We start from the raw sequence: 57,671 nt of genomic DNA, 5'->3' as shown, positions 1-57,671 counted from the left end.
GCATCTGTTTTATATAATTTTTTAAGCGTGGAATGAATCGAATCAAGCTGTGAGTCAATGGCGGCAAAACTTGGCGCATCCAGGCCCATTAATTGATCCAGTACTTCTTTTAAACTTGACCACTGCTGCAAAATGTCCAGAAAGTGCTGGTAATTCTGGTATTGCAGCGACTTCGAGGTATTCAACAGCGCCTGATCAAACTGCTCCAGCTGTGGCGTGGCTGCTTGATCAGATGAATCTTCACTTTGCTTGCGACGCAAATTGTCCTGATACAGAAAATTGTCATAATCACGCAGGCTCAAGTGAGGTGCAGTCACAATCGGCACGGTTTTAATCAGCACCGGAATCTGGTTAATCAAACCTTGCAATAAACCAATACGCTGATCCAGATCATCATCTTCAATTTCCGGATGCAGCTGCAACCAGTATTCATTCAAGCTTCGATGGCTGAGTTGAATAGCCTGAGCAATGCCCTCAAAGCCATACAAATTGCTCCATGCTTCCAGCAGCCAGCCATATAAACGGATATCCTTGGTTTTACTTTCCAGTAATTCAGTCGATTTGCTATGTACAAAACCCCAGTCGGCCTGTTTGGGTTCGGAGACCCAATCGCCCTGATCGAGAAGCGGATCATCCTGAGTTTTGGCCTTTTTAATGGCATGAAACTCATTGGAAAAAGAATAATCTTCTCCGCAAGGCTGTTCAGCCGAAATGGGGTGTAACAATACATCGAGGTTGAGGTTCATTGCTGTTCTGAATCCTTGATCACGCTTCAGTCATCTTTGCTTTTTTACTGCTTCGTTTTTTGGCCGTTTTTTGTTCCGGATCGAGCTGATAGATGATTTCATCGTCTTTGACATCAATATGAATCAGTTGCGGAATTTTTTGCTCGGCCAGTGCCATCAGGATTTCTGTCGCCAAGGCCGGAAGCACCGAAGAATTCAGAATATTGTCGACATTACGTGCACCACTATCGACTTCGGTACAGCGACTCAGCAGTAATTCAATTAAATCGTCGGAATAGCTGACTTTGGTCTGGTACTGCTGTTCCAGACGCGCGGTAATTTTACCGAGTTTGTGCTGGATAATTTGCACCAGCAAATCATCATGCAATGGGTAATACGGCACAATCCGCATACGTCCTAAAAAGGCCGGTTTGAACTGCTTGTACAAACTTGGTTTCAGCTTTTCAATCAGCTGTTCTGCGCTTGGCCATTCATCTACCGGCAGCGGCAGGCAACTTTGCATGATGGCGCCGGAACCGGCGTTAGAGGTCAGCAGGATGGTGGTATTTTTAAAGTCAATCAGGCGACCTTCACCATCTTCGAGCATGCCTTTATCAAACACCTGATAGAACAGTTCCTGCACATCACTATGCGCTTTTTCAATTTCATCGAGCAGGACCACGCTATACGGATTACGACGTACGGCTTCCGTCAGCACACCGCCTTGACCATAACCCACATAACCCGGCGGCGCACCTTTTAAAGATGAAACCGTATGCGCTTCCTGATATTCCGACATGTTGATGGTAATCAGATGCGATTCACCACCGTATAACTCATTGGCCAAGGCCAGGGCAGTTTCAGTTTTACCAACCCCACTTGGGCCGACCAGCAGGAACACGCCTTGCGGTTTGTTTGGATCTTCCAACTTGGCTTTTGAGGTTTTAATACCTTGCACCAGTTGATGCAGGGCATAGTCTTGCCCCATAACACGCTCAGAAAGTTTATCTTCTAAGGTCAGAACCTGCTTGATTTCATCATTAATCATTTTTCCGACAGGAATACCGGTCCAGTCCGAGATAATTTCATTAATAATCTGGGCATTGACGCGTTCAAATACCAGCGGATGTTGACCTTGCAGTTGCTGCAACTGGCTGCGTAACTGCTGCATCTGGGTCTGGCTGTTTTCATCGGCTTCGGTCTGCTGTTCTAGCGTCTGAATCTGCTGAACCAGTTCCAGTTCTTGTTGCCATTGCTGTTGTGTATCGGCAATTTCCTGCTCAAGAGCAGTAATTTTCTGATTTAAACCGTCTAAACGTTCATGATGAATCGGGAAGTGTGCATGTTCTTTTTCAACAATTTCGCGTTCAAGTGTTAAATTGTGCAGCTGCGCCTGTAACTGATCGAGTTTCACCGGCTGGGCATTTTGAGTCAGCGCCACACGTGCAGCGGCGGTATCTAATACACTAATCGCTTTATCCGGGAGCTGGCGACCACTGATATAACGATGTGAGGCATGCACAGCCGTGACAATTGCTTCATCATCAATATTCAGCTTAAAGTGATTGGCCATCACCGGAATCATGGCGCGCAGCATATCAATTGCGACTTCTTCAGTTGGCTCTTCAACTTTGACCACCTGGAAACGGCGGCTGAGCGCGGCATCTTTTTCAAAATACTGTTTATATTCGGCCCAAGTGGTGGCCGCGATAGTACGTAACTCACCACGAGCCAGTGCTGGTTTCAGCAGGTTGGCGGCATCATTTTGACCGGCCTGACCACCAGCACCAATTAAGGTATGCGCTTCATCAATAAACAGGATAATCGGATGAGTCGAAGCCTGAACTTCCTGAATCACCTGTTTTAAGCGGTTTTCAAATTCACCTTTAACACTGGCACCAGCCTGTAACAGGCCCATATCCAGCACATGCAGATGCACGTTCTTCAGCGCATCGGGTACCTGGTTATTGGCAATTTTAAGTGCCAAACCTTCTACCACCGCAGTTTTTCCGACACCCGGTTCACCCGTTAAAATCGGATTGTTCTGACGGCGACGCATTAAAATGTCCAGCATCAGACGGATTTCAAATTCACGGCCAATCACCGGATCAATTGCGCCCGTTCTGGCTTTTTCAGTCAGGTTAATGGTGTATTGATCCAGCGCAGGTGTTTTTTTGCTATTTGGTGCAGGCTCGATAGCTGTGACGCTTTCAGTTTCAGCCGTTTCCGGGACAGTAGCGTTTTCATTTTCGACACTTTTGACACATACATCTAAGAATTTGTGCTTCATGGTGTCAATTGGGAACAGGTCAAACAGGCTCGAAGCACGCACTGCAATCTGATAAAGATCAGGTGCGGTTAGCAAAGCAACCAGTAAGTGACCGCTACGAATTTGCGGATTTTGCTCGGCCGAGGCTAATAACCAGGCTTGCTCTAACAGACGAATGATAGATTTTGCAAAGATAGGTGTACGAGAATTACCCTTTGGCAGGTGACTGACACTTTCTTTTAAATCATGAATGAGATCATCTTTTAAAATTTTATATTTATCGAGAAGGAGGCTCAGGTCATTTTTATGGTCTTGGGTTAATAATTCTAGGAAAAAGTGTTCTATTTCAATTTCGTAGTTCTGCTGATTAATACAGGCATTGGCAGACTTTTCTAAGGCTGTTCTGGCATGACTTGATAGTTTATTAATCAAAATTTTTAAATTATTCATAACACGCTCTAGTTATAATTCCAGTCCAAATGGGTTAAAGTAGCGACCATGGGCTGAACATCGTTTTCAGTAAATAAAATAAATTTTACTTACATATCAATAACTTGTATTGATATAAATATTAGGGTTGTAGTATTCTACCTAAAATTTTTTCAAAAATGAAAACAAATAAGACAAAAATAATTTTACCTGAAACAAAAATATGACAATTATTGTCGATAGTTGGCAGAATTTGTCTTGACGCCAGAAGTTTATTTTTTGTTAAATTTGCGCGATGTTTTTTTTTGATAAAAATTGTTCGTGTTCAGTTTTCAAATACACCCATTCACTATAAATGAATTTAGAAATTAGAGGCTCGTTTTGAAAAAAAGTATTCTTCTTTTTCCCCTAATGGCGACACTTTGTGCCACCCCAATTGCTTATGCAGATGAGCAGATTGAGCTAAAACGAGGCTGTATCAAGGATTATCCGCTGGTTAAGGGAGAAACTGATCAGGCATTGTTGGGGATTTATCAGCAAGTGTGTGCCAAAGAAAATAAAAAAAATCAAGAGGTGAAACAAGAACTGCAAGTTCAAGCCGCAAAACGTTTTCAGGAACTTGGTAAAAATATGAAGACCCTGCAGCTGGTAGAACAGCTGGAAAACCAGGGCGTACGCCATCCAGACCTGACTGATGCGCACTTTTTAGCAGGCGTTTCGATTGCCAAAAATGCCTTAAACTATATGCGTACCGAGCAAATGCGCTTTTTATCTGACGAAGTGACCTATCCAGCGGCCAAGGAATTATCGGATACTATCCGCGCTTCAGTGCCTGCTCCGGATACCAGTTCTGCCAAGGCCATTACCAATGCATCGCTTGCCAAAAAAGCTGCAGCCCAACGTGCTGCAGCACGTAAAGCAAGCAGTAATGCAAGTCGTGCTAAAACCACACGTACCGCATCGACCAAGGCAGCAACTGCAACAAGAACAACTGCTCCGGCAGCAAAACCAGCGGCTTCAAATAATCCATTTGAATCGCTACGAAAATAATAAAACAGGATCACTGTATTATGGCTAAACGTGAAAGTGTACAAAAGAAACTTCAGCGCATTCGTCCTCCACGTGTTCAACTGACTTATGATGTTGAAGTGGGTGATGGCAAAGAAGTGAAAGAATTGCCTTTTGTGGTGGGGGTATTGGGGGATTTCTCTGCTGCTTCTGAACTGGAAAAGACCAAATTAAAAGATAAAAAATTCATTAATGTTGACCTGGATAACATTGATGAAGTGATGGAATCTTTGGCGCCACGCGCAGCATTTGATGTGGAAAACACCTTAACCGAAGAGGGCGGTCGCATGTCGGTGGATCTGACCTTCACTTCCATGGAAGATTTCCGTCCGGAAAGCGTGGTGCAACAGGTTGATCCGCTGCGTAAACTGGTCGAAGCACGTGAGCGTTTAACCGATTTGCGTAACAAGATTTCCAATAGCGAACGTCTGGAAGATCTGCTGGATGAAGTATTAAAAAATACTGACCAGATTCGTAAATTAAGCGCGGAGGCAGATCATGACTAATGCTCAGGCCGTTCAGGCACAAACCCAGACTGCAGAAGAACTGACTTTGCTGGACTCGATTGTCGAGCAAAGCCGGATTGCCCGCAATGAAGAAGAACATGACCGTGCCAAAAGCCTGATTGGCGAACTGGCCAAAGAAGTCATGGCCGGCACAATCACTGTTTCTGAAAACATGACCTTGTCGATTGACAAGCGTATTGCTGAAATTGATGCGCTGATTTCTGCCCAGCTCAGCAAAATCATGCATCATGAGCAGTTCCAGAAAATTGAATCGACCTGGCGCGGTTTATATTATTTCTGTCAGGAAACACCGTCGAATCCGCTGATTAAAATCCGCATGCTGAATACGACCAAAAAAGAACTGGTCAAAGATTTCCAGGGCGCGACTGATTTTGATCAGAGTACCTTGTTCAAGAAAATCTATGAAGAAGAGTATGGTTCATTTGGTGGTGCACCGTATGCGACTTTAATTGGTGACTTCGAGTTTGACCGTACGCCTTCAGATATGTATCTGCTGGAGCAGATTTCGCACGTGGCTGCGGCATCGCATGCACCATTTATTTCTGCGGCAAGTCCGAGCATTCTGGGGCTGGAATCGTTTACCGATATTGACCGTCCACGTGATGTATCCAAGATTTTCGAAACTGCAGAATATGTACAGTGGCGTTCATTTCGTGACAGCGAAGATTCACGTTATGTCGCATTGACCATGCCGCGTGTATTGGGTCGTCTACCGTTCCATCCGAAAGATGGTGCAGCCACTGAAGGCTTTAACTTTATTGAAGAAGTGTCGGGCCAAAACCATGATGAATATTTATGGATGAATGCGGCGTATGCCTTTGGTACCCGTTTAACCAATGCCTTTGATATGCATGGCTGGTGTGCGGCAATTCGTGGCGTTGAAGGTGGCGGTCTGGTCGAAGGCCTGCCGGTCCATACCTTTAAAACCAGCGATGGCGAAGTGGTCTTCAAGTGTCCAACTGAAATTGCCATTACTGACCGTCGTGAAAAAGAATTAAGCGATTTAGGCTTCATTCCACTGGTACATTGTAAAAATACTGACTACGCGGCGTTCTTTGGTGCGCAATCTGCACAAAAACCGAAGAAATACGACAGCGATAGCGCCAATGCCAACTCGGCCTTATCTAGCCAGATTCAATATATTATGGCGGTTTCGCGTATTGCCCATTATTTAAAAGCCATGATGCGCGACAAGGTCGGCAGCTTTGCCTCTGCTGGCAATGTTGAAGCCTTTTTAAATGACTGGTTATCGCAATACGTCTTGCTTGACGACGGTGCCTCTCAGGAAGCGAAAGCACAATATCCGCTTCGTGAAGCATCGGTAAAGGTTGTAGAAAATCCTGCTCAGCCGGGACACTACAAGTCTGTGGTTTTCTTAAGACCGCATTTCCAGTTGGACGAGTTGTCGGTTTCTTTGCGACTTGTTACTGAGTTACCTCAGTCCTCAAATTGAGGCAACTTATAATAACTTTTAACTAAAACAGGAAAATTTATAAAATGAAAGATATCTACGTACAGTTTCGAGGGAAGTATAAAGTTGATGGCGAATCGCGTGACGCAGAGCACAAAGATTGGCTAGAAGTAAATTCTTGGGCGCACAATATCCGTCAGCCTAAATCAGCAACTTCTTCAAGTGTAGGTGGTCATACTGCTGAGCGTGTGGAACACTCAGACATGGTTTTTGTTAAAGATTTGGATGCAACCAGTCCAAAACTTTGGGAAGCATGTTCTGCGGGTTATACCTTCGATGAAGTACAGATCGATTTCTATCGTGCTAACGGTGACAAGCGTATCAAGTACCTGCAAATCAAACTGAAACATGTACTGGTTTCAAGCGTAACGCCAACTGTGAATGAAGAAGGTGTTCCAACTGAATCATTCGGTTTGAAATATGCCGCAGTCGAGTGGACTTATAACCAGCAAGATATTAACGGTACCCAAAAAGGTGCAGTTACTAAAAAATGGTCACTTTCAAATAACACAGCATCTTACGCTGCTTAATTTGTATGACCACGGGAGGCTGGCGCTATGCCAGCCTCTACCTGATTTTATACTTAATTAGTAATACATGAATTTAGACCAGCTTTATCCGTACGGTTTTAGAACTACATTATTTGACCGGCTTTTAACTACAGAAGATTATCATTTAAAGGGGTTGTCATTACAGGAACTTCGCGAATCTGTTGCTGCAGATCTGGAAGACCTGCTCAATAGCCGCATGGCATCTTTGCATGAACAGATTGATGATTTTCCACTGGTTAAAAAGTCCATTATGCAGTTTGGGATTATTGATTTTGTCGGCTTATCGACCGCTAATCCAAGTGACCGCGATAAAATCTGCCAGTCTATTGCACAATCCATCGCGGCACATGAACCGCGTTTAAGACAGATTAAAGTTGAAATGTTATTAGATGAACAGGATATGGGGGCTTTGTGCTTGAGTATTCAGGCCTATATCAATATTCATCCCTTATATGAACCTGTGATTTTTGATGCTTTATTAAAACCAACAACACAACAATATGTTATTTCGGCACGTGCATAAGTGGGATTCCTGTGATTGAAGACTTGTTACCTTATTACGAAAAACAGCTGCAAGAATTCGGCCAGCAATCTCGTGAATTTTCCCAGAAATATCCTAAAATCGCGCAGCGTCTGTCTTTAAATCAGGAACAGATTGATGACCCGCATATCGAGCGTTTAATTCAGGCATTTTCACTAATAGCCGCGCGTATTGATAAAAAACTGGCAGACAGCTACGACATTTTTACCCGCGCCTTGTTTGAGGTCATGTTTCCACAGTACCTAAAGCCATTTCCGGCCTGTTCTGTGGTCAGCTTTGAAGATCTCAATAAAATTAAACAGCTGACCGAAGCACATATAATTCCCAAAGGCACGGCGTTAAAATCCAGAAGTTTCAAAGGCGTTCAGTGCGAGTTTTCCAGCACACACACTGTGAATTTATTGCCAATTCAGCTCAACAAGCTGGAATTCAAGAGCAATCCGAGTGCGCATATGCACTTGAACCAGAATGCAACCTTAAGTCTGGGTTTTGAAATTTTTAATCAGGCACACACATTGCTGCAACAACAGCAGTTGCCAATTTATCTTGATGCGATTTCCAATTTTCCGCTTCAGGTACTCGATGGTATTTTCAGTCCCAGTACCGGATTTTCATTAAAAATTGGCCAGCGCCAAATTCAGATTGCTAATCCGTTTCAGCTGATGGGCATGCATGAGCAGGAGAGTGTACTGCCGCTAGATGAGCATACCCATCATGCCTACCGGTTATTGCTGGAATATTTCTGCTTTCCGGAAAAGTTTAATTTCCTGAGTCTGAATCTGGATTTTCTGCATTATTTCGAAGATCAGAGCCAGTTTGAATTGCTGATTCATCTGAAACTGAACCTGAATGATCAGATGGTGATTCGCAATTATTCCGAACTGAACGTGGCTAACTTTAAATTATTTGCCACACCGGTGGTGAACCTGTTTGAGAAGCAGGCCGAACCGCAAAAAATTGATCACAAGCAGCTGGAATATCCACTGGTGACCGATGCGCATCATCCTGAGTTTTATCAGATGTATAGCATTCAGGAAATGAACATGATCCGGGAAAAAACCAATCAGGATCAGGTGGTTTTTCCGGTTTATCCATTTTTTGCCATGAGTCATTATCGGCATGAAGATATTCAGTTTTATTACGCCCTAAATGCCAAGCAGCTGCATAACCGTTTTGTGGAAACGGGCTACAGTGTATTGTCAAAGCAATTACAACCGCAGCACACCAAGTCGGATTTTATCAGCGCCAAACTGCTTTGCTCAAACCGTGACTTGCCACATGAGGCTTTAAGCCAAGCCAATAATATTTTAAATCTGAATGACAGCAGTCTGGCACGGCGCGCTCTGGTACTGAAGCGTCCGAATAAGCCGTATTATTTTGAGCAGAATAAAATGGAACAATGGCGGGTGATCTCGCATTTATCCTTAAACACCTTGTCTTTGATGAAAGGTGATGCGATCAGTCATATCAAAGAGCTGCTTGAACTTTATAACCTACCAAAATCTAAAGAAAATCATTTAATTATTGACTCAATTAAAGCGGTCGAGTTTTCGTTAACCCAGAAAATGGTCGAAGCTAAACCCTTTCCTTTATTTGTCCGTGGTCTGAAAGTGCATCTGGATATTGATCCACAGGTATTTCGTGGCCATAGCCTTTATATTTTCAGTACCTTGCTCAGTCATATCTTTAACTTAAAAGTTCAGATGAACAGCTTTGTGGATGTGGTGGTGCGCGATGCCAACAGCTTACAGGAGTTATACCAATGCGTGCAGAACGTTGGTGGCAAGAAACTTCTGTAATTGCAGATCTGGTTGAACAGCCGACGGCGTATGAGTTTATTCAGGCCACGCGGCTGCTGCGTCATGCACCTGAACAGGCCGTACAGACCGACTGGAAAAAGGGCTTTCAGTTTCAGACCTCGCTCAATCTGAATTTTCCGGCGGCAGAAATTGAAACGTTGGCGGTTGAAGATGATCAGATTCAGCTGACCAATTTAATGGTGGGACTCACCGGCATTCAGGGGGCCTTACCGTATACCTATACCCAGCGCATCCGCCAGAGTCCACGTATCCAGCGTGAAGAAACCGTGCAGTTCCTCAGTTTGTTTAATAACAAACTGACCGGCCAACATATTGAAGCCAGCTTGGCTTATAACTTGCCGGTACGTTATGAGGTCGAACACGACAATCATTATCTGGATATTCTGCATGCGCTCAATGGTTACATCCGTTCACAACATGAACAGGATGAGATGGATCATTATTTTGCAGAATTTTCAGGCCTGATGCAGGGCCAGAACAACACCGCACATGCCTTAAAAACCGTGCTGAACTGTATTTTCAAAACCGATTTTACTGTACATGAATTTATTGAAGAAAAATTCAAACTGGATGATGCGCATAAAACCTGTTTAGGCGGCAGCAATCCGGCCTTGCTTGGAGTAAATACCTTTTGTGGGGAAACCATCCGCCAGATTGATGGCAAGATTGAAATTGAAGTCGGACCTTTAAACCGGCAGCAATATCAGGAATTTTTACCGGGACAGCGAGCCAGCACTAAACTGAAAAAACTCTTACAGACCTGGTGCAGTCCGACTCTAATGGTTGACTTGCGTTTGGTGCTGAGCAAAGAAGACATTCAGCCTTTGTGTCTGAACTCCAGTCATCATGCGGGGCTAGGGCAAGGGGCTTTTTTAATGCCACAGGCACGGGCAGATAATCGTGATAGCTGTTATCCGCTGTTGGGGGATCAAAGATGATCAAGTGGATCATTGGCACTTTTGTCGGTATTTTTATTCTGGTCAGCACCGCCATTATCTTTTACTGGCGCGATATTCAGCATGATCCCGATACGGCAGATATGCTGGCATTTTTTGTGTTTTTGCCTTTGGCGATTACGCTGCTGCTGACATCACCTTTCATCATTTATAGCGCAGTCCAGCGTTATAAAAAACGTCAGGAAGAACAAAAACAGCAGCAGGAGCAGGCGGCACTTGCCCAGCAACAGATTCCTGAAGAAAAAGTGGAGCCGGTCAGAACGGTGGCGCTGAACCTGTACAGTGGTTATAGCCAGCATGCCTTTGGTGAAAATGAACAGATTGTTGAAGAATTAAAAAATTTCACCAGTCCGGAGCTGGATCATCAGCTGTTAAATGCCTACGGCTTGCCAATTCTGTCCTATCGGATTAAAGACCTGGATGATGAAATTGAGCTGGACGACGATGCAGATGAATATAGCGTTGACAGCCAGCGCAGTTTACGTATGCGCCGGCTGGTCCAGCAGCAGCTGGTTCAGCACAGCGATGTACTGATGCAAATTGCCGAACATTTAAAACAGTCGGCACTGTTTTATGACAGCGAGTTGGCCTATCAGTACCGTATGCATCCGGGCTGGATTGATCCCAACCATCAGGAAGATGACAGCCTTGAACCTGAGCCGGTGCAACCTGTTATGCGTTTAAACCGGATTAATATTCATGTGGTGCTGGCAGAAGATTTGCTGCATTTGTGGAATGAAATGGACAGCCAGCAGATGATCATGGAGTTTATCCAGGATTTTCAGGTGATTCCGGAGCAGATTCATATCGAGCATCATTACTGGGGCAGTAAAAATGCCTATCAGGACTGGTTTGAATTGCTGGAACAGACCGCAGCACAAACCGAAGACGTATCACTAATTGTGCTGGTCGATTCTGAAATTGATCAGGACGTGATTGATGAAAAAACCTGGCTGACCGACCATTATTTACCGGCTGAATTTGTCTCTAGCTGTATTGTGGCCTCCACCGCGGTGCAGATTAACCAGTTAGAACCATTCAAAATGCTGCAGCTGGTGTTGAATGAAAAAAATATTGCCCATTACCTGCAGCAGCATCAGATGACAGAACTGGCGCAATTCGATCAGGAACAGCCTTTTGTGCTGATGCCGGATGATCCGACCCAGATTAAAGTCGTGAAGCAGATTGAACAGAGTTTTGCAGAGTCTCAAATCGAAACTCATCATTTTTTATATACAAAACAAAGTATTGGTCATACCCAACACTTATCGAAAGTGTTTTCTTTCATGTTGGGCATGCATCTTCCAGAGGGAATTATTTCCATGATTTACAGTACCGAACATCCGGCCACCCACGTACTTTTTATGCCGGTTTCCCATGAAACCCCACAGGGCTGATGTTGCAGTATCGCGCGAATTTTAGAACAACGAGAACAGTATGTTTTATACCATTTTAGGCTATGTCTGGCAGTATGTGACTAATCCGAAAGCGATTATTGCACTGTCTATTTTTGTGGCACTCATAGCATCTTATAACACCATTCCGCGCAATCTATTCTGGGCGCTGATGGCAGTGTATATTCTGGGTGTGGTCGGGTACGGGATTTATGCCTTGATCCAGCGTTATCGTCATGAAAAGCAGGGCGAAGAGCTGGCCGAAGCCATCAGTAAAGACACCGAAGCTGAATACGGCAAGCAGAAAGATAAAGAAGAATTACAGCTGATTCAACAACAAATGAAAGAATCGATTCAGCTGATCCGCAAGTCTAAACTGGGCGATAAAAAGGGCAATGCGGCCTTATATGAATTGCCGTGGTATATGGTGATTGGTAACCCGGCCGCCGGAAAAAGTTCGGCGATTTATAACTCCGGTCTGAAATTTCCCTTTGAAGAAAGTCATCAGAAAATGGTGTCTGCCGGTTTAAGCGGTACCCGTAACTGTGACTGGTTCTTTTCCACTGAAGGGGTATTGCTGGATACAGCCGGGCGTTATTCGGTCTATTCCGAAGATCATTCTGAATGGCTCGGTTTTTTAGGTTTATTAAAGAAAAACCGTTCTCAGGCGCCAATTAATGGCCTGATTGTAATTGTCAGTATTGCCGAGCTGGTCAGCCAGAGTCCGGAAAAATCAATTAAATTGGCCAAGAATTTACGTGCCCGGATTCAGGATTTAACCGAGCGTCTGGAAATTTATCCTCCGGTGTATCTGGTGTTTTCTAAAATGGACCTGATTGCCGGCTTTACCGAATTCTTTGAATGTTATGAAGTGAATGAGTTTGATCAGGTCTGGGGTGCAACCTTGCCCTATGATGCGGAATCTTCTCAAAATGCGGTCGAGCTGTTTGAAAAGCATTACGGCATTTTATATGATGGTTTAAAAGGCGTAAGTACTACCCATTTAAGCCGCCGCCATTCACAGAATATTTCTCCAAGTGTCATGACTTTCCCGCTGGAGTTCAAGAGCTTAAAGCCAGCGCTGAAAACCTTTATTGGTACCTTGTTTGAAGATAATCCGTACCAGTTTAAACCGGTATTCCGTGGCTTCTATTTCACCAGTGCCTTACAGGAAGGCACCATTGAAAGCCCGATGACCGAGCAGATTGCACAGGACTTTTTACTGACCAAGATTCCCAACAGTGAACATGGTGTGCCGACCCGTTCGGTTTCACAAAACCATGGTTACTTCCTGAAAGGGCTGTTTTCCGATGTGATTCTGAAAGACAAGAATCTGGTCAAACAGCATATTAATCCACTGCGTAAACGCCAGCGTTATGTTGGCTTTATTGCCGCATTGTTTGGTGTGTCGATTATTCTGGGACTGTGGGTCTGGTCGTATCGCAATAACCAGCAGTTAATTGCCGAGGTGCAGCAAGACCTGAATAAAGTGGTGCAGATTGAGCAGCGCTCTGGCACCGAACTGGCCGGACAGCTTGAAGCCTTGCTGATTCTGCAAAACCGTATGTCACAGCTGGACAGTTTTGCTGAAGATCGTCCATTAAAATTTGGCTTTGGTTTATACCAGGGCAATGAGCTGCGTGAAAAGCTGAAGACTGAATATTTGCAAGGCGTGCAGCAGATTGTGCTGCAGCCGGCACAGCAAAACATGGCACAGTATCTGCAACGGGTAAAAGCCAATGAAGAAACCCTGAAGGCCAATCATGCCAATGTGGAAATCAAGCAGGTGGCCAATCAGCAGAAATATCTGGAGCCATCGGACAGTAATCCGCAAGATGCGTACAATGCACTGAAAGCCTACTTGATGATGAGCAATCCGGAATATCGTGAAGCTGGTCATTTAAGTGATCAGGTCACGCGTTTCTGGCGTCCGTGGTTAGATGCCAACCGGGGGAATTTGGCGCGCGGCCAAATGCTGAAAGATGCCGAGCAGATTTTATCTTATGCCATGACCCTGGCCAATGATGCCAAATTCCCGAATCTGGAAGCGGATACCTTGGTGGTTGATCAGTCACGTCAGGTGTTATTGTCTGTGGTGCGTGGTATGCCGGCACGTGATCGGGTCTATAACGAAATTAAAATGCGTGCAGCGGTACGTTTCCCGGCCTTAACCGTCAAACAGATGGTCGGTGAGAATAATCAGGCGGTGGTGCTGGGCAGTTATGCCTTACCGGGTGTATTTACCCAGAAAGCCTGGGCAGAATATGTCGAAACCGCCATTGATGAAGTCTCCAACCGGCCAACAGATTCTAAAGACTGGGTGTTAAACAGTACCCAGTCCGATGACCTGACCTTTAGTGGCAGCCCCGATCAGATCCGTAAACAGCTGACCGATCTGTACAAGCAGGAATATATTGCAGAATGGCGTAAATTCCTGGCTGGTGTGCACTATGCCAAAGGCAAGGAATTTAAACAGTCTGCGCAGAATATTGAAAAACTGGGTGAACCGGAAAATTCACCAATCCGTCAGATGATTACCCGGATTGCACAGGAAACCTCGTGGGATAATCCGGTGGTTCAGGCAGAACTAGCCGCACCGCAAAAAGGTTTTATTGCCTGGTTTAAACGTAAAGTGTTGAACCGCGATGAAGCGAAAATGGCGGAACAGGCCGTAGCCAGAGCACAAGGACCAATTTCCAAAGAATTCCAGATGTTCTATCAGCTGGTACGTAAGCGTGATGACCAGCAGAACAAGTCTTTACTGGATGAGTATATGCAAGCGATTGCTCAGGTGCGCAGCAAGTTCAATGACCTGAAAAGTGCGGGCGATATTGGTCCATCGGCCATGACCTTGGTGAAACAGACCATCAATGATCAAAGTTCGGTGTTTAACAGTACCCAGAAACTGGTCGATGAGAAGATGACGGTGGGCTTAAATGAACGTGACCAGCAGCTATTACAAAAACTGTTGATCAGTCCATTAACGCATTCATTTGAAAGCCTGTTAATTCCGGCGCAGGATGAGATCAATAAACTCTGGACCATGCAGGCTTATCAGCCATTTAGCGCCAATTTAAGCAAAAAATATCCATTTAATTCCTCTGCGACCTTACAGGCGACCAGCAATGAAATTAGCCAGATTTTTGGTGAAAATGGCAGTATCGCCCGTTTTGTGAAAGAGCATTTAGATCCGCTGGTGATCCGTCGTGGCTATACCTTAACCTCAAAAACCTGGAAAGATTTAGGTATCAGCCTGAACCCGCAATTTGTGATGAATTTCCAGAGCTATGTCGCGCCTAGCAATGGCATGGCGACAGGTGAATTGTCTCAAACCGCGGCGCAAGCACCGGTGAATCAGTCCAACTTCCAGTTCTATCCATTACAGAATCCGCAATTACTGGCCTATACCATTGATATTGATGGGCAGCGTATGGTTTATGAAAATGGCATTCAGCAATGGGTGAATTTCGTCTGGCCAAATCCGGGTGCGATTCCGGGTGCGCGTATTACAGCGGTGGATTTAGAAGGTAAAACCCATACCGTCTTTGATGAACCGGGTGAGTACGGCATTAACCGTCTGATTGACACGGCTCAGCGTACCCAGCAAGGCGGCAGCTTTGAAATGGTCTGGAAAAGCAAGCAGGACCCGAATATTGCGGTGAAACTGAACTTCCGACTGATTAGCGGCAACTCGGGTAATATTGGCTCAAGCCGTGGCTATGCTGGTTTACAGCTGGTTGATCAGGTGGTTACCAATAAATCGGTACGTGTCGTGGCTGCGCAAACAGCACCGACACCTGCCACTGCACGCACCAATAGCACATCGCCTTTAAAAGGAATTGAAGGAGTACAGCCATGATCAGCCAGAACAGGCGAGTGGGAGAGCAGGGATGAATGAGCTGAAAACCCTGCCATTTTATTATGGTAAATGTCCGGCCCGAGGCGATTTTTTGAAAACCAAAGGCCAATCTTCACTGATTCAGGTGCTGGATCAGTGGATTACTGAGGCGCTGGAAAAAGCGATGCAATCTCCAGAGTTTCAAAGCCGCTATACGCAGTTGCCATCACTGGATTTTTTCATTGCCAATCCGCAGGAATATAAATTTCTGGTGGCCAACTTAATTGCCAGCGAAGACAGTTCGGGACGACAGTTTCCGATGGTACTGAGCCATCTGTTAGATGTAGATGTCCCCCTGGAGCATTTGCTGTACGCACCGTATCGCTATAAACAGACCCTGATTGATCTGTTTCAGAAAAACCGGGTGCTCAAGTCGATTCGTGATCCTGAGATTTTGCTGGACAAGCTGGCCAAACTGAATAACCAGATTCAGGTGTTTGATGTGCATGAAAGTGCAGCATTTTATGAACATCATACGACACATTCTTTTGCCCAGTTGATGAAAATCAGCACCTATGAGCTGGCACAAAGCATGATTGGACTGGGATTATTGCTGCAACCGGTGATCCATCAAGGCACCAGTAAATTAAATAAAGTGCTGATTTTGCCGATTAATAATCATGCCTATTGCTATGAAATTGCAGCATTTTGGGTCAGTCTGATTAGCCGTTTTGTCGCCAATCAGAACACAGAATTGCTGGTCGGTTTACTGCATTATGACAAACCCTTGCTGATTTTTGGCTTTCATGGCGCAGATATTCAGGCTTTAAGCGAAATTTTCACCCAAAACCTGGACAGTTCACATTGGGTCTCATTGGTCAATGCCAGCTGGATTGATCCGTATCTGGAGCAAAATGCAGGTTTGGCGGCGTTGGAACAGGCTTTATGTGAACGCCAGCTTAGCTTAAGCCAGGGAATCAAACTCTTTAGACAGACTTTTATAGATGGATAAAATGATTAAAAATCAATTAAATACATATAAAAAACAATGGCTGTCTGTACTCTTGTTCAGTGTTAGTAGCTGGGTATGTGCACAGCCGATTGTAGTTGAAGGCGTGGTCCCGAATGAAGCCAGCAAACAGGCCATCCTGACTAAAATGCACAGTGTGTATGGTGTGGACCAAGTAATTGATAAAATTCAGGTTAAATCGGTTGCTGCACCCAATGGCTGGAGCGAATCGGTCACACGAATGATCACGCCAGACCTAAAAAAAGTGAAGCAGGGTCAATTGTCGGTACGCGGTACGCAAATTGATTTAAATGGAAAAATGTCCAATCAAAATGATATCCAGCCAACCACAAATGCTTTTCAGGGCTTGGTACAGGCGCCATATCGTTTTAATGCACAGTTATCTGTAAATCAGGCCGAACAGAAAATTATTGATGATGCCTTGAAAAACCGGATTATTGAATTTGAATCTGGCAGTGCGGTTTTAGCCGCATCTGGGACAAAAATTCTTGATGAGATGGCGATTGCCTTAAATAAGGTTGGTGGCAAGCAGGTGAAAATTATTGGCCATACTGATAGCTCTGGTGATGCCAATAAAAACCTGATCTTAAGTAAAGAGCGTGCACAGGCGGTAAAAGATTATTTGATTGGCAAAAATATTCCTGCAGATAGTTTGAGTGTGGAAGGTTTAGGCGCCAACAAACCTGTGGCAGACAACTCAACAGCTGAGGGTCGTAAAAAGAACCGTCGTATTGAGTTTGAAGTGATTTAAGTGGTCATTAAAGGAATAAGAGCCATCTACAGGATGGCTTTTATTTAATATGCTATATTTCGTATAATGTATATTATGTTAAATAGCATGTCGGGGATTGTGCCCTATACAAACTGTATGTTGGCACAACTTCACTGGAGAGATTAAACTATCGGTGGATCTCTCCAGTGAAGCATCCTAAGGAACATAATATACGTAATGCGGAAATCCGGGAGCTAAACTTATCCTAGCATGAAATATATTCTTTTATCCTGGTGTGGATACAAACTTATCCTAGCATAAATATATATAAAAGCACCCTGTTGTTTTAATTTTGGTCAATCGTAACCCGCATATTATAGAACGCTACACCGGATTAAAGCCTATCAATTGTATGATCAAGTTTAGGGTCTGTTGACATTTCATAATGGTAGCCAAATAAAGATACAAGCTAAGGCAACAGAATTTTCATAGCTTTGCTTTAGCTTGTCATAGCGTGTGGCAATTCCTCTAAATTGCTTTAATCTAGCAAAAGTATTCTCAATTAAATGCCTGATTTTATAAAAATACCAATCCACATGATCATTATTTGAAAGTGTATTGGATTTCTTGGGAATATTAGCTTGAGTTCCCGTTTTTTCTATCTGTTCTCTCAAGGATTCAGAGTCATAACCCTTATCGGCACAGAGAATTTCTGTCTCGTGCAGGTCTATATTGTTAACTAATTTCGGTGCCACTTTTACATCATGGGTCGTACCATCCTCTATCAAAAACTGAACAGGGTTCCCATGAGATTTAATAACTTATTATCTTTCGACCACCGGGAAAATTTCTTGAATATGGAGTTTGGCTTTCCGAAGGCAGCAGGTAAATCCCGCCACGGGCAGCCTGTACGGATTCTATAAAGAATAGCTTCAATAAAATTTCGAAGATTTTGTTTGAGATAAATACGAAAATTACGGAAAATGTTTTCTAACTTAGACCAGTGTTGATCAGTCAACATTGTACGAGGCATAGCGAGGAGTAGATTTGGTTTGGCGATTAAATTCTACTTTCTCGCTATTTTTTTTGCACAGTACAGTAAATGTCAACAGACCCTAATATTTATTGTTCTATTTTTTAATTGAGGAAACCGACTTCTTCTAAGTAAATCAAGTAATCCAAATTGAACAGGAAGCTCCTTCTAAAGATAATTATTTAGATCATGAATCTGCTGAGAAGCATACGCTCTATAATCAAACCACTATTATGAGCGTATTCGTTATCTTCCAATTGCCTTCAGCTTAACCCAAACCCTTAACCAGAAAGAAACAGCCCACAATCACCAATAACACGGCGAAACATTTTTTCAGGATTTGTGGCGATAATGCATGTGCTGTTTTCGCCCCAAGTTTGGCAGTAAAGAAACTCATAATGCTAATACCAAGAAAAGCATAAATATGAACAAAGCCAATAGTATTGGGCACATTCACCTGCGCCTGCATCCCAAAAATCATAAATCCCAAAGCACCGGCAACTGCAATGGGGAAACCACAGGCTGCAGATGTGCCTACTGCCTGTTGCATGACCACGCCATAACGGTTGAGATACGGTACGGTCAAGCTGCCACCGCCAATCCCAAAGATGGCTGAAGCAAAACCAATTCCCGAACCTGCAGCGATTTGTTGACCGGTTGAGGGCAAGGTTCGCCCCTGCTCTGCCGGCTTTTTGCTACCTGTAAACATGGTATACGCCACCCAGATCAGAAAGATTCCTACCACAATCTGCAAATGTAAGCCCGAAATTAAACCGGCAATCCCTGCACCGAAAAAGCATCCAATGGCCATAGGCGGAGCTAGATGTCTAAAGACTGGCCACAGCACTGCCTCGTTCTTATGGTGCGCCATCAATGAACTGATAGAGGTGATCACAATAGTTGCTAGCGATGTACCTAAAGCCAAATGCATAATCACATCCGGACTATAACCCATCTGCATAAACACGATATATAACAGTGGTACAATGATTGTTCCGCCACCGACCCCAAACAGCCCAGCGGCAAAACCTGCGCATGCCCCGATAATTAAAAAAATGATAATTTCCACGAAATACTGACTGAATAATTTGAAATTAAAGACAAGGCGCCTTAAGCAAGTTCCAGCTCACCAACCTGATGATAGGCACGATTAAAATACACCAGACCATGTTCTTGCTGACTGTGCTGAATGGCCAGCACACGGCACATAAAAATGCTATGCGTACCCACCTGCTGAATCTGCTCAATCTCGCAATCAAAGCTGGTCAAGGCATCTGTTAACACCGGCGCGCCGGTTTCCAGCTCAGTCCAGGTTCCATATTGAAAGCGCTCTTCAGACTTCATTTTGGAGGCAAAGACATTGGAGATTTGTTGATGCTGCGCGCCTAGCACATTCACGCTCAAGATTTTATTTTCAATAAAATGGGCGTGTGAGCGTGAAGCCTGATTCATGCAAACCAATAAGGTCGGTGGTGTATCGGTTACACTACACACGGCAGATGCGGTAAATCCATGCACACCAGACGCCCCTGCCGTGGTCACCACATTGACCGCGCTGCTGAGCAAAGACATGGCATTTCTAAAGTCTGCTGCTTCAATCATCACCGGATTCCTTCATTTTCTTGGGTTATGCTTGAAATGGTTGTTAAGCGGATGGGCCAGATGTTTTCCATCCATTCCCATCAGCTCTGCCACATGATGTGCCTGCGCGTTAAGCACTCAATTCTTGACGCACAATATCGGCGCCAGCGCTTAAAGCACGAAGTTTACCTTGCGCCACCTGACGCGATAACGGCGTCATACCACAGTTGGTCGATGGATAAAGCTTGTCGGCATCAACAAACTGCAAAGCTTTACGCAAGGTATTGGCCACTTCTTCTGCGGTTTCAATCTGGTTGGTGGCCACATCAATAGCGCCAACCATAACTTTTTTGCCGCGGATCAGCTCAATCAGGTCCATCGGTACGCGTGAGTTCTGACATTCCAGCGAAACAATATCAATTTTGGATTGTTGCAGTTTCGGGAACACGGCTTCATATTGACGCCATTCAGAGCCTAAGGTTTTTTTCCAGTCAGTATTGGCTTTAATGCCATAGCCATAGCAGATATGCACGGCGGTTTCGCATTTCAGACCTTCCAGTGCGCGTTCCAGCGTGGCCACACCCCAGTCATTGACTTCATCAAAGAACACGTTAAAAGCAGGTTCATCAAACTGGATAATATCGACCCCAGCGGCTTCGAGTTCCCTTGCCTCCTGATTCAGGATTTTGGCAAATTCCCAGGCCAGTTTTTCACGGCTTTTGTAATGACCATCGTACAGGGTATCAATCATGGTCATTGGACCCGGCAAAGCCCATTTAATTGGCTGAGTGGTCTGGCTGCGTAAAAACTTGGCATCTTCCACAAACACCGGCTGTTTCCGGGCCACCTCACCGATCACCGAAGGTACGCTGGCATCATAACGGTTACGAATACGCACCGTTTCCCGTTTTTCAAAATCCACACCTTCGAGATGTTCAATAAAGGTGGTGACAAAATGCTGACGGGTCTGCTCACCATCGCTGACAATATCAATTCCGGCCAGTAACTGTTCATGCAGTGACAGGCTCAAGGCATCCTGTTTGGCTTCACGCAGTGCATCGCCTTCAAGTTTCCATGGCGACCAGAGTTTTTCCGGTTCTGCCAGCCAGGATGGTTTCGGTAAGCTGCCTGCGGTTGAGGTTGGGAGTAAAATGCTCATCTTTAATCTTCTATCTCTATACGTTGAATTAAGCAGCGTTGGTTGCTACGGCGTAGCTGGCAGCCCACTGTTCCAGAATGTGCTGATACGGTTTAATAAAGTGTTCTTCTGTCCATTTGCCCTGTTTTACGGCCAGCTGGCTACGCTCGACACGGTCATAGACAATTTGCGTTAAGGAATAATCCGGGTACTCAAGACTAGGTTGATAGACCTGACCTGCAGTCGAGTTGGCATTATAAATTTCAGGACGATAAATCTTCTGAAAGCTTTCCATGGTGCTAATCGCGCTGATTAATTCAAGATCGGTATAATCCGCCAATAAATCACCGCTAAAATAGAACGCCAAAGGTGCAGCACTATTTTCCGGTTTAAAATAGCGAACGGTTAAACCCATTTTTGCGAAATAATGATCTGTTCTTGAGTATTCATTTTGCTGATATTCAACCCCTAACACCGGATGAATATTGGCGGTACGATAATAGGTTTTGGTGGTCGATACGCTCAGGCAGATCACCGGCTGTTTATTAAACTGTGACTGGAACGCCTCGGAATTCACCACGTACTGATACAGCTTGCCGTGCAAATCACCAAAGTTGTCAGGCATTTCCCCGGCTTTATGGCCTTGGGACAATAAAAGCACGCTAAAGTCATAATCACGTACATACGATGAAAAACTGTTTCCGATCATGCCTTCAATACGCTGATTGGTACGATGATCAACAATCGTCGATTTCAGCATTTCAATGGCTGGAAAGGCGTTACCATTGCCTTCGACATCAAGATCTGCAGACACAATATCAATTTCCAGTGAATAACGGTCACCCTTCGGATTATCCCAATGTGCCAAGGCATTAAAACGGTTATTGATCATGCGCAGCGTGTTACGCAGGTTCTGTTCACGGCTTTCGCCACGCGCCAGATTGGCAAAGTTGGTTGTTAAACGGGTACTGTCCGCTGGTTGATAGTTTTCATCAAAACGAATACGTTTAATTGAACATGCAAACTGTTGACTCATCTGTTCCACCGCTTTAAATATCTAAAAATAAAAATCTGAATGTCTTTCTGGTTTTAGTTATACGTGAACCCTAAGATGAATAAAAATGATTTAATCTAAGTTAATAGTGAATTAAATTCATGTTTTGATTTGAATAGCGTTATTTAAGGCGAAAATATAGAAAAATAGACTGCCCTATGAGTCATCAATCGAGTCCAATTTTTCTTGCTGGAAAAAGGCCAAAAAGCTAGATTTAGAATCAAAATAGATTTTTTTAATTTTAATAAAAACAATTATTTATAATTTTTATTGTAGCTAAATATCTTCACATTTTGTTGAAGAAAATGAGCTTCTTGATGAAATAAAAAATTGGCTCGCCTAAATATTTGGATCTGGTCTGTTTAGGTCAAACGGCGCTTATATAAAAATGTCTATAAAAGCATCAACATGAATTTGGCTCAGTTGAAGATGAGGAAAAATCAAGGGGTTTAGCTTGTAAATGATCAGTGATTTACCTTCCTATTAAACGAATAGATGCAGTGATCTTCTGTAGCCCTATCTTCTTGAGAGGCGACTTAGCGACGCTCAGCCTCTATAAAAAATGAAAATTTAAACCGGCTCAGCTATACTGCTTAAAATACAAGCAGAATATTAAGATCAGTAAAATAAGGAAATATCCGATGACTTTTCAAAAAACAATCTTAGGCCTAAGTTTAGGTTGTGTACTGACACTGTATGGCTGTGCCAAACCCACTTCTGATCAGGCTGAAACTGAAGTCAGTACTTCTGAAATCACATCAGATTCAAATGAAACTGCCAAAGCCAGCTCAGATTTTGATCTGAATAACATCCCCATTTCGACCGCAGTGCTTGGCGAGTTTCCTTATATTGAGTTACCACAGGGTTATCGCTATCAGAATGATGAAAATCGAAAGTTTGAACGTGTACCCTTTTGGACAGGACATGACTTTCACTGGGTTGAAGGAAAACTGTTTAGTTCGGGTATTACCGCTAAATCAGATTATAAAAAAGGCAGTTATTTAGAAATACAGCGTAATCTTGATGCGGTAATTAAACAGCTTGGCGGTGTAGAAGTTGCCAATAGTCAAATCCCCAAAGAGCTTGCCAACAGTCTGCCTGATGCCATTCGGGTGCAACATGGTTCAGGTTTGGCTGATATTTATAATTACCCTGCGCAAACGTATGTGATTCGACAAGCGGATAAAAATATTTGGTTCCATTTGGCGCAATCTGGTCACTATATGGGTTTAATGGTAGCGGAAAGTCAGCCCTTAAATATCACTGCCAAAGCACTGACGTCGAGTGCACTGAAACAAAGTCTGGATCAGAACAGTAAAGTGAGTGTGCAAATTAACTTTGCCACAGATCAAGCCGATATTTTGCCAGACTCACAAGAACAAATAGATCAGATTATTGCTTTACTGAAAGATAACGATGATTTAAAACTTGGCATTTACGGACATACTGATAATACAGGCGATGCGGCGCATAATTTAAAATTGTCTGAGCAACGTGCGCAAGCTGTGGTAACTGCTCTAACCAAAGCAGGCATTGATACAAATCGTCTGACAGCCAAAGGTTTTGGGGATACTCAGCCTGTTGCAGATAATGCGACTGAAGATGGTAAGGCGAAAAACCGTCGGGTGGAGTTGGTGAAATTATAAAAGTCTAAATACTAAAAAGACCGCAATATAGCGGTCTTTTTTACATCTTTTTATAAATGGTGTCACGGCGGTCAACGTCTAAGACAAGCACCACAATTTTGGCGTCAATGACTTGATAGACTAAGCGATACGCGGTTTCAGCTTATCAAACTTTTAAGTGCGGTTTTTGTGAACTCGAACTCTTAAGTCAGCTAAAGTTATCCTGATAGTTTCTTCACTTTTCGCTTTTTCTGCTAGTTGTAATAAATAAACCTCATCCATAACACAATCTTTTAAGATTATTTTTGTATTTTCCAAAATGCGATTTTGACGATCAGGGCTACGACCTTCTAAAAATTCTGGTATTTTTTTTACCATATTTCATAAGCTCCAAATAGGATGTTCTTCCCAATTATCAGGAAAACCCATCGCAACACGCCAATTTTCATCTTTCACAATAGGTTTTAAGAGTTTATTCAATTGATAGCACCACTCTGAATCAAATCCTGTCGGTCTTAGCAAGGTTTTTAAGATTAAGAGTACATAGAAGATACGTTTATTCGTCGGTGTAATCGGTGATTGCCAATTTGGATCTTTGTCGGCTTTAGATTTAATAGCTAATTCTTTATTCCATAACCGTCCATGATGGGCACAAATATTTCTTACATAGGTCAATATATGCAACCATTCAGCTAATTTTTCATGATGCAAAGAAAAATGCTGTGCGATTGCTTTCTTATCTTCTTTATTGTTAGCCTTATTATTTATTAAACCACTATATAAAAATGACAATGAACCAAAACTTAAAACTTCTGTCAGCATCCAAATTGGGATTTGAGGAAAATCATCATAATTTTGTTGAAAATGCTGGATGAACGTATCTTTAGAGCGTTCAACTTCTTTGTTGCATGTTTCTAAAAATTTTCTATGGTTAAATTTGGGATAAAAATTTTGTGCGTTGTATATACCAAATGCACCATATCTCTGACCGAGATAATACGTTAATTTCGTTCGTAAAAACGTTTCTATAATTTCGATAGCACCGAATATTTGTAATCGTAATTCAGTATAAAATTCATATAATTGCACAATTTTTTCAAACGAAGTGCCCGGCTTGAATCGATCTAAGACATTATTTCCTGACCTTATTCGGTAAGGATACCAATATGCACTTAAGCGATAATAACCATATTTTGCCAATATTCCTTCAGCCCAAGCAACATTATGAATACTCAATCCTTTAGACTGTAGATGATGCACTTGCTCAGCATATGATAAAGGCTTTTTATTTATAAGGTTTTAACATAATTCACTAAAATCGAGGCATAAAAAACCGCCAAGGTTGCGCGGACTTCAAAAGAAGAACTAAGCGTGGCGGCTGTATTAAATACATAATAGCGACAATTGTCATTATTAGCAAGTTATGATCAAAAATCGCCCTTAGCGACGGTCTTTTTTATATCTAATCTCCTCTACCTCCTATTTATTAAAGAGGTGAGGAACAGCATTCCGCAAGGGGAGAATTTTTAAGCCACAGGTGATAACCTAAACAACATCTGCCATTGTTCATGAACCTTTTACTTCTCAAAAATCTCTCTTAAATCCTCCGTCATCCCTTGGGCGGACTTAAACTCGCCTTGCTGGTTTTTCCACACCATTGACGGCGTGGCAAAGAAACCATATTTAGCCATCAGTTCCTGATTGGCATCTATTTTTGCAGCAATATCAGCAGGGATATTCTTGGTAATTTTTAACTTGTTTTGCCCTTTGTTGGCATTGTAACTGGTAAACACCTGCTGCGGATTTTTAGCCATCAGCATGGTCGCCACTTGCCCGCGGCTCTTATCACGAATGACTGCCACCTGAATATGTCTAAGCTGTACCTTCCCCGCCTTCACCCACGGACGTGCCTTTTGCCAGAAGGTATGGCAATACGGACAATTCGGGTCTGAAAATACATATACAATCCGCGGCGCATCTTTTTGTCCATCCTGAATCCAGGTGGAGTTCTCCAGACTTTTCCAGACATCATCCAGCACGGCGTCTTTAACATGGGTTTCAAGCGCTTTGATGGTCAGGTTCTCACCCTTGGCATTGTGCAAATCGCCAATAATGTAATATTTCTGGTCATTGGAAATAAACACGGTCGCCGGACTTTGCTGCATATGCCCGGCCCATCCGGTCATTTGCTCTGGCGCTTCAATCTGCTTGATAAATTTAAAGCCTTCCTGCTCAATCTGTTTTTTCAGATCAGTTTGGGCAAATGCTGTTGTATTTAACAGCAGCAGGAACAACGCAGCGGGATAGATCATTTTCATAAGAATTTCCTGTTATTTTGAAGATGGAGCAGAAAGATCGTTGATATAGCGACGCAGCATCGGCTGGGTCAGTTCTCCCATATGCCGATGCACGAGCTGTCCTTGCGCATTAAAGAACAAGGTGCTTGGCAAGCCGTACATATTCATCTGGGTGGCCATGTCACCTTGAGGATCAAATAGGACATGCTGGAAATTAAAACCATGCTGACGCAGATAATCCTGTACCGTGTCAGTCGTTTCGCCCTGATTCAGCATTACAAAATGAATGTCCGGATAAGCCTGCTGGGCCTGATGTAAAACCGGCATTTCCCGGTGACACGGCGGACACCAGCTGGCCCACAGGTTGATGACGGTCGGTTTGCCAACCCAGTGCTGTAGCGGCACCTGTTGCTGCTGTAAATTTTGAAATTGCAGGTCAGGATACTGATTCTGCTGTGGCAAGACTGATTGAATACCCCAGTTCAGACAAAGCTGGATCGCAACAAATAGCGCGATCAATATCGCTTTAGGCAGATTGGCCAATGACCGGTTTTTCCATAAAAACCACCCAATGCCGGCAATCAATCCGCCATAAAAATGAAAGCCTTTGTCCTGAATTTTGATTATATCCAGTGGTGTCGCCAGATAAAGATCGGCATGCATCAGCACAAAAACCAGTCGTGCGGCAATTAACCCCACCCAGAATGATGTCCACAAGCTGTCACTAAAGATGCGCCAGCTAGGTTCAGGCCATTGCTGTTTGTGTCTGAAATATCGCCCTGCCCCATACACCAGCACTAATCCGGTGAGCAGCAGCACCATCTGCCACGGCAACATCAGTGGGCCTATATGCAGCGCCGTTGCAGAAACCATCATGGCGTGTTTGCCTGCTGAAGTTGCTGTAAGCGCTGAATAAGTTGGGTCGCGCTAAAGGTACCAGTTAAACGTAAAGTACGCTGTTCCTGCTGCTGACTGTCCAGGAAAATCATGGTCGGTGGACCAAGAATCTGCCAGTCACGCAGTAATTCATCTTGAGATGGATGATACTCGGTTAAATCCAGTTTAATCCGTACCACATCCTGCAAGGCGGCCTGTACATCGGTACGGGGCAGGACTTCATTTTCTACCGGTTGACAGGCCACACACCAGTCGGCATAGACATCAATCACGATACTGCGTCCACTGTTTTGCTGTAGCAGCTGTGCCAGTTCCTGCTGGGTATGCACCTTTTGCCAGCTGAGTGTTTGTTGGGCATGGACTGCACCCATCTGCTGAAGGCCATGTTGAATATGCCAAATACCAATAGCGGTCATGGCCAGCGCCAGCACAATAACGCCAACACGCGAAATTTTCCCTTGCAGATGTCTGCGGATTAAATCGAAGCAGTAAATCGCCAGTGCCAGAAAAATAATACCCATCAACAGGAAATAGGCCACGGTCGGCAGCAATGGACGGGCGAAATAAACCGCCAGCGCCAGCATTAAAAAGCCGAAACTGAATTTCAACCGGTCCATCCATAAGCCTGGTTTCGGTAAATATTTGGCGCCAAATACGGCGGCAATAAATAAAGGAATCCCGAGACCCAGACCCAGTACAAACAGATAGGTCGCGCCAAGTACCGGCTGATCCAGTTGCGATACAAACAGCAAGGCACCGGCCAAAGGCGCACTCATACACGGACCTACAATCAGCGCGGAAATCATCCCCATTAACGCAGCACCGACCAGCGTACCGCCCTGCTGTTTTTGCTGCCATCGGTCCAGTCGTTGTAATAAACCCTGTGGTAAGGACAGCTGATACACCCCAAACAGGTTCAAGGCAAACAGGATAAACAACACCGCAAAGATGCCAATAAAGATCGGGCTTTGGAACCAGCGCTGGAAACTATAGCCCAGTTGCGCAACTGCCAGTCCCATCACCGCATACACTGCGGCCATACCCAGCACAAAAGCCAGCGCAATCAACGCAGCACGATAACCGCGATGACGCTGTACCAGAATACTGGACAGAATTGGAATCAGTGGCAAAGAACAAGGTAAAAAGGCCAGTAAAATACCAAAACCTAAAAAAATCAGCAGATTAAAAAATAAATGATGTTCCGAGAGTAAATTGAAAAAATACTGGTCGTTGTTCCATTCAGATTGTAATGACGCGGCGGCTGCCGTTTGTGTCTCGCCTGCGATTTCACTGGCCGGCACCGGATTGGACGCTACGACTGAAATTTCTGAAGCCGCGACAGCATCAGTGAGTTTTGTCGGCTCTGTATTCTCTACAGCGGCAATCGACTCATTTTCAATGACTGCTTCTTCGGCGGCAGCAGATGTAGTTGTCAGTACTGTTTTTTCAGGTTTACTTGGTGCCGCTTCAATTTTAGCCGGTGCATCCAGCGCGACCGGTTTGGCGGCACTTAATAAACGCCGTTCGCTTGAAGGCGCATCTGACTGGGGCAACAAGCCTTGCGCATCGGTCTGAATGGTGGCGCGTTGCACCGGATAACATAAACCGCTTTCGGCACAGCCCTGCCACTGAATTTTAAATTGCTGGTTTGGCGCGACCGTAATCGTGGTCTTGACCTGATGATAATGCACCTTGGTCTGGCCAAAGGTCGGATCGTTCTTATCTTCCGGCACCGGCAGCTGTAATTTTAGCGCACCAGCATCGCTACGCACCTGTAGCTGATCATGATATAAATAATAATCTTCGGCGATGGTCCAGCGCAGTTCCGCCTGATCATCGCTAATAGAACGCGCCTGAAACTGAAACGCCTGATCGGGTGGCAAGAACTCCTGCGCCTGTGACCAGACTGGCCAGAATGCACAAAGAACCACAAGCAAAGCACTTACACGCGTAATCATGACGTCCATTTTTCTGTAGAAAACCCGATTCATTATTAAAAAGATTAAATTAAGAGAACATTAACATAGCTCATTATTTATAAAATAGGATTTCAGGTGGAGAGTAACTATGTTTGTGGTTCTGGTCGAAGATGATCCTTATATTGCCCAAAGTATCTGTTCAGCGCTGGACTATTTAAATATTTCAGTCGAGCATGTGGCCACTGCACGCGCTGCCGATTATTTTATCCGGCAAAGTGCGGTCGATTTGTGCCTGCTGGATTTGGGCCTGCCCGATCAGGATGGTCTGGAACTGCTGCAGCAGTGGCGTCAGGATGAGATTCATCTGCCAGTGCTGGTTTTAACCGCCCGGCATCAAACCCGACAATGTGTAGAAGCCTTAAATCTGGGGGCCGATGACTACCTGACCAAACCCTTTGAACTGGATGAGCTGATTGCCCGTATTCATGCGCTGGCACGGCGTAATCGTGGCTTTTCTTCCAATCTTTTACAATTGGGCGATTTGCAGTTAAACCGCGATACCCAGGAAGTCACGTTCCAGCAGCAGCCGGTGACTCTGTCACGGCGTGAATACAGCTTGCTGGAAACCCTGATAAGCCATCCCAACCAGATTTTAAAAAATGAACAGCTGCTCGATAAACTGTATGGCTATCAGGACAGTATCGAGAGCAACGCGCTGAATGTGCATATTTATCATTTACGTCAGAAACTAGAGCCGCAGCTGATTCAGACCATTCGTGGTGTGGGCTATATGTTTAAAGTGCCGGAAACCGAGAGCTGAACATGCAGAACTACAGTTTAAAATGGCGGCTGGTCAGCATGTTTATGGTGGTGTTTCTTAGCCTGTGGAGTCTGGTGTTTTGCTGGCTGTATTATGATTTGCAGCAGCGGCTGCAAGATACGCTGGATCAGCGCCTGTTTGCCTCTGCACAAATGGTGGCGCGGCTGATTCAGCATTTGCCGCTACAGGAAATTAATCCTGACTCCTTAAAACAGGTGGCCGAACAGTATCATGCGCAAAACCTGATTGCCTGTGAGGTGTCGGTGTTTAGCTCGGATATTACGCTGGGACCGTATGTAGTGGCCCGGACCCGCGGCGCACCGGAACAACTGACCGGACAGCAACCGGGCTTTAGTACCTGGCAGGAAAATGGTGTGGAATGGCGCAGTTATGTGCTGCGTAAAGGTGATATTCAGGTGGTGGCCGCAGAACGGCTGGTGCTTAGAGCCTCTTTATTGCAACAGATTCTGCAATCGGTGCTGATTCCGCTGGTGTTATCGCTATTGATCTGTATGGCGCTGGTGATTCATATTTTGCGTAAAGAATTCCGCCCTTTAGATGATATGGCCCAGCAACTGGCAGATAAGCAGCATTCGCTGTCAGATGCGGCGCATTATCTGCAACATCTGGATGCGCGCAAAATTCCCAAAGAAGTCCAGCCTTTTGTCGATAATTCCAATCAGCTGATTCAGAATCTGCATCATAGCCTGGAAAATGAAAAACTGTTTACCGCCTATGCCGCGCATGAACTGCGTAGTCCTTTAACTGCAATTAAAACCCATGTACAACTCAGCCGGATGATGGTCGAGCAGAATCCGGCGCAGGCCAGCAAGCTGATTGAAAACCTGAAACAGGCGGAAAGCAGTATCTGGCGCTATCAGCAGTTGCTGGAACAGTTGTTATTACTGAGCCAGACCGATCATGACGCTGCGCAAGCCGCCCCAGATTCGGAAACCACCGAAGTCGCACCAGTTTTGAGGCAAGTGATGGAAGAATTAAGTCCGGTTTATCCACATTTAAACACTATCTTGCAGGTCGATTGGGAAAGTCTGCAGACCCTGCAACTACCACCGCTGAGCTTGCAGACCATCCTGAAAAATCTGCTGGAAAATGCCCTGCTACATGCCCAAGGCTTAAGCCGAATTGCAATTACCATGCATAATCAGCAACTGCTGGTACAAGATGATGGTCAGGGGCTGACTGCGGCGGAACTGACCCAGATGACCCGGCGCTTCTGGCGTAAATCTGCCCAGCAACAGGGTCATGGTTTAGGGCTGGCTTTGGTGAAAGCACTGCTCCAGCATCATCACTACCAGATGGATTTAAGCCTGAACCCGCCTCAGGGTTTAAGCATTCGCATTCGGCCGGAGCAGCCCTCTTCCACGCCCAATTAAAGGGTTGATGCTTGGGGACTAGATTAGAAGCTATATCTTAAGCCCCAAACCGCCTGATTTTTCTGTTTAATTTTACTGCGGTCATAGCCACCCAGAATGAAGTCGGAAAAGACATTCACATTCGGCGCAACTGCATAATCCAGTCCGACCGAGGCAAAACGAAAAGCGGTATCGGTCTGGGTATCTAAAAATTCCTGACCTTCATATTTGCCGGAGTCATTAAAATAGGAACCGGCAACGGCCAGATTTCCAGTTAATTTGTCGCTGAGCTGATGGGCATAGTTCAGGCTGACATAGGTATCGCCCTGATTCATATACACCACATCATATAAATAGGTCGACACGCCAAAGGTTAGTGTAGCTTGCTCATTCAGGTTTTTGCTGACACGCAGGCCCAGTTCATTGGACGTGGTGTTTTCTCCACCCGGATAATAATAGGTCGCATTCCACAGATCCCAGGTCAGGCCTTTAAAATCTGACACATGCCCGACAATAAAATCATGTTCCATTTTATCGGTGCTGTATTGCCGGCCTTGTTGTAAATCGCGGTATGAATAACCCAGTGTACTGCCCCAATAAGCAGCATAAAAATTTCCATAACCCAGGGTTAAAGAGGCCTGCAAAGCCAGGTCTTCATTTTCTGGTGCATTGGTCAGACCGCGCGACACATATTTAGATACTGCGGTCAGCTGACCAGACACATCAATAGAGGAAGAGGATGCATCATTGGCCCAGCTGGACATGCTGATACATGACAGACATCCGGCGGCGACCACCGTTCTTGTAAATGGAATCATTGTTTTAAAATTTAACCTGATTAAATGTAAAAAATCCCAGCCAACCATCCGACCGTGAGCTGTGCGGATGGTTGGGTATCTGGTTTTAACTAAGAAAAAGGATGTGTATAAAAATACACATCAAAACGATCTAAAGATCAAAGCGTTCTGTTGCGGCTAGATTGACCGGACTGGTGTAGTGGCCCGGTAAAATGGCGCCGTAGATTTGGCCAGCGCCGGTTTGGCGCGAATATGATCGGCCAGTTTTTCGGCCATCATAATGGTGGTGGCATTCAGGTTGCCGGTAATAATCAGCGGCATGATCGAAGCATCAATCACTCGCAGGTTCTGCAGCCCATGTACCCGCCCGTAGCCATCGACCACCGCCATATCATCTTCACCCATTTTGCAGCTGCAAGATGGATGGAACGCAGTTTCAGCGTGGTTACGGATAAATTCGTCCAGCTCGGCATCGCTTTGTACCTGTTTGCCCGGGCTGATTTCTTCGCCGCGATAGGCATCTAAAGCCGGTTGATGCATGATGTCCCGGGTAATGCGGATGGCATCACGAAACTCGCGCCAGTCCTGTTCGGTACTCATATAATTGAACAGGATACTTGGATGCTGAAACGGATCTTTGGAGCGCAGTTTGACCCGCCCACGAGATGGAGAGCGCATAGAACCAACATGCGCCTGAAAACCATGCTGCTGAATGGCATTACTGCCATTGTAGTTAATGGCGACCGGTAAAAAGTGATACTGGATATTCGGCCAGGCAAACTCATCGGAGGTGCGGATAAAGCCACCGGCTTCAAACTGGTTACTGGCACCCACACCCTGACCTAAAAACAGCCATTCTGCGCCAATTTTTGGCTGGTTATACCATTTTAAGGCGGGATATAAGCTGACCGGTTTTTTGCACTGATACTGTAAATACATTTCCAGATGATCTTGCAGGTTTTCACCTACGCCCGGTAAATCATGAACCACCGGAATCTCCAGGCTTTTTAGATGCTGGGCATTACCGACACCGGAACGCTGCAGAATTTGCGGGGAAGCAATGGCACCCCCACAGAGCAGCACTTCTTTTTCAGCAAAGACTTGCTGTGGCTGCGCGGTACTTTGTCCCTGAAAATATTCGACGCCTATAGCCTGCTTGCCATTAAATAGAATTTTATGGGTCATGGCATGAGTGCGAATGGTTAAATTCGGGCGCTGTCTGGCCATATCCAGATAACCACGCGCTGTGCTGGAACGGCGCCCCTGCGGGGTTACGGTACGGTCCATCGGGCCAAATCCTTCCTGCTGATAGCCATTTAAATCATCGGTACGTGGATAGCCAGCCTGTACCGCAGCATCGACCATGGCATGAAACAGCTCGTTATTTCCGGCTTTCGGGGTGGCGACCTGTACCGGACCACTGTCGCCATGATAGTCATTGCCGCCAATATCACGGGTTTCGGCCTTTTTATAATAAGGCAGGCAGTTGGCATAGCTCCAATGCTCCAGTCCTTTCAAACTGGCCCATTGTTCCAGATCCATCGCATTACCACGGATATAACACATGCCGTTAATCAGGGAAGACCCGCCCAAGCCTTTACCACGACCACATTCCATGCGGCGATTATTCATATACGGTTCCGGGTCGGTTAGATAGGCCCAGTTATAACGCCGGCCCTGTAAGGGATAAGCCAGCGCGGCAGGCATCTGGGTACGAAAATCCAGCCGATAGTCCGGCCCACCTGCTTCCAATAGCAGTACCGTCGTATCCGGATCTTCGGTTAATCGAGCCGCCAGCACATTCCCGGCAGAACCTGCGCCAATAATAATATAGTCATAATTCATGCAGCATGATCCTCCCTTAAGCTGAAAATACAGATTGGAAAGGACTCAGTTCCACCTGAACCGATTTGGTCTGGGTATAGTGCTGTAAGGTCACCAGACCATTTTCACGGCCAACACCGGACTGTTTATAGCCACCAACCGGCATTTCTGCCGGAGATTCGCCCCAGGTATTCAGCCAGCAAATCCCCGCTTCAATCTGATGAATAATACGATGGGCCCGGCTTAAATCTGGACTGACCACACCAGCAGCCAGACCATAGGTGGTGGCATTGGCTCTGCGGATTACTTCATCTTCGCTGTCATAACTTAAGATGCTCATAACCGGGCCAAAAATTTCTTCCTGGACAATACGCATTTCATCATGACAGTCGGTAAATACCGTGGGTTCAACAAAAGCCCCGTGCGCAAATTCAGCTGCCGCTGCGCGCTGCCCGCCTGTTAACAGACGAGCGCCCTGCTGTTTGCCCAGCTCAATGTAATGCAATACTTTTTCCATATGGGCAAAGCTGGATAGTGGTCCGAAATTAGTGTTCGGGTCTAAAGGCTGACCCATGCGCACATAGGGAATGCGCTGCAGAATCTTTTCTTCAAAAGCGGCTTTTAATGCACTAGGAATGAACACCCGGGTTCCATTGGTACACACCTGTCCAGAACTGTAGAAATTGGCCATCATGGCAATATCGGCAGCCAGATCCAGATCGGCATCTTCACAGATAATTAACGGTGATTTTCCACCAAGTTCCATGGTGACTTCTTTTAAGCTGGACGCCGCCGCCTGTGCCATTACTTTTTTACCGGTACTCACACCGCCGGTAAAGGATACTTTGGCAATCTCTGGATGCTCAGTGAGGTAGCTACCCACATCGCCACCACCGGTCACCACATTAAAGACGCCGTCTGGTACTCCGGCTTCACTATAAATTTCGGCCAGTTTTAACGCGGTAAGTGGGGTAATTTCACTGGCTTTAAACACCATGGCATTGCCTGCGGCCAAGGCCGGTGCAGATTTCCATAATGCAATCTGGATTGGATAATTCCAGGCGCCAATACCGGCCACCACACCCAGCGGTTCACGGCGGGTGTAAATAAAAGAACTTTCTCTTAATGGAATTTGCTGGCCTTCGAGCGCTGGTAAAATGCCAGCATAATATTCCAGCACATCGGCCCCGGTTACAATATCGACGCTACGGGTTTCACTTAAAGGCTTGCCACTGTCCAGGCTTTCAATTTCTGCCAGCTCATCATTGCGTGCCCGTAAAATGGCTACGGCCTGATTTAAAATGCGTGAACGCTGCATGGCAGTCATGGCTGCCCAGACTTTTTGTCCCTGTTTGGCAGACTCTACTGCCCGATCAACATCGGCCTGGTTACATGCTTGAATGGTGGCCAACACCTCAGCATTGGCCGGATTAATACTTTGGAATGTTTCAGAGGATGAAGCATCGACAAACTGACCGTGAATATAAGGTCGTTGTGTATTGAATTGCATCAATCGGTTCTCCTCGTAATTTAATGAATATTGAGTTGCTGACGGATATAGTCGGCACAAATCTGAATAGGTAAATCGGCATCCAGTTCAGTGGTCATTAAGGAACCGCGTAACCAGAAACCGTCAATCAGTGCGGCCAGACCCTGTGCGGCGCGTTCGGCCTGATCGCGGTCCAGCTGTTTGGCAAACTCATGCTTGATATTGGAATGCAGGCGGTAATGGTTAACCTGCTGCAAACGATGCAAGTCAGGTTGATGCATACTGTTGGCCCAGAATGCCAGCCAAGTTTTCATGGCCGCTTTGTCAGTCTGTTCGGCCGAGAAATTGGCACGCACAATTGCAATCAGGCGCTGCTCCGGCGTGTTTTCTGCGGCATTTAAACTGGCCGAAATGGCATCGCCCAGCTGTTGCAGCAAATAACGCATGGTCGCTTCAATCAGGCCATGCTTGCCCTGAAAATAATGACTGATGATGCCTGTAGACACACCTGCCCGTTGGGCAATCTGGCTGATAGACGCTTCAGCAAAACCCAGTTCATTAATGGCAGATAAAGTGGCATCAATCAGCTGTTGACGACGAATCGGTTGCATACCAACTTTAGGCATAAGATCGACCTGACTAATAAAAATCATGCACAAGACAAGGTAACATATAAAAACGTTATTTTAATTGAACGTTCAATTAAAATAAATTATAGTCCCGTCTGCTTCCTGATGTACAGCTCAGTTTGTTTTTCATTTGCAAATGTTTGTAATGAGAGCCATGCCTATAGTCTGGTTAAGCCAAAACACACTGCGCTGTAGATCCGAATTAAAAAAATATGGTCACAGATTTATGCAAAAGAAAACTGAACAGACGACCGATAGTCTGAACAAAGTTGTCTTTTTTCTTTCGGCAACACTCATCCTGCTGTTTTCGCTGGTTACGATTTTATTTAATAACCAGGCGAATCAGCTCATTACCCAAATCTTGAACTGGGTCAGTCGGACCTTTAGCTGGTATTACCTGCTGGCAGCCACCTTATATCTGGTCTTTGTATTGTTTATTGCCCTGTCGCGTTATGGCGATATCAAATTAGGTCCCAAACATTCCAAGCCGGAATTTAGCCTGCTGAGCTGGTCGGCAATGCTGTTCTCGGCCGGAATCGGGATTGACCTGATGTTCTTCTCGGTGGCCGAACCGCTGTCTCACTATATGAATCCGCCTGTCGGCGAAGGCCAGACTTTTGAGGCTGCGCGCCAGTCAATGGTCTGGACCCTGTTCCACTATGGATTAACTGGCTGGAGTATGTATGCCCTGGTTGGCGTGGCTTTGGGGTATTTCAGCTATCGCTATAACCTGCCGCTAACCATCCGCTCGGCGCTTTATCCGATTTTTGGCAAGCGCATTAATGGCTGGATTGGACATAGTGTTGATACTGCGGCCGTTTTGGGCACTATTTTCGGTATTGCCACCACCTGCGGGATTGGTGTGGTTCAGCTCAACTACGGCCTGCATGTACTGTTTGATGTGCCAGAAAACCTGCTGATCCAGTCGGCACTGATTGCCGTTGCAGTCATTATTACTGCAATTTCAGTAGCTTCTGGAGTAAATAAAGGCCTCCGGATTCTGTCTGAAGTCAATATTTATGTGTCGATTGGCCTGCTGCTGTTTATTCTGGTGATGGGCAATACCGAGTTTTTACTGGCAGCGTTAATCCAAAACTTTGGCGACTATATTAGCCAGTTCCCGCAACTGTCCTTAACCAGTTTTCCATTTCAGCAACCGAAAGAATGGATGAACAGCTGGACCCTGTTTTTCTGGGCCTGGTGGATTGCCTGGTCGCCATTTGTCGGCCTGTTCCTGGCACGGATTTCCCGTGGCCGAACCATCCGTGAATTTGTGGCCGGTACCTTAATTATTCCCCTGCTGTTTACCCTGACCTGGCTGTCAATTTTTGGAAATAGCGCCCTGCACAGCGTAATTTTTGATGGCAATACCCAGCTGGCCACCACCGTATTGGCCAATCCGGCACATGGTTTCTATGACCTGCTTGCCCAATATCCGTGGTTCCCATTTCTGGCCGGCGTCGCTACCATTACCGGTTTGCTGTTTTATGTGACTTCTGCCGATTCAGGCGCACTGGTACTGGGGAATTTCACCACCAAATTTAGCAATATTGAACATGATTCGCCGCGCTGGTTAAGTGTCTTCTGGGCACTGGCGATTGGTTTACTGACTTTGGCCATGCTGATGGCCAATGGCGTGACTGCACTGCAAAACACCACCATTATTATGGGGCTGCCTTTTAGCTTTGTGATTTTCTTTGTGATGGCGGGTCTGTACAAGTCATTAAGACTGGAAGATTTCCGTCAGGCCAGTACCAGCATGAATGCGGCACCCGTGGTCGGCAATGTAGACATCTTTAACTGGAAAAAACGCCTCAGCCGGGTAATGCTGCATGCCAATTTATCGCAAACCCAGCAAATGCTGGAAGAGGTCTGTAAACCGGCAATGCAGGCGGTGGCCACAGAATTCATCAACAAAGGCATTCAGGTCGATCTGGCGGAAAAAGCCCTGGATGATGAACCGGAACTGTCACATCTGGATTTAACCATTCAGCTGGATGAAGAAGAAAACTTCGTTTACCAGATCTGGCCAATCCGTTATGACACACCCAACTTCAGTTCACGCGGCAAACGCACCAAGAAATACTATTACCGTCTGGAAACCTATCTGTTTGAAGGCTCGCAAGGCAATGATCTGGTGGGTTATAGCAAGGAACAGGTCATTAACGACATTCTGGATAAATACGAGCGCCATTTGATGTTCTTGCACATCAACCGGATTAGTCCAGGCAAGCGCCCGCTCTTTCCAGACCCGGATCAATAAGGAATCTGTAGGATGTCTGAATCGCTTCACGCCTTTGCACTGTTTTTCTCATTATTAAACCCGTTTTTAATGAGTATTTATATGCTCGGCATTATCCGTAATTCCGAGGCCCGAGTGTTTAATCGCGCCCTGATTCAGGGCAGTTTAATCAGCTTTGTGGTGTTTATTATTTTCGCCAAAACCGGTGAAGCCTTTTTTCATGATGTCCTGCATGTCCGTTTTGAATCTTTCCAGATTTTTGGCGGGATTATTTTTCTGGTGATTGGTTATCGCTATGTGTTTGAAGGCGCCGATACCATTGGGGTGATGCGCGGTGCGCCACATCATTTGGCCGGCACCATTGCCATGCCGTTTATGATTGGCCCGGGAACCATCAGCGCCGCGGTCATTACCGGAATTCAGCTAAGCCTGTGGCAACTGGTGCTGGTGATTTTTGTGACGCTATTTCTGACCTGTAGCCTGCTTATTTTAATGAAATATGCGCATGATCATTTGCAGCATAAACATTCCAATTATATTGATTTGTATGTCGATATTGTCGGGCGTCTGGCTGCCTTGCTGATTGGGACCATTGCCATTGATATGATTGTGACCGGTGTCAGCGGAATTATGCAGAGCTAAAATAACCTGAGTTCGATGAAATCCACTTAGCCTTTTAGCATATTTTGGAAAGTTGGCTTATTGGGGTTCAAACAATAAAGCAGATTTCCAGAATGGAACGATCATTTGGCAATAAAAATATTTGAAGAATCTAAAACCGGATTGATGAAATAAAATGACAATGGTCATTTCTTCAGACAAGCTTAAAGCTGACTTTTTCAACCTGGTTTTTTGGTGGTGTTTCAAAAAGTATGCTGAAAAAAACAGGTTGGCTTTTGATAAGATAGTGAGATGCAAATAACACTAGAAATCAAATGTCCAACCTGTCTAAGTGACAGTATAAAGAAAAATGGCCTCAAACTATATGGCAAGCAAAACTATCAATGTGAATAGCCACCAAAATTCTAGACACACATAATCATCTTTTGATGGGCCTTTTCATAATCTAATGGAGAACGCTGATCATTGGAACCATGCCTGCGTTTTGTATTGTAGAACATCTCAATATATTCAAAGATATCAGACCTAGCCTCAGTTCTTGATGCATATATTTTCTTTTTGATCCTCTCTCGTTTTAACAGTTGAAAAAAGCTCTCGGCAACAGCATTGTCATGGCATGAGCAGTGTACTGCGCAAGTCGACGACTCATACTACTTTCAAGATTATGATGCTTGAGAAATGTCTGCCATTCATGACTGGTGTATTGGCTGCCTTGGTCAGAATGGATTAGGACTTTGTTCTTTGGGTTTCTTCGCCACAAAGCCATCAATAACGCATCTAAAACCAGATCTGCCGTGATTCTGAATTTCATAGACCAGCCAACAACAAGACGTGAAAACAGGTCAATCACAACTGCGAGATATAGCCACCCTTCATAAGTGCGGATATAAGGGTGAGATTCCTTTGGTCTACTCACCCCTATATTCAAACAAATTCAGGCTGGGTCTATACCGCCTTTATTATTGATGTGTTCTCACGAGCAATTGTTGGATGGAAAGTATCTACACGGATGAATACAGATATGGTACTCGATGCACTTGAGCAAGCATTGCACGATCGAGGCATGCCAAAGAATGTGATTCATCATTCCGATAGAGGTGTTCAATATCTTTCTATTCGCTATACCAATCGTTTAGAAGCTGCAAATTTACGAGCATCAGTCGGTACAACTGGTGATTCATACGATAATGCTTTGGCTGAAACGGTGAATGGCTTATACAAAACAGAGGTGATTGAATATTTAAAAGCAGATTGGCAAGGTTTAGCAGATGTACAACTTGCGACACTCAACTGGATAGATTGGTTCAATAAAAAGCGTGTACACAGTGCACTGGGTTATGTATCGCCTTTTGAGTTTGAAGCAATGTACTATGATAAGATTAACCCGTTAGGTCAGGTGGCCTAACTTAAATAAAAAAGTCTCCGACAAACCCGGTACGGTTCAGATAGGCTTGTGCAACAAAGCCATACAGATGTAAAAGAAACAATACTATAACTTTACACTAGTTCTATCTGCGAACCTTTGATTTATACTAGCCGGATAACATCACCGGCTTTAAATCAGTTTAGCGACTTTATGAACTTAAAGAAAAATAAAAGACAGCTTGTCTGGGGTTTAAATCTGCTTGCATCGATGATGTATGGCAGCTTTGCTCATGCGCAGAGCATCAGCTTTCAGGACGCTGAACGTCAGTTGTTGCAAAATTCTTATAGCAGCCAAGCCTATCAAAGTCTGGAACAGGCTTCAAAACTTGAAGCTGAAGCAGTGAAAGGTATAGGTCTGCCACGAGTCGACCTGAATGTTCGTGCGTATGCCTTTCATAATGAACTCGATCTGCCTTTGGGTGCATTAAAAAATAATTTAGAGCAATCCTTAACGGATGGTGTAAATAATAGAATTGATGAACTGAACTTAGGGGGGCTGGCTGACCCGCTAAAAAATAGTCTAAGACAACCTATTCAAAATGGGGTGGGCTTAATTCCTGATAGTTCGCATGTCGTGCTGGATGATCAGGTGATTCGCCCGACGATTTCAGTCATGATGCCGCTTTATACCGGTGGGCTGACAAGCAGCGCTAAAGAAATCGCCAATATTCAGGTCGGTCGTAGTCAGCTCAGCAACAAACAGCAGCAAGACACGCAGCGTTTTGAACTGATTCAAAGTTATTTTAATGTACAGCTCCAAAAGCAACTGCATGCAGCTGCGCTGTTTAATCTGAATGCCATGCAGCAGCATTATCGCAATGCCTTAAAGATGGAACAGCAAGGTTTTATCAGTAAAGGGCACCGCATGCAGTTTGAAGTGGCACGCAATAATGCCGAGCGCAGCCAGCAAAATACACAGGCCAATTTGAATGCTGCCCTGTTCCAGCTGAATAATCTGCTTCAGGAAAGTAGCATCACCGAACTTTCGACGCCTTTATTTGTCAATAAAACCGAGCCACAGGCCTTAAATCATCTGCTGAAAACCTTTAGTCAGAACTCTGCGCTGATTCAAAAAATGCAGCTGGATACTCAATTAGCTCAAGCCAATGTCAAAGCCCAGCAAGCAGCTAAAAAACCGAATGTTTTTGCTTTTGGCGAATATAGTCTGGATCAAAATGAAAACTGGATTGTCGGAGTTGCCGCACGCTATAACCTGTTTTCTGGGATCGATAAAAACAAAAATATTCAGGCTGCTGAACTCAAACGCTCTGCCACAGAACTGCTCACTGCACGCACCCAGCAGGAAATTGAAAATCTGATTTATAAATCTTATAGCGAAGCACTCAGCGCACAGCAAAGTGATGCACTTCTGGCACAAAATTTGAAAGCCGCACAGGAAAATTTACGCATCCAAGAATTGTCCTTTAAAGAAGATATGGGCACCGCCATACAGGTCATCGATGCACAAAATATGCTGAGCGGACTACGAGCCGAAACTGCCTTGAATGCTTACAAATATGTGATGTCACTGGCCACACTATTACAAAGCCATGGCTCGATTGCAGAATTTCCGAACTACATCCAACATACCAACACTCACTATATTCGCTAATGGAGCCGAACATGAACGAAGATCAAAAACCCAATGATCCTGTGAATGAAGCGGCTTCATCCAGCGATACAGAAAAATCGCCTGCGCAACAGGTAGAAACAAAAACTGAAATAGAAAACAACGCGACGACTTCGACCGAGCAACAACAAGCTCCTGAAATCGCTAAAAAGAAAAAATATTTATTGCTCGCCCTGATTCCAGTTCTGCTGGCAGTCATCGCATTTGGATTATGGAAAAGCTACCAACCGGCTCCGCTTGAATTGCAGGGTCGTGTAGAAGCTGAAACAGTTCAGGTGGCGACCAAAGTGCCAAGCCGTATTGAAGAAATTTATGTAGAAGAAGGTCAGCGAGTCAAAAAAGGCGATGTGCTGGTGCGCTTAAACAGCCCGGAAATTCAGGCCAAAAAACAGCAAGCCGCAGCGGCTTTACAATCTGCGCTGGCCTTACAATCGACTGCTGAACGTGGCTCGCAAGAAGAAAATATCGCCAGCCTGTATGCCAACTGGCAATCGCTGAAAGCACAGCAAAATTTAGCCAAAGTTTCTTATGAGCGTGGTGCAAATTTATTTAAGGAAGGTGTGATTTCACGCCAGCGCCGTGATGAATTGTATGCAGCCAGTCAATCAGCGGCACAAATGACAGAAGCAGCGTATCAGCAATACGCACGTGCCAAACGTGGCAGCACCTCGCAGCAAAAGAGTTCTGCCGATGCACAAGTAGATATTGCCCAGGCTGCGCTGGATGAAGCCAATGCATTAGAGGCAGAAACCCAATTAGTAGCACCTGTAAACGGAACGGTGTCTAAAACCTATGGCAAAGTCTCGGAGCTGGTAGCCACCGCAGTCCCTGTGGTCAGCCTGATTGAAGATCAAATGTGGGTGAGCCTGAATATTCGTGAAGACCAATATGCCCCGTTTCAGAAAATGAGCAGTATTGAAGGTTATATTCCCGCCCTAGATAAAACCGCCACTTTTAAAATCAAGCAGATCAGTGCTGAAGGTGAATTTGCCACCATTAAGACCACACGCCAAACCGGCGGTTATGATGTGCGAAGTTTTAAGCTGCATCTTGTGCCCACACCAGCGATTCCTGAACTGAAAGTCGGGATGAGCGTATTATTTAAACTGAAAGAGACCCGATAATGTGGACGGGTATATGGCGCGAACTGCGCTATCTGCTCCGCGAAAAATGGGATCTGTGTCTGGTCACGCTCGCACCTGCAATGGTGATTATTTTATTCAGCAGCATGTTTGCTCAAGGGAAACCGGATCATTTACCGATTGCGATTATTGATCAAGACCAGAGTGCGCTGAGTCAAAGCATTTATCAGCATGTGGCGCTGAATCATACTCTTAAAATTGCTACAGTGTCGGAACAAACAGCTGAAATTGAGCGCCTGTTAAATCAAAATAAAATTTGGGGTTATATCCATATTCCCAGCGGTGCCGAGCAACGTCTGGTTCGTGCCCGGGATGCTGACATCAGTATTGCCTTTAACCAGAGTTATTTCAGTATCGGAAATACCATTTCCTCTGCCATGCTGGTCAGTACCCTGCAAGCACTGGCTGAATTTAGCGGACAGCAATATCTGGGCAACCGGCTGCCTTCTCTCGAAGCACCGTCACCGCATATCAAAATATCGCCGCTGTATAATCCGCAACTAAATTATGAATTCTATCTGGAACCCTATGTCATTCCGGCAATTCTGCATTTACTGCTGTGTTGTTGTGTGGCATTTTCCGTCGGTCAGGAACTGAAGCGACAGACCTTAACAAGCTGGATTAGCAACTCGTCCATCTGGATGGCATTACTGTCTAAGAACCTGGTCTATGTGGCTATTTTTAGTCTATGGACCTGGATCTGGATGTTCTGGCTGATTGAAATTCGCGGCTGGTTTGTTGCTGGCTCGCTCGCTCTGATTCTATCGGCACAATTTCTGCTATATAGCGCTTATGCATTTTTAAGCAGTGCAGTGGTTCTGGCGACCAAAGATTTAAGTAAATCTTTTGGCATCATTGCGGTCTATGGTGGTTCATCTTTGAGTTTTGCAGGTGTGACCCTCCCTTTAAATAATGCGCCCCTGTTCACCCAGTTTTGGTCCAATATTATTCCGTTTACGCCCTATGCCAAATTACAAACTGAACAATGGGTGATTGGTAGTCCATTGCATATTTCACTGCAAGCTGGATTAATGCTGCTGATCTATGCCCTAGTCTACGCTCTGCTGGCTTATCTGTTTCTTAAAAAAATAGCTAAAGGAGCAGTCCAATGAAATCCCTCTGGTTTTACTATCTGCAAGGCTTCAAGGATATTGTCAGTCACGGCGCGATCTTTACCACGCTGATTCTATCCGTCTTATTTTACAGCTTTTTTTATCCAACCGCTTATCAGGCACAGCAGGCTGAAGCCTTACCGATTATTATTGTCGATGAAGAACAAAGTAACTTAAGCACCCGTATTATTGGTCAGGTGGCACAAAGCCCCAATGTGGAAATTGAGGCGATTACCGGCAATTTTGCCGAAGCTAAACAATGGGTTGAATCTCAAAAAGCCGATGGCATTTTACTGCTACCGGACAATTTATCGCAAAGCTTAAGGCATGGTGAAACAGGCGGCATTGGCCTGTATTTAAGCACAGCCAACTTTTTAGTGACCAAACAAATTGGTCTGGGCTTAGCCACATCGGTTGAGCAAACTTTGGCAGACTATACTGAACGCTTTGGCGAGGTCTCGGACTTTTCACCTGCCCTTTCTGTGCATCAAATTCCTTTATTTAATCCGCTATCCGGCTATGGCAGTTATGTCTTTCCTGCGGTTGCACCTTTAATTATCCACCAAACTATTCTTCTGGGTTTGAGTATGCTGATTTTGGTATATCGGGAAAGAAAAATAGAATTAAACACAAATGCATTGATTGGGATGTGTTTAGCGGTCTTTACTATTGGCTGTCTGGGATGTTTCTATTTATTCGGTTTCAGCTTCTGGCTGTTTGATTATCCGCACGGTGGCAACCTGTTCGGGATGCTACTGGCTGTTCTGGTTTTTATCTATACAATAATTGGCATGACCTGCCTATTCGCCAGTTTTCTGGATCTGCCGGAACGTGCGGGCCATGTAATTGTATTCACTTCCATTCCACTGTTCTTTTTATCTGGTGCGGCCTGGCCGCATGCTGCAATGCCTATCTGGATGCAAGTCGTTGGCGAAATCCTGCCTTCCACCCAAATTGTGCAGATGTTTATTCAACTCAATCAAATGGGTGTACCTACAGAGCTAGTCTTGCCTAAATTGCTTTATCTCGGAATGATCGGCAGCTTGTGCTTTTTCTTGGCTTATCGACGTTTAATTTCAAACTGTGGAACTTTCTAGCTTGTATATTATTGAACCTGTAAATAATTTTATGTAATTGCTTTTGATAAATTTAAAGGTGATTGCTTCACTGGTCACCGAATTCAATAATAAATCGGCTCATGGCTAAACGCCAGTCACGAATATAGGAATAGAATCTGGCTATCTATTTGCGTGATACTGGTCTGATTCTTTTTAGTAAGATGTGGCTCAAATGTACCGTCACGATCTCATGGTGCGGTGGTTCTTAATCTCCCCCATGACCGCTATATTAACCAAGGGGGTCAGTTTTACACTGCCGCTAACACGAATTACCCAAATATGTAAGGTAATTCCGCTGAGTCAGAACGAAGCTTCTGGCTCATTTACCCAATCCTGAAGACGTTATGAACAACTCTTCACTTTAATTTTGTAGGTAATCCCAGTTCCTTCGGGAGCTGGGATTAATACATATAAAGCAAAAGCTTAATCATCAAAATGAGGCTGTATTGAAACAATAATCACTGAGCCAAGTGGCTCTGATTTTATAATCAGTCCAGCGTTTAAAAATCACTGATTTAATTTAAACACTAAACATCAACGCCAAAGACAGGGCCATACAACGCTGACCAGCTGCGCCAAAGGCTGCACCAACCAAGGCATTTAAGGTCTGTTCTTTATTGGCATCCGGCATCACCACCACATGGTTTTTGGCGCCCATCATCGACTGTACCCGTTTGCCATGCTGACCTGCCAGGTTATACACATGGGTGCCGACCGCGGTTGAACCGACAAAGGAAATGGCTTTGATGTCAGAATGTGTACACAGCAGATCGACCACTTCTTTACCACCATGCACCACATTCAGTACCCCGGCAGGAACACCAGCCTGCATCGCCAGTTCGACCAGCATCATGGTTGATAGCGGATCCTGCTCCGACGGCTTTAAGACAAAAGTATTGCCGCAGACAATGGCCATCGGGAACATCCACAATGGAATCATCGCCGGGAAATTAAACGGGGTAATTCCGGCACAGACACCTAAGGGTTGCTGCATGGTATAGGTATCTACCCCGCGCGCCACGCCTTCAATATACTCACCCATTTGCAGCGAACCGACCGAGCAGGCATGTTCCACCACTTCCAGGCCATGCTGAATATCACCTTCGGCATCTGCTAATGTTTTGCCCTGTTCAGCGGTCAGGACTTGTGCAATACTTTTTAAGTTTTGACGGATCAGCTCCTGCAGTTTCAGCATAATCCGCATACGGGCCTGAATAGGTGTTTCACGCCAGCTGGCAAAAGCCTGTTGGGCTGCGGCAATGGCGGCATTGACTTCATTCTGCAGTGGCAAACGGCACCTGACCCAGAACCTCCTGGGTAGCAGGATTGACAATATCTTGCCAATGACTGGTTCTGGAGTCGATAAATTCACCATTAATCAGCAGTTTTGCCGTGGTGATGCCGGTATTCGAATGGGGATGATGAATCGCGTTCATGGTCGCTCCGTGCTGGTTTGTTATTGTCGTTTTATCTGCCTTTACTGGCTGTTTTTAACGTATTATTTTTTACGCTGTTTCAGCAGACTAACAAAGAACACTTTTGGCACCAATAGAGATTGGCGCACGACGGTTGTGCAAATTTGCACAGAGATTTAACAGGATGTTAAACATAAAATGAAAGTTGATTGGGATCACTTACGCTTTTTTCTGGTCTTGGCCCGGGCCAAAACCCTCACCAATGCTGCGCGCCTGATGGAAGTGGAACACAGCACCGTGGCACGGCGCATTCAGGCGCTGGAAAATACCTTGGGTACCCAGCTGTTTAAACGTGAAGCCAAAGGCTATGAGCTGACTGCGGAAGGTCTGGCACTGGTGCCCCGCGTCGAACAGATGGAACAGTCTTTTATCCAGATTGATAAACGCCATGACCCTTTACAAGGCCGGGTACGCATTGGTGCGCCGGAAGGTTTCGGGATGGCGTTTCTGGCCCGGCTGCTGGCGGAGTTTTCACAGCATTATCCTTCGCTGACTATTGACCTGATTCCGGTGCCAAAAACCATCAAACTTTCACATCGTGAGGCCGATATTGTCATTTCAATTGACCGGCCCAAATCCGGGCCTTATATCATTACCCGACTCTCAAATTACTGTTTAAAACTGTACAGCAGTCAAAGCTATTTACAGCAAAATCCACCAATTCGGCAGCTGGAAGATCTGAAAAAGCACCGATTTGTCGATTATATTGATGATCTGGTGTATAGCTCGGCGCTGTATTCGCTGGAACGTTTGCCGCTGCAAGTGACAGCCTGTTTTCGCAGTAACAGTATTCTGGCCCAGCAGATTGCGGTCAGTACCGGCGCCGGACTGGCAATTTTGCCGCGATTTCTGGTGCATGATAAACCCGATCTGCAAGAAGTTCTGGGCGATCAGGTCAGTTTTACCCATACCTTCTGGATGTTGACCCTAGTTGATTTACAGCATGAGCCGAAAATCAAACTGGTCTGGGATTTCCTGCGCAAACAGGCCGATGTGCAGCAGGCCCTGTTAATGGGCACTTAAAATCCTTTGCAGTATCTGGAGATTGACACATGCCGATACAGCAACTGAACGTATCACAACACTTAGCGCCCATTACGCTTGCTAAATTAACAGCCGATGAACCGAATAATATGAACCATTCAGGAAAATGATATGAAGATTCTCATCGTGCTGACCTCTCATGACCGTCTGGGTGATACAGGCAAACAGACCGGTTTCTGGCTGGAAGAACTGGCCGCCCCTTATTATGCTTTTGTTGATGCTGGCGCCGAGGTGACCTTGGCCTCTCCTAAAGGTGGTCAACCGCCTCTTGATCCGAAAAGTAATGAACCCGATGCTCAGACCAAAGCCACCGAGCGTTTTAAGGCGGATACCGCCGCCATGCAAGATCTGGCGCAGACACGCAAACTCAGTGAGGTGTCGATTGCCGATTTTGATGCCGTGTTTTATCCGGGCGGTCATGGACCCTTATGGGATTTGGCCGAAGACCCGGACTCCATCTCTTTGATTGAACAAACATTGCAAGCAAATAAACCGGTGGCGTTGGTCTGTCATGCGCCGGGAGTATTACGTCATGTCAAAGCACAGGATGGCCAACTGCTGGTCAAAGGCAAGACTGTAACCGGTTTTAGCAATACAGAAGAAGATGCAGTTGGGCTAACCAATATTGTGCCCTTTTTAGTTGAAGATATGCTGAAAGAATACGGCGGGCAATATTCAAAAGCCGAGGACTGGCAGGTGCATGTACAGCAAGATGGTTTGCTGATTACCGGACAGAATCCGGCCTCCTCAGAGGCGACCGCAGAAGCGTTATTGAAATTCTCGAAATAAGCATAGCCATCGTTTTTGTGCTTAATAGAAAACTCCTGAATGGATTATTCAGGAGTTTATTTTTTCTAGATAAATGAGATTTAACTGGCAGATGTAATATGCTGGGCCAGCATTTCCCGAAGTTTAAATTTCTGGATTTTCCCTGATGGGGTCATTGGAATTTCATCCCAGATTTCTAAACGCTCTGGAATATACTGAATTGCCAGATTGTGTGCTTTCAGGAACTCGACCAGATCCTTTAACTGCATGGTTTGCGTGCCTTCTTTGAGCTTCACGATGGCGCAGGCTTTTTCACCCAGCCGTTCATCTGCATACGGAATTAATGCCACGGTCGCTACATCTGGATGCAGGTAGATCAACGATTCAACTTCGGCCACCGGAATATTTTCACCACCGCGAATAATTACATCTTTTTTACGTCCGGCAATGCGGATATAACCCTGCTCGTCCAGGTAGGCAATATCACCGGTATCAAACCAGTCATCTTCACTGGTTTCATTTAAATGCGGGCGTTTCAGATAGCCACCAAAATTCGAACAACTCCGGATCATTAGTGTGCCTGATTGATGCGGTGCTAATTCCTCGCCATCATCCCCCACCACTTTGACTTCAACACCAGGAAGTGGCAGACCGTCAGTATTAAATGAACGCTCATCATCATCTTCCGGACGAGTCGTAGTCACAGCACCACACTCGGTCATGCCCCAAGCGGAAATCACTTTCACACCGATGTTTTGACGCGCTTTTTGTACCAGCGTGCTTGGAATAGGTGCGCCTGCACACAGGAATATTTTCAAACTATCTAAAGATTTGTGACTATTGAGTACCGCTTCAGATAAGTCATTTAAGAATGGCGTCGAAGCCATGGTGAAGGTCGCCTGATGCTTGTGAATCAGATCAATGGCAGTATTGACCTCCCAGACATCCAGCAATACCGCTTTGGCTTTTAACAGCACTGGCATGATCAGGCCATACATAAAGCCAGTTTGATGTGCCATCGGTGATCCCATGAAAATCACATCATTCTGGTTTAAATGCAAACGCTTGGCATAAGGTACGATATTGGAAAATAAAGTGTTCGCAGTATGCATCACACCTTTGGGTTCACCTGTGGTACCTGAGGTAAACACCAGTTGTGCAATATCATCGGCTGTGATGGTGACATCATTCAGGGTATTCAGGATTTGTGGATCTTGATCCAGTCCATGGTTAAGCAATAAATTTTCAAAACTGTTCTCGCCTTCACCACCGACGACAATAATCTGTTCCAGGCTCTCAATATTTTTCTGTAATTGATCGGCCAGTTTTTCATGGTCAAACTTACGGAACACTTTCGGTACGATAAAGACCTTACTTTCCGTATGTTTCAGCATAAATGAAAGCTCACGCTCTCGGAAAATCGGCATCAGCGGATTCAGGATGGCACCAATCCGACGACACGCAATATACAATAAAGTGAACTCCCACCAGTTGGGGAGTTGGCAAGACACAATATCCTGTTTCTGTACACCTAACTGTTTTAATCCCAACGAAATTTTATTGGCTGTCTCCAGCATTTCCCGGTAAGTAAAACTTTGCTCTGACTGACTTTCAGTTTTATAGCTGACCAAGGCAATTTTATCTGGATCTTGCTGTACCGCTTCATTCAATGATTGAAGAATGGTCTTATTTAACCAATAACCTTGTTGCAACATTTTTTCCCGGCGTGGGGGTAAAAGAACCGCATCGAAATCCATTCTATAACTCCAATTTTATAATTATCTACCTGTTCTCTTGGTCAGACCGCACAATCGTCGTCAGCCCGAAAATTGCAGATACAAACTCTGCTATGCAGATGACTCAAACTTCTATTTGTGTCATCTGCAGGATTGATCACGCATCCACGTCATCGGTTTACATCAAGCTGGAACAGCTTTGCGTCCGGCTTTTTTACGCGCAATAATGGTTTTCATAATTTGCGCAGTGCCATCACCAATTTGGAAGCCCAGTACATCGCGCATGCGCTGCTCCATTACTCCACGGTCATAGCCTGCATGGCCAAAGGTCAGTAAGCATTGATGAATCACATCATAGGCCAGTTTCGGCCCCCACCATTTACACATACCTGCTTCAGAGGTATGTGGTAAATGGTTGTCTTTCAGCCATAACGTTTGCAGACACAATAACCGGGCAGCTTCGACCTGGGTTTCATATTCAGCCAGAGGATGCGAAATACCTTGAAATGCCGTGAGTGGCTGGCCAAAAGCTTCGCGCTGCGCTGCATATTCCCAGGCTTCATCCAGGCTCACCCGCGCCACTGCCAACACCTGTAAACCAATTAAGGCACGGGAAAAGTCAAATCCTTGCATAACCTGGACAAACCCTTTGTTTTCATCTCCCAGGCGATGATTGACCGGAACCCGAACGTTATCAAAGAAAATGGAACCGCGACCAATGGCACGCTGGCCATGACAATCAAAACGTGTGGTGCTAATACCCGGCAAGTCCATCGGCACCAGCAATGCCGTTACGCCATGTGCACCATCTTCAACCGAACCGGTACGTCCAAACACCACCGATGCATCAGCCTGATCGGCTGCAGAAATCGAGGTTTTTTCACCATTAATGACATATTCATCTCCCTCACGTTCAATTTTTAAACGCAAGCTGGCGGCATCTGAACCCCCACGTGGCTCGGTGAGTGCAATTGAGAAAATGGCTTCACCTGCGGTCAGCTTTCTCAGCCACGGTTCCACCACCTCAGGTTGACCATGTTCCGCCAGAATCTGTCCATTTAAGGAAGCCAGCAAGTTAATATAGGAAAAACTTAAATCGGCCTTGGCCACCGCTTCATGAATAATACCCGCAGCCAGCCGGCCCATGCCCTGGCCGCCGTATTGTTCTGGAAGTTCCGGTGCAATAAAGCCCATCTCTCCCATTTTTTTGACCAGTTCACGGTCAAAGACGCGGCTTTGATCACGCTCCAAAAAACCCGGAGCAATATATTTCTGTGCAAACTTTTCAACGGTTTCAGCTAAGAATTCTAAATCTTCGGTGATGTAAGGATTTTTACTCATGGTTTGTTTCTCCTTACTTAAAGAATTTACGGAATTCGGGCTGACGTTTTTCTTTCAGTGCATTAACACCTTCACGTGATTCTTCGGTGTCGTAATACAATTTCAGTGCATACATGCCCATGCCTGCAATACCTGCCTGATGCGCAGTATCCATGTTGAAACTACGCTTGGCAATGGCAATCGCAGTCGGACTACGCTGACAGATTTCTTCAGCCCATGCCTGTACTTCGGTATCCAGTTGATCGGCTGGGACACATTTATTTGCCAAACCTATTTCAACTGCTTCTTGCCCGCTATAACGACGGCACATATACCAGATTTCACGGGCTTTTTTCTCACCGACCACACGAGCCAAGTAGGCAGTACCATAGCCAGGATCGACCGAACCCATTTTCGGGCCTACCTGACCAAAAATAGCTTTGTCTGAACAGATGGTCAGGTCACAAATCGTTGCCAGAACGTTGCCGCCACCAATCGCATAGCCTTGTACGCGGGCAATCACAGGTTTCGGTACATCTCGGATCGCAGTATGTAATTCTTCCATTGGCAAGCCAATCGTGCCACGGCCATCATAATTACCATCATGTGCAGATTGATCTCCACCAGTACAGAAGGCTTTTTCGCCCGCGCCCGTCAGTACGATGGCACCGATTTCACGGTCATAGCCTGCTTTGTTGAGTGCACGGATAATTTCATCACAGGTTTGTCCGCGAAAAGCATTCATTTTTTCTGGGCGGTTAATGGTGATCCAGGCCACGCCGTTTTTCACTTCATATAAAATATCTTCAAAATTCATGGTTATACTTCCTGTATTAATCCTATCTGTACTCATCTGATTTTATTTTTGACCTTTAATGCGGGTTTCGACTTAGCCACTCATGGTTAAACCACCTGAAACACTCAGCACCTGTCCGGTAATAAAGCTGGCATCTTCACTTAAAAAGAAGGCAATTGCAGAGGCCAAATCTTCAGGTTGCCCCAAACGGCCCAGTGGAATTGAGCGGATAAAGGCTTCCCGTAATTTTTCCGGATTCGATGCACCTTCGGTCACGCCAGCCAAGAGTGCTGTATCGGTTGGACCCGGGCAAATCACATTAATCTTGATGTTATGACGCGAATGCTCACGTGCCAGCGTTTTCGAAAATGACAGCAGTCCACCTTTACAGGCCGCATAAACCGCTTCACCTGAAGAACCGACGCGCGCAGCATCTGATGCAATATTGACGATACTGCCCGTATTACGCTCAACCATGCCCTTCAGGACAGCAAAATGCATATTCAGCATACCAACCAGATTAATCTGGATCAGCTTGTCCCATTCCTGTGGATTGGTTTTAACAAAAGGCTTAAAAATATCCCAACCGGCATTATTGACTAGGCCATCTACCGGCCCCAGCTGGCTTTCGACCTGCTGTACAGCCTGCTCAACTGTAATGTGATTGGTAATATCACACTGTACTGCCAATGCCTGACCGTTCTGCTGGTTAATCTCCTGCGCCAACTGCTCTGCTGCGGTCATATTCATATCAAAGATTGCGACTTTAGCGCCCTCTTCTGCCAGCCGGCGACAGGTTGCTGAACCAATTCCACCTGCACCGCCTGTCACAATAACCACTTTATCCTTTAAGCCTTTCATTTATGTCTCCCTGCGCTGTTCTTATGCCAATTTGCCTGGCCGTTTTTTATTCAATACCCATGTTCTTTACAATAGGAGTAGAATAATTTTATGTCAATACATTTACATAAAATAAAATTTAAAATTAATTTAAATTAAATATATCAATTATTTATGATTTATTAAAAATAAACACATTGACATAAATTGGCTTTAACCTTAAGTTTTATGCGTAAAGCAAGCAGATGTGACAGAACCAAGAAAGAGGATGGTTCATCTATACAGTACTGAACGGAGGCGCAAAAATGTGGGCACGACCAGCAAAGAAAAATTGCTGATCCCCTTTGAATTACAGCCAGATAGAAAACAGAGTCTGATTTATACAAGATACCTTTTGAGTATAATGCAGCTTATTGAATGAATTTGATCAGGGTGGTCTTTTAGAATGACTGATGCTCTAACAAAAAAATATGATCAATCCTTATATTCCGCCCACAATAGACTTTTTTTTAGACTGTTTCAGGTGGGAAATACACTGGACCGCAAATGCTCCAACGAATTGGGGATTTCTCCGGTGCACTGGGCAGTTTTAGGGGCTTTGTCTCGCCCACGGGTTCTATCCGGAATGTCATTTTCCGATTTAACCGACTATCTGGGTGTGAGCCGTCAAAACCTGGATGCCGTATTAAAACGGCTGGAACGCGAAGGTCTGGTACAGCGCGTGATTAATGAACAGGACCGCCGTGCAAAAAATGTTGCGCTGACCGATGCAGGTCTTAAAACCTGGGACAGCCTGCAAGATGACTTCTTTAATTTTTATGGCCAGGCTTTAAATACATTGGCCTTTGATGATGTGGTGACTCTGATTCACCTGTTAAACAAAGTGAATGATGGGCTAAAGAGCATTCAAATTGCCCAGAAGAATACTGCTTCGGACGTTTGATTAAACATTGAAGATAAGACTTCTGGAATCAAAAAAATGAGCCTTTCAAGGCTCATTTTTTTATTACTTGATCAGCTGATTTAAAAACTCTAAGCCTTTTGCGGGTCGTATTGACGATCTTTAATAAAGATTCCTGATACTGCACCACATAAGAAATAGGCGCCGCCCATAATCAGGAAGCCTAAACCAATTGATCCTCCACTCGCCGCTGCACCAATAATTGCAGGTGCAAACATGGCACCAATACGCCCGGCATTATAGGCACCGCCAACCGCGGTACCACGAATGGAAGTTGCAAAACTTTCAGTCATATACGTCGCATTAATGGCATACGGAATACCGTACAGGAAACCAAAGAAAATGAGCAGATAGGCAATATTGTCCGGGCTATTAAACAGCACAATCACTGGCAGGAAGATCGCGGTCCCAATTGCACCAAAGGAAAATACAAAACGACGGCCTAAACGGTCTGCAGCAAAACCGGCCAGAACTTTACCGAAAATCATGGCGACATAGGTCCCAATCATATAGCCCGCCATTGATTTAAAATCCATATGTAACTCGGATTCTAAATAAGCTGGCATCCAGTTGTTTACTCCGTAATAGCCAAACTGTAAAAAGCCGGCAGTGAGAATCCATAAAATAAACATTCTACGGTTACGCGGGTCTGCAAAAATCTCTTTAACTGTACTCTTTTTCTCAGGCTGTTTGACTTGAGTTTCAGCAGGCCCATACAAGCGCTGTAATCTTGCACGTTGCCAAGATTCTGGTTCTGGCACCAGTTTCTGAATAAAAATCGCCAGCACCGATGGAATAATGGCAATAAAGAACAGCATACGCCAGCCATATTCCGGAATAATCCAGCCGGCCAGTACGGTTGCCACAATATAACCCACTGTCCAGCCGGCTTGCAGGGTTCCCAATACTGTGGTGCGATATTCGGTCGGTACATACTCTGCCATGAGTGTATTCGCTGCAATATACAGTGAACCAATACCAAAGGCAGACAAAAAGCGCAGAATGGCGAACTGTTCAAAATTTTGGGTAAAGCCCAGTGCGGCTGTTAAAATTGAAAAGATTAAGATTGAAATCACTACCGTCCGAACCCGACCCAACCGGTCGCAGGCCAGCCACCAAGAAAACCACCTACGGCCATGCCGGCCAGCGTCGCGCTTCCCAGGGCACCAGCCTGTAAATTGCTTAAGCCAAATTCTGCTTTCAGACTGTTTAAGCTAAAGGAGAGCAAGAGCATGTCTGCCCCATCGACCAGCAGCGCCAGAAAGGCAAATACAAATGCAATTTGCTGGGTTCTTTTGGTGGTGGGTTGAATCTTTTTTAGCTCAGTTACCAAATCCGTCATGAATTAAATATCCTTGTTCTTTCTATTCCTTGTTTATTTTTCAGTTGCTTATCGCTCACGAAGTTCCTGATGTGAGCCTATTGTTGTGCTGCGTTTTTCAATCCATAGCTGTGCTGCTCCTGATCTTTTTGTTGCTGTCATGAAGACTTCTCAGCCTCTGTTTGTTTTTTGGTCGTTCTTTTTAGCTCACTCAGGGTAGACAAGATAAAAGTAATTTTAAACAAATTTTGATATATTATTTTGTTATACGAAATTAACGGTCGCATAGTTGAGTTTTGGATCGTTTTAATATAGGTTTACTGTGATTATTAAAATATGTAGACATGAAATAAAAACGGAACAAGGAGTGTGAGAATAGATGGGTGCTTTAACAGGCTTTCGGGTATTGGATCTCAGCCGTATTTTGGCTGGACCTTGGTGTAGTCAAATTCTGGCCGATCTGGGTGCAGAAGTAATTAAAATTGAAAAGCCTGATCATGGCGATGATACGCGCATCTGGGGACCGCCCTGGCTTAAAAACAACCAGCAACAAGATACCCATGAATCTGCCTATTATCTTTCGGCCAATCGTGGCAAACATTCCGTAGCTGTTGATCTATCAACCCCGGAAGGCCAGCAGATTATTAAAAAAATTGCTGAAACCAGTGATGTGGTCATTGAAAACTATAAAGCTGGTTCTTTGAAAAAATATGGTCTGGACTATGAAAGCCTGAGCCATATAAACCCGCGTCTGGTGTATTGTTCGATTACCGGTTTTGGCCAGCATGGTCCACGTGCTCATGAACCGGGTTATGACTTTATTATTCAAGGCATGGGCGGCATGATGAGCGTTACCGGTGAACGCGATGATTTACCCGGTGGCGGCCCGCAAAAAGCTGGATTGGCTTTTGCCGATCTGACCACCGGTTTATATTCTGCAATTGCCATTCAGGCCGCCTTACTGTCGCGTGAAAAAACCGGTGAAGGCCAACATATTGATATGGCCCTGTTAGATACTCAGGTGGCCTCTTTATCGGTGCTGGCCATGAATTATTTGACCTCAGGCAAAGTGCCGGGCCGTTTTGGTAATGCACATGCCAATATTGTGCCTTATCAGGTATTTAAGGCGCAGGAAGGCGAATTTATTATTGCCTGCGGCAATGATCAGCAGTTCTTGGCGCTGTGTGATGCCATAGGCCTACCTGAAGTACCGAAAGATCCGCGTTTTAGTCGCAACTCTGGCCGAGTGATGCATCGTGAAGAAGTCACCCAAATTTTACAGCAACATTTTTATACCCAACCGGCCAAAACCTGGGTCGATTTAATTCACGCCGTCAAGGTCCCTGTGGGCATGATCAATAACCTGCAACAGACTCTGGAAGAAGAACAGGTGCTGGCACGTGAAATGGTAATTCAGATGCCGCATACCCTGCGCGAAGATTACACCTCAATTGGCTCGCCAATTAAACTGTCCAAAACCCCGGTTGAATATAAAAAAGCCCCACCGTGCTTAGGTGAAGATACCGACAATATCTTAAGCCAGTTTTTAAGCGCAGAAGAAATGCAGGCATATAAAGCCAAAAAGATTATCCAGCAGCGCTAAGGCGGCATCCCACCGACAATAAAAAAGGAATCCTCTGATCACTGCTGTCCCATAGTTTGCTTTAAATAAAAAACCTGAGTCCTAACAGTTAAAATATGAGTGCAAACAAACACTTTAACGACCAGGATTCAGGTTTTGTCACATCAGAATACCGTATTTCATGAGCTAATTAAACCTGTTGTGCGACAGGATTTTGAACAACTTGCTAAAGTACACCATGTTGGACAGAAATTTAGAGCGGCTTCCCGGTGGGATCAGTTTATTGCCATATTGATGTCTCAATTCTCTTGTAGGCAAAGTCTGAGAGATATTCAATCCAATTTGGAGTGCCAACAGGAAAAGCTGAGTCATCTCGGAGCAAAGTCTATTCCCCGAAGCACGCTGGCACGAATCAATGAGCAGCAGCCTGCTGCCTTGTATCAACAGCTATTTTACAAGTTGCTTAAATACTATGAACACTCAAAAGTAGCTCATAAATTTCGCTTTAAGAATCCCTTGTATTCCTTGGATGCCAGTCATATTGACCTGTCGCTTTCCTTATGTGAATGGGCCAAAGTTCACGACTCAAAAGCCAGCATGAAACTCAGTATAGGATTGAATCACAGCAATGATATTCCTGAGTTTGTTGCAGTTGAAAATGGCAAAGAAAATGACATGGTACAAGGCCGCAAATTCCAGTTTCCTGCTGGCAGCATTGTAGTTTTTGATAA

At 45.1% G+C, this 57,671-nt stretch carries 43 protein-coding genes and 8 pseudogenes (1 of these 51 running past the window's edge); 27 read left to right on the top strand and 24 right to left on the bottom strand.

The window, feature by feature from the left end; genetic code table 11:
- Together tssA and tssH are read right to left on the bottom strand one after the other, a co-directional pair.
- Positions 1 to 746: the 5' portion of a type VI secretion system protein TssA gene (gene tssA, locus FTU67_RS05855; RefSeq protein ID WP_104484624.1), read on the bottom strand. It extends 370 nt beyond the left edge of the window; 746 of the gene's 1,116 nt are visible here — the first part of the coding sequence; it begins with the start codon at positions 744 to 746; its stop codon lies off the left edge, out of view.
- A gap of 19 nt (positions 747 to 765) precedes the next feature.
- Positions 766 to 3,444: a type VI secretion system ATPase TssH gene (tssH, locus tag FTU67_RS05850; RefSeq protein ID WP_180061539.1), complete on the bottom strand. Its 2,679-nt coding sequence runs from the start codon at positions 3,442 to 3,444 to the stop codon at positions 766 to 768.
- 390 nt (positions 3,445 to 3,834) lie between these two features.
- Here tssH and FTU67_RS05845 point away from each other — a divergent pair, with 390 nt between their 5' ends.
- From FTU67_RS05845 to FTU67_RS05795, 11 genes are all read left to right on the top strand, one after another.
- Positions 3,835 to 4,473, top strand: a complete 639-nt coding sequence (locus FTU67_RS05845) for a hypothetical protein (RefSeq protein WP_104483770.1) — start codon at positions 3,835 to 3,837, stop codon at positions 4,471 to 4,473.
- Positions 4,474 to 4,493: 20 nt separating this feature from the next.
- Positions 4,494 to 4,997: a type VI secretion system contractile sheath small subunit gene (gene tssB / locus FTU67_RS05840; protein WP_045795670.1), complete on the top strand. Its 504-nt coding sequence runs from the start codon at positions 4,494 to 4,496 to the stop codon at positions 4,995 to 4,997.
- On the top strand, positions 4,990 to 6,471 hold the full coding sequence (gene tssC / locus FTU67_RS05835) for a type VI secretion system contractile sheath large subunit (RefSeq protein ID WP_005177804.1): 1,482 nt from the start codon (positions 4,990 to 4,992) through the stop codon (positions 6,469 to 6,471). Before tssB ends, tssC begins: the two co-directional genes overlap by 8 nt.
- A 44-nt stretch (positions 6,472 to 6,515) precedes the next feature.
- Entirely contained in the window at positions 6,516 to 7,019 is a 504-nt protein-coding gene (locus tag FTU67_RS05830; RefSeq protein ID WP_005177807.1) for a type VI secretion system tube protein Hcp, read from the top strand.
- Between the two features lie 67 nt (positions 7,020 to 7,086).
- Complete coding sequence (gene tssE, locus FTU67_RS05825; protein ID WP_045795669.1) at positions 7,087 to 7,563, top strand: type VI secretion system baseplate subunit TssE; 477 nt, start codon at positions 7,087 to 7,089, stop codon at positions 7,561 to 7,563.
- Between the two features lie 11 nt (positions 7,564 to 7,574).
- Positions 7,575 to 9,380, top strand: a complete 1,806-nt coding sequence (gene tssF, locus FTU67_RS05820; protein WP_180061538.1) for a type VI secretion system baseplate subunit TssF — start codon at positions 7,575 to 7,577, stop codon at positions 9,378 to 9,380.
- Positions 9,344 to 10,339: a type VI secretion system baseplate subunit TssG gene (tssG, locus tag FTU67_RS05815; RefSeq protein ID WP_180061537.1), complete on the top strand. Its 996-nt coding sequence runs from the start codon at positions 9,344 to 9,346 to the stop codon at positions 10,337 to 10,339. Before tssF ends, tssG begins: the two co-directional genes overlap by 37 nt.
- The gene (locus FTU67_RS05810; RefSeq protein ID WP_104484628.1) at positions 10,336 to 11,754 is read left to right on the top strand and encodes a hypothetical protein; all 1,419 of its coding nucleotides are present in this window, start codon (positions 10,336 to 10,338) and stop codon (positions 11,752 to 11,754) included. Before tssG ends, FTU67_RS05810 begins: the two co-directional genes overlap by 4 nt.
- A 40-nt stretch (positions 11,755 to 11,794) precedes the next feature.
- Positions 11,795 to 15,610: a type VI secretion system membrane subunit TssM gene (tssM, locus tag FTU67_RS05805; RefSeq protein WP_127801016.1), complete on the top strand. Its 3,816-nt coding sequence runs from the start codon at positions 11,795 to 11,797 to the stop codon at positions 15,608 to 15,610.
- A gap of 31 nt (positions 15,611 to 15,641) precedes the next feature.
- A complete protein-coding gene (tagF, locus tag FTU67_RS05800) occupies positions 15,642 to 16,601 on the top strand; it encodes a type VI secretion system-associated protein TagF (protein ID WP_075167762.1) in 960 nt (319 codons plus the stop codon).
- Position 16,602: 1 nt separating this feature from the next.
- Positions 16,603 to 17,370 (top strand): OmpA family protein, encoded by a 768-nt coding sequence (locus tag FTU67_RS05795; protein ID WP_168384105.1) that lies wholly within the window; start codon positions 16,603 to 16,605, stop codon positions 17,368 to 17,370.
- A 401-nt stretch (positions 17,371 to 17,771) separates the two neighbouring features.
- Here FTU67_RS05795 and FTU67_RS05790 read toward each other — a convergent pair.
- From FTU67_RS05790 to FTU67_RS05770, 5 genes and pseudogenes are all read right to left on the bottom strand, one after another.
- Positions 17,772 to 18,364: pseudogene (locus tag FTU67_RS05790) on the bottom strand (IS5 family transposase).
- A gap of 268 nt (positions 18,365 to 18,632) precedes the next feature.
- Positions 18,633 to 19,433, bottom strand: a complete 801-nt coding sequence (locus FTU67_RS05785) for a sulfite exporter TauE/SafE family protein (RefSeq protein WP_045795662.1) — start codon at positions 19,431 to 19,433, stop codon at positions 18,633 to 18,635.
- A gap of 41 nt (positions 19,434 to 19,474) precedes the next feature.
- Complete coding sequence (locus FTU67_RS05780) at positions 19,475 to 19,966, bottom strand: flavin reductase (protein WP_005177877.1); 492 nt, start codon at positions 19,964 to 19,966, stop codon at positions 19,475 to 19,477.
- A gap of 109 nt (positions 19,967 to 20,075) precedes the next feature.
- Positions 20,076 to 21,104: a methionine synthase gene (locus FTU67_RS05775; RefSeq protein ID WP_104498182.1), complete on the bottom strand. Its 1,029-nt coding sequence runs from the start codon at positions 21,102 to 21,104 to the stop codon at positions 20,076 to 20,078.
- A 28-nt stretch (positions 21,105 to 21,132) separates the two neighbouring features.
- Complete coding sequence (locus FTU67_RS05770) at positions 21,133 to 22,119, bottom strand: DUF1852 domain-containing protein (protein ID WP_016658148.1); 987 nt, start codon at positions 22,117 to 22,119, stop codon at positions 21,133 to 21,135.
- Positions 22,120 to 22,778: 659 nt separating this feature from the next.
- Between FTU67_RS05770 and FTU67_RS05765 the strand changes: the two genes are divergently transcribed.
- Positions 22,779 to 23,783 carry an OmpA family protein gene (locus tag FTU67_RS05765; protein WP_180061536.1) on the top strand — a complete coding sequence of 335 codons (1,005 nt, stop codon included), beginning with the start codon at positions 22,779 to 22,781 and terminating at the stop codon, positions 23,781 to 23,783.
- Between the two features lie 153 nt (positions 23,784 to 23,936).
- Here the strand turns inward: FTU67_RS05765 and FTU67_RS05760 are convergent, their stop codons facing one another.
- The 5 genes from FTU67_RS05760 to dsbD all read right to left on the bottom strand — a co-directional run bounded on the left by FTU67_RS05760 (position 23,937) and on the right by dsbD (position 28,914).
- Positions 23,937 to 24,140, bottom strand: a complete 204-nt coding sequence (locus FTU67_RS05760; RefSeq protein ID WP_127801575.1) for a hypothetical protein — start codon at positions 24,138 to 24,140, stop codon at positions 23,937 to 23,939.
- A gap of 3 nt (positions 24,141 to 24,143) precedes the next feature.
- Positions 24,144 to 24,998, bottom strand: coding sequence for an Abi family protein (locus FTU67_RS05755; protein ID WP_218944996.1), 855 nt, complete (start codon positions 24,996 to 24,998; stop codon positions 24,144 to 24,146).
- A gap of 341 nt (positions 24,999 to 25,339) precedes the next feature.
- A complete protein-coding gene (gene dsbG, locus FTU67_RS05750) occupies positions 25,340 to 26,080 on the bottom strand; it encodes a thiol:disulfide interchange protein DsbG (RefSeq protein ID WP_180061535.1) in 741 nt (246 codons plus the stop codon).
- Positions 26,081 to 26,092: 12 nt separating this feature from the next.
- On the bottom strand, positions 26,093 to 26,935 hold the full coding sequence (locus FTU67_RS05745; protein WP_180006506.1) for a TlpA disulfide reductase family protein: 843 nt from the start codon (positions 26,933 to 26,935) through the stop codon (positions 26,093 to 26,095).
- Positions 26,932 to 28,914 carry a protein-disulfide reductase DsbD gene (gene dsbD / locus FTU67_RS05740; RefSeq protein WP_180061534.1) on the bottom strand — a complete coding sequence of 661 codons (1,983 nt, stop codon included), beginning with the start codon at positions 28,912 to 28,914 and terminating at the stop codon, positions 26,932 to 26,934. Before dsbD ends, FTU67_RS05745 begins: the two co-directional genes overlap by 4 nt.
- Before the next feature lie 109 nt (positions 28,915 to 29,023).
- Between dsbD and FTU67_RS05735 the strand changes: the two genes are divergently transcribed.
- Entirely contained in the window at positions 29,024 to 29,695 is a 672-nt protein-coding gene (locus FTU67_RS05735; RefSeq protein WP_180061533.1) for a response regulator transcription factor, read from the top strand.
- A 2-nt stretch (positions 29,696 to 29,697) separates the two neighbouring features.
- Positions 29,698 to 31,089 (top strand): ATP-binding protein, encoded by a 1,392-nt coding sequence (locus FTU67_RS05730; RefSeq protein WP_180061532.1) that lies wholly within the window; start codon positions 29,698 to 29,700, stop codon positions 31,087 to 31,089.
- Positions 31,090 to 31,112: 23 nt separating this feature from the next.
- Here the strand turns inward: FTU67_RS05730 and FTU67_RS05725 are convergent, their stop codons facing one another.
- From FTU67_RS05725 to betI, 4 genes are all read right to left on the bottom strand, one after another.
- The gene (locus FTU67_RS05725; protein ID WP_180061531.1) at positions 31,113 to 31,886 is read right to left on the bottom strand and encodes a hypothetical protein; all 774 of its coding nucleotides are present in this window, start codon (positions 31,884 to 31,886) and stop codon (positions 31,113 to 31,115) included.
- A gap of 156 nt (positions 31,887 to 32,042) precedes the next feature.
- Positions 32,043 to 33,710 (bottom strand): choline dehydrogenase, encoded by a 1,668-nt coding sequence (gene betA, locus FTU67_RS05720; protein WP_180061530.1) that lies wholly within the window; start codon positions 33,708 to 33,710, stop codon positions 32,043 to 32,045.
- Positions 33,711 to 33,726: 16 nt separating this feature from the next.
- The gene (betB, locus tag FTU67_RS05715; protein WP_180061529.1) at positions 33,727 to 35,202 is read right to left on the bottom strand and encodes a betaine-aldehyde dehydrogenase; all 1,476 of its coding nucleotides are present in this window, start codon (positions 35,200 to 35,202) and stop codon (positions 33,727 to 33,729) included.
- A gap of 17 nt (positions 35,203 to 35,219) precedes the next feature.
- A complete protein-coding gene (betI, locus tag FTU67_RS05710; protein ID WP_168400231.1) occupies positions 35,220 to 35,804 on the bottom strand; it encodes a transcriptional regulator BetI in 585 nt (194 codons plus the stop codon).
- Between the two features lie 229 nt (positions 35,805 to 36,033).
- On the opposite strand from betI, the gene FTU67_RS05705 reads away from it, so the two are divergent.
- Positions 36,034 to 38,070, top strand: a complete 2,037-nt coding sequence (locus FTU67_RS05705; protein WP_180061528.1) for a choline transporter — start codon at positions 36,034 to 36,036, stop codon at positions 38,068 to 38,070.
- A 12-nt stretch (positions 38,071 to 38,082) separates the two neighbouring features.
- Positions 38,083 to 38,691 (top strand): MarC family protein, encoded by a 609-nt coding sequence (locus tag FTU67_RS05700; protein ID WP_005177911.1) that lies wholly within the window; start codon positions 38,083 to 38,085, stop codon positions 38,689 to 38,691.
- Between the two features lie 78 nt (positions 38,692 to 38,769).
- On the opposite strand, the pseudogene FTU67_RS14265 reads toward FTU67_RS05700, so the two are convergent.
- Positions 38,770 to 38,907 (bottom strand): annotated as a pseudogene (locus FTU67_RS14265) (IS982 family transposase); the annotation flags it as partial.
- Between the two features lie 54 nt (positions 38,908 to 38,961).
- Between FTU67_RS14265 and FTU67_RS05695 the strand changes: the two are divergent.
- Positions 38,962 to 39,060: pseudogene (locus FTU67_RS05695) on the top strand (IS1 family transposase); the annotation flags it as partial.
- Between the two features lie 14 nt (positions 39,061 to 39,074).
- On the opposite strand, the pseudogene FTU67_RS05690 reads toward FTU67_RS05695, so the two are convergent.
- A pseudogene (locus tag FTU67_RS05690) lies at positions 39,075 to 39,559 on the bottom strand (IS3 family transposase); the annotation flags it as partial.
- Positions 39,560 to 39,586: 27 nt separating this feature from the next.
- On the opposite strand from FTU67_RS05690, the pseudogene FTU67_RS05685 reads away from it, so the two are divergent.
- From FTU67_RS05685 to FTU67_RS05665, 5 genes and pseudogenes are all read left to right on the top strand, one after another.
- A pseudogene (locus FTU67_RS05685) lies at positions 39,587 to 40,075 on the top strand (IS3 family transposase); the annotation flags it as partial.
- Positions 40,076 to 40,246: 171 nt separating this feature from the next.
- The gene (locus FTU67_RS05680; RefSeq protein ID WP_127800761.1) at positions 40,247 to 41,707 is read left to right on the top strand and encodes a TolC family protein; all 1,461 of its coding nucleotides are present in this window, start codon (positions 40,247 to 40,249) and stop codon (positions 41,705 to 41,707) included.
- 11 nt (positions 41,708 to 41,718) lie between these two features.
- Positions 41,719 to 42,849 carry an HlyD family secretion protein gene (locus tag FTU67_RS05675; protein ID WP_005177920.1) on the top strand — a complete coding sequence of 377 codons (1,131 nt, stop codon included), beginning with the start codon at positions 41,719 to 41,721 and terminating at the stop codon, positions 42,847 to 42,849.
- Complete coding sequence (locus FTU67_RS05670) at positions 42,849 to 43,979, top strand: ABC transporter permease (protein ID WP_180061527.1); 1,131 nt, start codon at positions 42,849 to 42,851, stop codon at positions 43,977 to 43,979. The genes FTU67_RS05675 and FTU67_RS05670 overlap by 1 nt, the downstream gene beginning before the upstream one ends.
- On the top strand, positions 43,976 to 45,076 hold the full coding sequence (locus FTU67_RS05665; RefSeq protein ID WP_180061526.1) for an ABC transporter permease: 1,101 nt from the start codon (positions 43,976 to 43,978) through the stop codon (positions 45,074 to 45,076). Before FTU67_RS05670 ends, FTU67_RS05665 begins: the two co-directional genes overlap by 4 nt.
- Positions 45,077 to 45,629: 553 nt before the next feature.
- Here FTU67_RS05665 and FTU67_RS05660 read toward each other — a convergent pair.
- Positions 45,630 to 46,533 (bottom strand): annotated as a pseudogene (locus tag FTU67_RS05660) (aldehyde dehydrogenase family protein); the annotation flags it as partial.
- 177 nt (positions 46,534 to 46,710) lie between these two features.
- Here FTU67_RS05660 and FTU67_RS05655 point away from each other — a divergent pair.
- Both FTU67_RS05655 and FTU67_RS05650 read left to right on the top strand, forming a co-directional pair.
- Positions 46,711 to 47,595, top strand: a complete 885-nt coding sequence (locus FTU67_RS05655) for a LysR family transcriptional regulator (protein WP_180061525.1) — start codon at positions 46,711 to 46,713, stop codon at positions 47,593 to 47,595.
- A gap of 132 nt (positions 47,596 to 47,727) precedes the next feature.
- On the top strand, positions 47,728 to 48,405 hold the full coding sequence (locus FTU67_RS05650; protein ID WP_180061524.1) for a type 1 glutamine amidotransferase domain-containing protein: 678 nt from the start codon (positions 47,728 to 47,730) through the stop codon (positions 48,403 to 48,405).
- A gap of 80 nt (positions 48,406 to 48,485) precedes the next feature.
- Here FTU67_RS05650 and aliA read toward each other — a convergent pair whose 3' ends face one another.
- The 4 genes from aliA to FTU67_RS05630 form a co-directional block, all read right to left on the bottom strand.
- Positions 48,486 to 50,141, bottom strand: coding sequence for a cyclohexanecarboxylate-CoA ligase (gene aliA, locus FTU67_RS05645; RefSeq protein ID WP_180061523.1), 1,656 nt, complete (start codon positions 50,139 to 50,141; stop codon positions 48,486 to 48,488).
- A gap of 162 nt (positions 50,142 to 50,303) precedes the next feature.
- On the bottom strand, positions 50,304 to 51,461 hold the full coding sequence (gene aliB / locus FTU67_RS05640; protein WP_180061522.1) for a cyclohexanecarboxyl-CoA dehydrogenase: 1,158 nt from the start codon (positions 51,459 to 51,461) through the stop codon (positions 50,304 to 50,306).
- Between the two features lie 13 nt (positions 51,462 to 51,474).
- Positions 51,475 to 52,257 carry a 2-ketocyclohexanecarboxyl-CoA hydrolase gene (gene badI / locus FTU67_RS05635; protein WP_160240978.1) on the bottom strand — a complete coding sequence of 261 codons (783 nt, stop codon included), beginning with the start codon at positions 52,255 to 52,257 and terminating at the stop codon, positions 51,475 to 51,477.
- Positions 52,258 to 52,329: 72 nt separating this feature from the next.
- Positions 52,330 to 53,097 (bottom strand): glucose 1-dehydrogenase, encoded by a 768-nt coding sequence (locus FTU67_RS05630; RefSeq protein ID WP_180061521.1) that lies wholly within the window; start codon positions 53,095 to 53,097, stop codon positions 52,330 to 52,332.
- A 424-nt stretch (positions 53,098 to 53,521) separates the two neighbouring features.
- Here FTU67_RS05630 and FTU67_RS05625 point away from each other — a divergent pair, with 424 nt between their 5' ends.
- Complete coding sequence (locus tag FTU67_RS05625; RefSeq protein WP_005177946.1) at positions 53,522 to 54,019, top strand: MarR family winged helix-turn-helix transcriptional regulator; 498 nt, start codon at positions 53,522 to 53,524, stop codon at positions 54,017 to 54,019.
- Between the two features lie 89 nt (positions 54,020 to 54,108).
- On the opposite strand, the pseudogene FTU67_RS05620 reads toward FTU67_RS05625, so the two are convergent.
- Positions 54,109 to 55,379: pseudogene (locus tag FTU67_RS05620) on the bottom strand (MFS transporter).
- Between the two features lie 358 nt (positions 55,380 to 55,737).
- On the opposite strand from FTU67_RS05620, the gene FTU67_RS05615 reads away from it, so the two are divergent.
- Both FTU67_RS05615 and FTU67_RS05610 read left to right on the top strand, forming a co-directional pair.
- A complete protein-coding gene (locus FTU67_RS05615; RefSeq protein ID WP_005177978.1) occupies positions 55,738 to 56,961 on the top strand; it encodes a CaiB/BaiF CoA-transferase family protein in 1,224 nt (407 codons plus the stop codon).
- Between the two features lie 135 nt (positions 56,962 to 57,096).
- Positions 57,097 to 57,671: pseudogene (locus FTU67_RS05610) on the top strand (IS4-like element ISAbe18 family transposase); the annotation flags it as partial.

The organism is Acinetobacter sp. YH12132 (assembly GCF_013418645.1).
Lineage (GTDB): Bacteria > Pseudomonadota > Gammaproteobacteria > Pseudomonadales > Moraxellaceae > Acinetobacter > Acinetobacter indicus.
The sequence above is the reverse complement of the archived record's forward strand: the minus strand, read 5'-3'. Positions and strand labels throughout refer to the sequence as shown.

Bases quoted from the DNA above. Each gene is read 5' to 3' on its own strand.
- tssH (WP_180061539.1), bottom strand. From the start codon at position 3,444: ATGAATAATTTAAAAATTTTGATTAATAAACTATCAAGTCATGCCAGA.
- FTU67_RS05845 (WP_104483770.1), top strand. From the start codon at position 3,835: ATGGCGACACTTTGTGCCACCCCAATTGCTTATGCAGATGAGCAGATT.
- tssB (WP_045795670.1), top strand. From the start codon at position 4,494: ATGGCTAAACGTGAAAGTGTACAAAAGAAACTTCAGCGCATTCGTCCT.
- tssC (WP_005177804.1), top strand. From the start codon at position 4,990: ATGACTAATGCTCAGGCCGTTCAGGCACAAACCCAGACTGCAGAAGAA.
- FTU67_RS05830 (WP_005177807.1), top strand. From the start codon at position 6,516: ATGAAAGATATCTACGTACAGTTTCGAGGGAAGTATAAAGTTGATGGC.
- tssE (WP_045795669.1), top strand. From the start codon at position 7,087: ATGAATTTAGACCAGCTTTATCCGTACGGTTTTAGAACTACATTATTT.
- tssG (WP_180061537.1), top strand. From the start codon at position 9,344: ATGCGTGCAGAACGTTGGTGGCAAGAAACTTCTGTAATTGCAGATCTG.
- FTU67_RS05810 (WP_104484628.1), top strand. From the start codon at position 10,336: ATGATCAAGTGGATCATTGGCACTTTTGTCGGTATTTTTATTCTGGTC.
- tssM (WP_127801016.1), top strand. From the start codon at position 11,795: ATGTTTTATACCATTTTAGGCTATGTCTGGCAGTATGTGACTAATCCG.
- tagF (WP_075167762.1), top strand. From the start codon at position 15,642: ATGAATGAGCTGAAAACCCTGCCATTTTATTATGGTAAATGTCCGGCC.
- FTU67_RS05795 (WP_168384105.1), top strand. From the start codon at position 16,603: ATGATTAAAAATCAATTAAATACATATAAAAAACAATGGCTGTCTGTA.
- FTU67_RS05780 (WP_005177877.1), bottom strand. From the start codon at position 19,966: ATGATTGAAGCAGCAGACTTTAGAAATGCCATGTCTTTGCTCAGCAGC.
- FTU67_RS05775 (WP_104498182.1), bottom strand. From the start codon at position 21,104: ATGAGCATTTTACTCCCAACCTCAACCGCAGGCAGCTTACCGAAACCA.
- FTU67_RS05770 (WP_016658148.1), bottom strand. From the start codon at position 22,119: ATGAGTCAACAGTTTGCATGTTCAATTAAACGTATTCGTTTTGATGAA.
- FTU67_RS05765 (WP_180061536.1), top strand. From the start codon at position 22,779: ATGACTTTTCAAAAAACAATCTTAGGCCTAAGTTTAGGTTGTGTACTG.
- FTU67_RS05760 (WP_127801575.1), bottom strand. From the start codon at position 24,140: ATGGTAAAAAAAATACCAGAATTTTTAGAAGGTCGTAGCCCTGATCGT.
- dsbG (WP_180061535.1), bottom strand. From the start codon at position 26,080: ATGAAAATGATCTATCCCGCTGCGTTGTTCCTGCTGCTGTTAAATACA.
- FTU67_RS05745 (WP_180006506.1), bottom strand. From the start codon at position 26,935: ATGATGGTTTCTGCAACGGCGCTGCATATAGGCCCACTGATGTTGCCG.
- dsbD (WP_180061534.1), bottom strand. From the start codon at position 28,914: ATGATTACGCGTGTAAGTGCTTTGCTTGTGGTTCTTTGTGCATTCTGG.
- FTU67_RS05735 (WP_180061533.1), top strand. From the start codon at position 29,024: ATGTTTGTGGTTCTGGTCGAAGATGATCCTTATATTGCCCAAAGTATC.
- FTU67_RS05730 (WP_180061532.1), top strand. From the start codon at position 29,698: ATGCAGAACTACAGTTTAAAATGGCGGCTGGTCAGCATGTTTATGGTG.
- FTU67_RS05725 (WP_180061531.1), bottom strand. From the start codon at position 31,886: ATGATTCCATTTACAAGAACGGTGGTCGCCGCCGGATGTCTGTCATGT.
- betA (WP_180061530.1), bottom strand. From the start codon at position 33,710: ATGAATTATGACTATATTATTATTGGCGCAGGTTCTGCCGGGAATGTG.
- betI (WP_168400231.1), bottom strand. From the start codon at position 35,804: ATGCCTAAAGTTGGTATGCAACCGATTCGTCGTCAACAGCTGATTGAT.
- FTU67_RS05705 (WP_180061528.1), top strand. From the start codon at position 36,034: ATGCAAAAGAAAACTGAACAGACGACCGATAGTCTGAACAAAGTTGTC.
- FTU67_RS05700 (WP_005177911.1), top strand. From the start codon at position 38,083: ATGTCTGAATCGCTTCACGCCTTTGCACTGTTTTTCTCATTATTAAAC.
- FTU67_RS05680 (WP_127800761.1), top strand. From the start codon at position 40,247: ATGAACTTAAAGAAAAATAAAAGACAGCTTGTCTGGGGTTTAAATCTG.
- FTU67_RS05675 (WP_005177920.1), top strand. From the start codon at position 41,719: ATGAACGAAGATCAAAAACCCAATGATCCTGTGAATGAAGCGGCTTCA.
- FTU67_RS05670 (WP_180061527.1), top strand. From the start codon at position 42,849: ATGTGGACGGGTATATGGCGCGAACTGCGCTATCTGCTCCGCGAAAAA.
- FTU67_RS05665 (WP_180061526.1), top strand. From the start codon at position 43,976: ATGAAATCCCTCTGGTTTTACTATCTGCAAGGCTTCAAGGATATTGTC.
- FTU67_RS05655 (WP_180061525.1), top strand. From the start codon at position 46,711: ATGAAAGTTGATTGGGATCACTTACGCTTTTTTCTGGTCTTGGCCCGG.
- FTU67_RS05650 (WP_180061524.1), top strand. From the start codon at position 47,728: ATGAAGATTCTCATCGTGCTGACCTCTCATGACCGTCTGGGTGATACA.
- aliA (WP_180061523.1), bottom strand. From the start codon at position 50,141: ATGGATTTCGATGCGGTTCTTTTACCCCCACGCCGGGAAAAAATGTTG.
- aliB (WP_180061522.1), bottom strand. From the start codon at position 51,461: ATGAGTAAAAATCCTTACATCACCGAAGATTTAGAATTCTTAGCTGAA.
- badI (WP_160240978.1), bottom strand. From the start codon at position 52,257: ATGAATTTTGAAGATATTTTATATGAAGTGAAAAACGGCGTGGCCTGG.
- FTU67_RS05630 (WP_180061521.1), bottom strand. From the start codon at position 53,097: ATGAAAGGCTTAAAGGATAAAGTGGTTATTGTGACAGGCGGTGCAGGT.
- FTU67_RS05625 (WP_005177946.1), top strand. From the start codon at position 53,522: ATGACTGATGCTCTAACAAAAAAATATGATCAATCCTTATATTCCGCC.
- FTU67_RS05615 (WP_005177978.1), top strand. From the start codon at position 55,738: ATGGGTGCTTTAACAGGCTTTCGGGTATTGGATCTCAGCCGTATTTTG.